At 67.8% G+C, this 57,671-nt stretch carries 46 protein-coding genes, 2 tRNA genes and 1 other RNA gene (1 of these 49 running past the window's edge); 22 read left to right on the forward strand and 27 right to left on the reverse strand.

Features of this window, described 5'->3' with window-relative positions; all coding sequences use genetic code 11:
- Positions 1-115 precede the first annotated feature (115 nt).
- The 5 genes from nrdI to ACT3UN_RS11360 form a co-directional block, all read right to left on the reverse strand.
- Positions 116-559: a class Ib ribonucleoside-diphosphate reductase assembly flavoprotein NrdI gene (gene nrdI / locus ACT3UN_RS11340; protein ID WP_444657111.1), complete on the reverse strand. Its 444-nt coding sequence runs from the start codon at positions 557-559 to the stop codon at positions 116-118.
- Positions 560-591: 32 nt separating this feature from the next.
- Positions 592-1,941: an MFS transporter gene (locus ACT3UN_RS11345; RefSeq protein WP_301442505.1), complete on the reverse strand. Its 1,350-nt coding sequence runs from the start codon at positions 1,939-1,941 to the stop codon at positions 592-594.
- Positions 1,942-2,056: 115 nt separating this feature from the next.
- The gene (gene nrdH, locus ACT3UN_RS11350; protein WP_301442506.1) at positions 2,057-2,287 is read right to left on the reverse strand and encodes a glutaredoxin-like protein NrdH; all 231 of its coding nucleotides are present in this window, start codon (positions 2,285-2,287) and stop codon (positions 2,057-2,059) included.
- A gap of 397 nt (positions 2,288-2,684) precedes the next feature.
- Positions 2,685-2,807 carry a type B 50S ribosomal protein L36 gene (gene ykgO / locus ACT3UN_RS11355; protein WP_012732041.1) on the reverse strand — a complete coding sequence of 41 codons (123 nt, stop codon included), beginning with the start codon at positions 2,805-2,807 and terminating at the stop codon, positions 2,685-2,687.
- A gap of 222 nt (positions 2,808-3,029) precedes the next feature.
- Complete coding sequence (locus tag ACT3UN_RS11360; RefSeq protein ID WP_444657112.1) at positions 3,030-3,656, reverse strand: vitamin K epoxide reductase family protein; 627 nt, start codon at positions 3,654-3,656, stop codon at positions 3,030-3,032.
- Positions 3,657-3,855: 199 nt separating this feature from the next.
- Here ACT3UN_RS11360 and ACT3UN_RS11365 point away from each other — a divergent pair.
- Positions 3,856-3,931 (forward strand) — tRNA-Ala (locus ACT3UN_RS11365).
- Between the two features lie 232 nt (positions 3,932-4,163).
- Here the strand turns inward: ACT3UN_RS11365 and ACT3UN_RS11370 are convergent.
- Positions 4,164-4,952 (reverse strand): DsbA family protein, encoded by a 789-nt coding sequence (locus tag ACT3UN_RS11370; RefSeq protein ID WP_301442508.1) that lies wholly within the window; start codon positions 4,950-4,952, stop codon positions 4,164-4,166.
- 265 nt (positions 4,953-5,217) lie between these two features.
- Between ACT3UN_RS11370 and ACT3UN_RS11375 the strand changes: the two genes are divergently transcribed.
- On the forward strand, positions 5,218-6,645 hold the full coding sequence (locus tag ACT3UN_RS11375; RefSeq protein ID WP_301442513.1) for an alanine/glycine:cation symporter family protein: 1,428 nt from the start codon (positions 5,218-5,220) through the stop codon (positions 6,643-6,645).
- A gap of 24 nt (positions 6,646-6,669) precedes the next feature.
- Here the strand turns inward: ACT3UN_RS11375 and ACT3UN_RS11380 are convergent, their stop codons facing one another.
- Entirely contained in the window at positions 6,670-7,242 is a 573-nt protein-coding gene (locus ACT3UN_RS11380; protein WP_444657113.1) for a lipoprotein LpqH, read from the reverse strand.
- 117 nt (positions 7,243-7,359) lie between these two features.
- Between ACT3UN_RS11380 and ACT3UN_RS11385 the strand changes: the two genes are divergently transcribed.
- Positions 7,360-8,991, forward strand: coding sequence for an AMP-binding protein (locus ACT3UN_RS11385; RefSeq protein WP_444657114.1), 1,632 nt, complete (start codon positions 7,360-7,362; stop codon positions 8,989-8,991).
- A 10-nt stretch (positions 8,992-9,001) separates the two neighbouring features.
- On the opposite strand, the gene ACT3UN_RS11390 is transcribed toward ACT3UN_RS11385, so the two are convergent.
- From ACT3UN_RS11390 to ftsE, 7 genes are all read right to left on the reverse strand, one after another.
- Entirely contained in the window at positions 9,002-10,237 is a 1,236-nt protein-coding gene (locus ACT3UN_RS11390) for a CynX/NimT family MFS transporter (protein ID WP_444657115.1), read from the reverse strand.
- Positions 10,238-10,263: 26 nt separating this feature from the next.
- The gene (locus ACT3UN_RS11395) at positions 10,264-11,160 is read right to left on the reverse strand and encodes a cutinase family protein (RefSeq protein ID WP_444657116.1); all 897 of its coding nucleotides are present in this window, start codon (positions 11,158-11,160) and stop codon (positions 10,264-10,266) included.
- A gap of 178 nt (positions 11,161-11,338) precedes the next feature.
- Positions 11,339-11,737, reverse strand: coding sequence for a hypothetical protein (locus ACT3UN_RS11400; RefSeq protein ID WP_444657117.1), 399 nt, complete (start codon positions 11,735-11,737; stop codon positions 11,339-11,341).
- A 249-nt stretch (positions 11,738-11,986) separates the two neighbouring features.
- Positions 11,987-12,364: a transfer-messenger RNA gene (gene ssrA / locus ACT3UN_RS11405) on the reverse strand.
- 111 nt (positions 12,365-12,475) lie between these two features.
- A complete protein-coding gene (gene smpB / locus ACT3UN_RS11410) occupies positions 12,476-13,036 on the reverse strand; it encodes an SsrA-binding protein SmpB (protein ID WP_301442797.1) in 561 nt (186 codons plus the stop codon).
- 21 nt (positions 13,037-13,057) lie between these two features.
- Positions 13,058-13,960, reverse strand: a complete 903-nt coding sequence (gene ftsX / locus ACT3UN_RS11415) for a permease-like cell division protein FtsX (protein WP_444657118.1) — start codon at positions 13,958-13,960, stop codon at positions 13,058-13,060.
- 14 nt (positions 13,961-13,974) lie between these two features.
- The gene (gene ftsE, locus ACT3UN_RS11420; RefSeq protein ID WP_301442799.1) at positions 13,975-14,664 is read right to left on the reverse strand and encodes a cell division ATP-binding protein FtsE; all 690 of its coding nucleotides are present in this window, start codon (positions 14,662-14,664) and stop codon (positions 13,975-13,977) included.
- A gap of 113 nt (positions 14,665-14,777) precedes the next feature.
- On the opposite strand from ftsE, the gene ACT3UN_RS11425 reads away from it, so the two are divergent.
- Positions 14,778-16,397: an AbgT family transporter gene (locus ACT3UN_RS11425; RefSeq protein ID WP_444657119.1), complete on the forward strand. Its 1,620-nt coding sequence runs from the start codon at positions 14,778-14,780 to the stop codon at positions 16,395-16,397.
- A gap of 461 nt (positions 16,398-16,858) precedes the next feature.
- Positions 16,859-20,353, forward strand: a complete 3,495-nt coding sequence (locus ACT3UN_RS11430; protein WP_444657120.1) for a bifunctional proline dehydrogenase/L-glutamate gamma-semialdehyde dehydrogenase — start codon at positions 16,859-16,861, stop codon at positions 20,351-20,353.
- 123 nt (positions 20,354-20,476) lie between these two features.
- On the opposite strand, the gene ACT3UN_RS11435 is transcribed toward ACT3UN_RS11430, so the two are convergent.
- The 7 genes from ACT3UN_RS11435 to prfB form a co-directional block, all read right to left on the reverse strand.
- Positions 20,477-21,676 carry an RtcB family protein gene (locus tag ACT3UN_RS11435; protein ID WP_444657121.1) on the reverse strand — a complete coding sequence of 400 codons (1,200 nt, stop codon included), beginning with the start codon at positions 21,674-21,676 and terminating at the stop codon, positions 20,477-20,479.
- A gap of 313 nt (positions 21,677-21,989) precedes the next feature.
- A complete protein-coding gene (gene galK / locus ACT3UN_RS11440) occupies positions 21,990-23,303 on the reverse strand; it encodes a galactokinase (protein ID WP_444657122.1) in 1,314 nt (437 codons plus the stop codon).
- Complete coding sequence (gene galT, locus ACT3UN_RS11445) at positions 23,297-24,490, reverse strand: galactose-1-phosphate uridylyltransferase (RefSeq protein ID WP_444657175.1); 1,194 nt, start codon at positions 24,488-24,490, stop codon at positions 23,297-23,299. Before galT ends, galK begins: the two co-directional genes overlap by 7 nt.
- A gap of 14 nt (positions 24,491-24,504) precedes the next feature.
- A complete protein-coding gene (locus tag ACT3UN_RS11450; protein ID WP_301443104.1) occupies positions 24,505-24,834 on the reverse strand; it encodes an LPXTG cell wall anchor domain-containing protein in 330 nt (109 codons plus the stop codon).
- A gap of 32 nt (positions 24,835-24,866) precedes the next feature.
- Positions 24,867-26,519: a sodium:solute symporter family protein gene (locus ACT3UN_RS11455; protein WP_301443105.1), complete on the reverse strand. Its 1,653-nt coding sequence runs from the start codon at positions 26,517-26,519 to the stop codon at positions 24,867-24,869.
- A gap of 69 nt (positions 26,520-26,588) precedes the next feature.
- The gene (locus ACT3UN_RS11460; protein WP_444657123.1) at positions 26,589-27,530 is read right to left on the reverse strand and encodes an aldose epimerase family protein; all 942 of its coding nucleotides are present in this window, start codon (positions 27,528-27,530) and stop codon (positions 26,589-26,591) included.
- Between the two features lie 263 nt (positions 27,531-27,793).
- A complete protein-coding gene (gene prfB, locus ACT3UN_RS11465; RefSeq protein WP_301443107.1) occupies positions 27,794-28,918 on the reverse strand; it encodes a peptide chain release factor 2 in 1,125 nt (374 codons plus the stop codon).
- 74 nt (positions 28,919-28,992) lie between these two features.
- Here prfB and ACT3UN_RS11470 point away from each other — a divergent pair, with 74 nt between their 5' ends.
- The 3 genes from ACT3UN_RS11470 to pgi all read left to right on the forward strand — a co-directional run bounded on the left by ACT3UN_RS11470 (position 28,993) and on the right by pgi (position 32,416).
- Positions 28,993-29,838, forward strand: a complete 846-nt coding sequence (locus tag ACT3UN_RS11470; protein WP_444657124.1) for an inositol monophosphatase family protein — start codon at positions 28,993-28,995, stop codon at positions 29,836-29,838.
- Complete coding sequence (locus tag ACT3UN_RS11475) at positions 29,835-30,623, forward strand: inositol monophosphatase family protein (protein ID WP_301443109.1); 789 nt, start codon at positions 29,835-29,837, stop codon at positions 30,621-30,623. The genes ACT3UN_RS11470 and ACT3UN_RS11475 overlap by 4 nt, the downstream gene beginning before the upstream one ends.
- A gap of 89 nt (positions 30,624-30,712) precedes the next feature.
- Complete coding sequence (gene pgi, locus ACT3UN_RS11480) at positions 30,713-32,416, forward strand: glucose-6-phosphate isomerase (RefSeq protein ID WP_441578969.1); 1,704 nt, start codon at positions 30,713-30,715, stop codon at positions 32,414-32,416.
- An 81-nt stretch (positions 32,417-32,497) separates the two neighbouring features.
- Here pgi and ACT3UN_RS11485 read toward each other — a convergent pair whose 3' ends face one another.
- From ACT3UN_RS11485 to ACT3UN_RS11505, 5 genes are all read right to left on the reverse strand, one after another.
- Positions 32,498-33,559 carry a DUF559 domain-containing protein gene (locus ACT3UN_RS11485; protein ID WP_444657125.1) on the reverse strand — a complete coding sequence of 354 codons (1,062 nt, stop codon included), beginning with the start codon at positions 33,557-33,559 and terminating at the stop codon, positions 32,498-32,500.
- Between the two features lie 197 nt (positions 33,560-33,756).
- Complete coding sequence (locus ACT3UN_RS11490; protein ID WP_444657126.1) at positions 33,757-34,599, reverse strand: DNA-formamidopyrimidine glycosylase family protein; 843 nt, start codon at positions 34,597-34,599, stop codon at positions 33,757-33,759.
- Between the two features lie 89 nt (positions 34,600-34,688).
- On the reverse strand, positions 34,689-36,512 hold the full coding sequence (locus ACT3UN_RS11495; protein WP_444657127.1) for an oleate hydratase: 1,824 nt from the start codon (positions 36,510-36,512) through the stop codon (positions 34,689-34,691).
- Positions 36,513-36,568: 56 nt separating this feature from the next.
- Complete coding sequence (locus ACT3UN_RS11500) at positions 36,569-38,221, reverse strand: AMP-binding protein (RefSeq protein WP_444657128.1); 1,653 nt, start codon at positions 38,219-38,221, stop codon at positions 36,569-36,571.
- An 81-nt stretch (positions 38,222-38,302) separates the two neighbouring features.
- Complete coding sequence (locus ACT3UN_RS11505) at positions 38,303-39,286, reverse strand: GDSL-type esterase/lipase family protein (RefSeq protein WP_444657129.1); 984 nt, start codon at positions 39,284-39,286, stop codon at positions 38,303-38,305.
- 296 nt (positions 39,287-39,582) lie between these two features.
- Here ACT3UN_RS11505 and ACT3UN_RS11510 point away from each other — a divergent pair.
- From ACT3UN_RS11510 to ACT3UN_RS11530, 5 genes are all read left to right on the forward strand, one after another.
- A protein-coding gene (locus ACT3UN_RS11510; protein ID WP_141657168.1) for an IS3 family transposase occupies positions 39,583-40,802 on the forward strand; the annotation gives its coding sequence in 2 pieces (ribosomal slippage) (positions 39,583-39,868 and positions 39,868-40,802; 1,221 coding nt in all).
- Between the two features lie 64 nt (positions 40,803-40,866).
- Positions 40,867-42,183, forward strand: a complete 1,317-nt coding sequence (locus tag ACT3UN_RS11515; protein WP_444657130.1) for an ISL3 family transposase — start codon at positions 40,867-40,869, stop codon at positions 42,181-42,183.
- 195 nt (positions 42,184-42,378) lie between these two features.
- Positions 42,379-42,987 (forward strand): DUF4143 domain-containing protein, encoded by a 609-nt coding sequence (locus tag ACT3UN_RS11520; protein WP_444657131.1) that lies wholly within the window; start codon positions 42,379-42,381, stop codon positions 42,985-42,987.
- Positions 42,984-44,114: a Swt1 family HEPN domain-containing protein gene (locus ACT3UN_RS11525; RefSeq protein WP_444657132.1), complete on the forward strand. Its 1,131-nt coding sequence runs from the start codon at positions 42,984-42,986 to the stop codon at positions 44,112-44,114. Before ACT3UN_RS11520 ends, ACT3UN_RS11525 begins: the two co-directional genes overlap by 4 nt.
- Before the next feature lie 45 nt (positions 44,115-44,159).
- Entirely contained in the window at positions 44,160-45,140 is a 981-nt protein-coding gene (locus ACT3UN_RS11530) for a protein NO VEIN domain-containing protein (protein ID WP_444657133.1), read from the forward strand.
- Positions 45,141-45,152: 12 nt separating this feature from the next.
- On the opposite strand, the gene ACT3UN_RS11535 is transcribed toward ACT3UN_RS11530, so the two are convergent.
- Positions 45,153-50,021: a DEAD/DEAH box helicase gene (locus tag ACT3UN_RS11535; RefSeq protein WP_444657134.1), complete on the reverse strand. Its 4,869-nt coding sequence runs from the start codon at positions 50,019-50,021 to the stop codon at positions 45,153-45,155.
- Positions 50,022-50,151: 130 nt separating this feature from the next.
- On the opposite strand from ACT3UN_RS11535, the gene ACT3UN_RS11540 reads away from it, so the two are divergent.
- The 9 genes from ACT3UN_RS11540 to ACT3UN_RS11580 all read left to right on the forward strand — a co-directional run.
- Positions 50,152-50,919, forward strand: coding sequence for a 3'(2'),5'-bisphosphate nucleotidase CysQ (locus tag ACT3UN_RS11540; protein ID WP_301442809.1), 768 nt, complete (start codon positions 50,152-50,154; stop codon positions 50,917-50,919).
- A 28-nt stretch (positions 50,920-50,947) separates the two neighbouring features.
- Positions 50,948-52,183 carry a phospholipase D-like domain-containing protein gene (locus tag ACT3UN_RS11545; protein ID WP_444657135.1) on the forward strand — a complete coding sequence of 412 codons (1,236 nt, stop codon included), beginning with the start codon at positions 50,948-50,950 and terminating at the stop codon, positions 52,181-52,183.
- 44 nt (positions 52,184-52,227) lie between these two features.
- Positions 52,228-53,040, forward strand: coding sequence for a thymidylate synthase (locus ACT3UN_RS11550; protein WP_444657136.1), 813 nt, complete (start codon positions 52,228-52,230; stop codon positions 53,038-53,040).
- Between the two features lie 20 nt (positions 53,041-53,060).
- Positions 53,061-53,678 (forward strand): dihydrofolate reductase, encoded by a 618-nt coding sequence (locus tag ACT3UN_RS11555; RefSeq protein ID WP_444657137.1) that lies wholly within the window; start codon positions 53,061-53,063, stop codon positions 53,676-53,678.
- Positions 53,679-53,695: 17 nt separating this feature from the next.
- A complete protein-coding gene (locus tag ACT3UN_RS11560; RefSeq protein ID WP_301442813.1) occupies positions 53,696-53,938 on the forward strand; it encodes a mycoredoxin in 243 nt (80 codons plus the stop codon).
- Between the two features lie 257 nt (positions 53,939-54,195).
- Positions 54,196-54,564 (forward strand): DUF485 domain-containing protein, encoded by a 369-nt coding sequence (locus ACT3UN_RS11565; protein WP_301443498.1) that lies wholly within the window; start codon positions 54,196-54,198, stop codon positions 54,562-54,564.
- 29 nt (positions 54,565-54,593) lie between these two features.
- Positions 54,594-56,225 carry a solute symporter family protein gene (locus tag ACT3UN_RS11570; RefSeq protein WP_301443499.1) on the forward strand — a complete coding sequence of 544 codons (1,632 nt, stop codon included), beginning with the start codon at positions 54,594-54,596 and terminating at the stop codon, positions 56,223-56,225.
- Between the two features lie 179 nt (positions 56,226-56,404).
- On the forward strand, positions 56,405-57,592 hold the full coding sequence (locus ACT3UN_RS11575) for a cation:proton antiporter (RefSeq protein WP_444657138.1): 1,188 nt from the start codon (positions 56,405-56,407) through the stop codon (positions 57,590-57,592).
- A gap of 61 nt (positions 57,593-57,653) precedes the next feature.
- A tRNA-Arg gene (locus ACT3UN_RS11580) sits at positions 57,654-57,671 on the forward strand (it continues 55 nt past the right edge of the window).

The following is a 57,671-nucleotide window of genomic DNA, read 5'->3' on the forward strand; positions in this document are numbered from 1 at the left end:
GTCGGCCTGCTGGACCGGTTCAGCGACGGTTTTCCCGAGATCGGTGGTCATGGCTCTCCCCGTTGTGAAAATAGATGGTGTCTGTGTCTATGTCTACTGGAGTCGGCGGCCTATGTCATGCGACGGCCTCCCAGCGCCCGTCATGGCGCAGCGAGTCCTCGAACTCCGCCAGCCCCTCGCGCACGCGTGTCACGTCGTCGGGGGTTCCCATGAGTTCGAAACGGTACAGGTAGGGCACGCCGCACTTCGCGGCGATCACGTCCCCGGACCGGCAGAAGTCCTTGCCGAAGTTCAGGTTCCCCGAGGCGATCACGCCGCGCAGCAGCGCGCGGTTGCCGGGGTCGTTGAGGAACCGGATGACCTGTTTGGGCACCGGACGCGAGTCGTCCCCGGTGATCGACGCTCCCCCGCCGTACGTCGGGCAGACGAGCACGAAGGGCTCGTCCACGACGAGCGGCTCGTCCGACCGGCGCAGCGGGATACGCGCGGCGGGCAGCTCGAGCTTGCGGACGAATCGGTCGGTGTTGCGGGTGGTCGATGAAAAATAGACGATGAGCATGCTCGCTGTACCTCGTATTCTCTTTACGGACTCTACCGCTCGGCGAACCGGGCAGGGACGTACTTCAGGAAGGACGGGACGATCGCCACCGCCACGACGGTGCCGATGACGACCAGGACGCCGCCGACGAGTGTGGCGGTGCCCGCGCCGAGGACGGATCCGGCCCAGCCGTGCAGCATGTCCGCCAGGCGCGGGCCGCCGGCGACCACGATGAGGAAGACGCCCTGCAGGCGTCCGCGCATCCGGTCGTCCGCGGCCTCCTGGAGCATCGCCGAGCGCTGCACCGAGGAGAACATGTCGGCCAGGCCGCCGATGACGAAGGCGAACACCGCTACGCACGCCCACAGGCCGATGCGTCCGTCGGCGAGGTTGACGGCCACACCCATCACGATGATCGCCACGCCCCAGCACAGCACCGAGACCACGATGCCCACTCCCTGGTGGCGCAGCCTGGTCACCGCGCCGGAGAAGATCCCACCGAGCACGGCGCCGGCGGGCACCGCCGCCCAGAGCAGCGCGTAGAACAGGCCGCCGTCCCCGGCCTCGCCGAAGTCCACGGTGGAGATCTGCGGGATCAGGGCGCGCGGCATGCCGAAGATCATGGCGATCAGGTCGATGACGAAACTCATCAGCAGGATCGGCATCGCCGCGAGGTAGATGAAACCCTCGGCGATGCTGCGGAAGCCCGGCGTCCTGCGCCGCGAGGCGTCCTTCCCTGCGCTGCCTGCGCCTCCTGCGCCGCTCAGGTCCGGCGGCAGCGCCGGAAGCTTGAGCACGGCCCACAGCGTGGCCGCCAGGCAGAAGGCGTCCACCAGGTAGAGCAGCGAGTAGCCGGTCACCGGGATCAGCAGCCCACCGAGGATGGGGCCGAGGATGGCGCCGGCCTGCTGCACCGTCATGTTCAGCGACACCGCCGGGGCCACCGCACCCTCCGGGACGATGCGTGCGGTGATCGCGGTGCGGGTCGGCTGGTTGACGGCGAAGAACGCCTGCTGCAGCGCGAAGATCGACAGCAGCAGCCACACGTTGTCCAGCCCGGCGGCGGCCTGCGCCCAGAAGGCCACCGCGGTGGCGATCAGACCGACGGTGGTGATGATCAGCAGGCGCCGACGGTCCATCATGTCCGCCAGCGCGCCGCCGTACAGGCCGAAGACGATCAGCGGGACCAGACCGAAGGCACCGGCCAGGCCCACAAAACCCGAGCTCCCCGTGATCGAGTAGATCTGCGCGGGAACCACGACCACGGTCAGCTGGGAGCCGATGACGGTGACGATGTTGGCCGTCCACAACCGCCGGAAGTGCGGCGACTGCAGCGGAGTGGTGTCGGCCAGAACCGACCGCAGGGCCGTCCTGCCCGGACGGCGTTCAGAGCGCGAAGCCATGGAAAAACACCACTTCAAGGGGTTCGAGGGGTCAAACGTGACAAAAAGGAGGGAGGACGCTGCGTGCTGCAGCGCCCTCCCGGTGGTGTTCGCGTCCCCCTCGCGGGGGACGGTCTCAGGCCGCTGCGACGTCCAGGGACTTGATGCGGTCCGGACGGAAGCCGGACCAGTGGGCGTCCTCCGTGACGACGACCGGGGCCTGGAGGTGACCGAGGGCCATCACGTAGTCGCGGGCCTCGTCGTCGAGGCTGATGTCGACCATCTCGTAGTCAAGTCCGGCCTTGTCGAGGGCCCTCTTGGTGGCGGTGCACTGGACGCAGGCGGGCTTGGTGTAGACGGTGATCATCGAGGCGCTCCTGTGAAGAATGACGGCGAAATGCGTGGGGTGGGACGTGCCCGGCGGTGCGTGTTCCCCGGGTCCCCGGAGCGGTGCCCCTGCCGGGCTGATGACGACGACACTACACCGGGATCGGAGCGGGACACAACCCGTTTTTCCACGAGATATTGGGGTAATCACATCGTTCGAACACAATATATAGTAGTTACAAGATGCGTATTCGCAGGTGGCGCGAGAGGGTCGACACTAGATGTTGGGCCGAAAAATCATTGATGTAATTCCACGGAAGGTAACTGCCTCCGGAACTCCCCCGTGCGACCCCGGACGCGAAAGAACCCCTCCGGTGCACGCCCCGGCGAGGGGGCGGCACTGGAGGGGTTCGTCCGAAAAACGGAAGACCGCTGGATCAGCCCTGGCGAGCCTTGAAACGCGGGTCCTTCTTGTTGATCACGAAGACCTTGCCGTGGCGGCGGACAACCTGGGCGCCCGGCTTGTTCTTCAGCGACCGAAGGGACTTACGGACCTTCATCGGGCGCTCCTTTCTCGTCGTGCGCCCCGGGCTGCTCACACAGAACCTCGGCGCGGTGTTGATCGTGATTGATCGGAATTGATCAGACTCCCCGGAACGCCAGAAAGCGTCCGGAAGAGCGACGTACGAGCCCGGCGAAATCCCGGGTCGCGACACAGCACGACAGTTTAGCCTGACACGGTGCCCTGACCAAACCGCCACCGTTGGCGGTGCCTACCGGGCTCAGAACACGAACTGCTGGAGGATCAGTGCGGTGAATCCGAGGTACCACACGACGACGACCGCCAGCGGCATGAACAGAGCCGACGCACCACGCGGCGCCGTCCCCCCGGCGGCCTCGGTCCGCGAGTGCGCGATCCGCACCACCGTGGACACGAACAGCGGCAGGACGACCGCCCACACGACCATGCAGTAGGGGCACAGGGCCTCGATCTCGTAGACCGCCTCGTAGGCGAGCCAGTGCACGAAGACCACGGCGAGCGCCAGTCCGAGGAGGAAGCCGTACCAGAACCAGGCGCGGAAGCGGGCGCCGGCGAAGAGCGCCACACCGATGCACAGCACGACGGCGAATCCGACGAGACCGATGAAGGGGTTCGGGAAGCCGAAGGCGGAGGCCTGGTTCGAGTTCATCACGTCCGTGCACGAGACGACGTCGTTCAGGGTGCACGCCGGGGTGAAGCTCGCGTCCTGCATGAGCTTGATCTTGTCGAAGAAGATCAGGCCCGACATGAACAGGCCGATGACGCCGAAGACGACGAGCCCGAACGCGTACGGTGCCGACCCTCCCCAGAGGCCCGCCTGGCGACCGTCCGGCCGCTCGCCCGCCCGTTCCTCAACCGCTGTAGTCACTGGATCTCCCGTCGTGTGCCGGAGCGGACCCGCTGCCCGCCGTCGATGTACTGCAATTCTCGCACACCGGCCCATCCCGCCCCAACGTCTGAAATGCGTCTTTCGCCACACTCACCTGCTGGTTTGCGTGCTCGGAGAGCCCTGGGGTACATTATGTCTCGTCCGCAGCGAGGAACACTTCTTCTTCCGCTCCGCGTACGGGGCTATGGCGCAGCTGGTAGCGCACCACACTGGCAGTGTGGGGGTCAGGGGTTCGAGTCCCCTTAGCTCCACCACCGTCCGCCCCCTGTTCTCCCCGGAGAACAGGGGGCGGACTTTTTTCGTGCGCCGTCTTCCGCTGTGGTGCCGGGCACCCGATCCAGCGGATGTTCCCCGCCGTCCCCTGCCTCCGGCGCCCGGCGCAATCAATGCAATTCGGTCCGGTCACTGGCAGTGACCGGACCGAATTGCAGTGTTTAGGCCGTCCTCGGGGACGAACTGTTCCGAACTGCCCCGACCTACGCGGACCTACTCGGAGTCAGCGGACTCCGACTCCGTCGCCGCGTCCGACTCCTCGGAACCGGAGTTGCCGGCGATGACGTCCGGGACCCAGTTCTTCATCTTCTCCGGATCCTCCGGGTCCCGCTCGATCGCGTAGGACTCACCGTCGACGTAGAGGGCAGGCGTGGCAGCCTGGCCGTCCATCCGCTCGTTGAGCTCCTCCGAGTTCGCGTCCAGCAGGGGCTTGTACGTGTCCACGACGGACTCATCACGGATCGACTCGACGACGGAGTCCTCGACACCGAGCTGCTCGGCGGCGTCCGCCAGCTCATCGAAGCCCCAGTCACGTGCGACGGTGGTCTGGTCCTCGAAAGCCTTCTCGTGGAAGGCCCAGAAGGCGCCGGCGTTGCCGGTGTCCGCGATTGCCATGGCGACGGCTCCGGTCCGGGTGGACGCCGGGTCGCTGCCGCTGACGAAGTTCACGGTGTGGAGATCGACGTTGAGGTCCCCGTCCTCCAGTGCGGCCTTCATCGAGTCGCCGTCGACGTCGACCAGCTCGGCACAGTAGTGGCAGCTGTAGTCCTCGAACACCTCCGCCGTGGAAGCGTCGTTGTCGTCGCCGGAGCGGAGCTGGACCACACCGTCCTCCACCGACACGGAGAAGGACACGTCTGCCGCGCTGAGATCCACGTCGGCGCTCTTCCGGCCGTTGAAGACCATGAAACCGATGAACAGCACGCAGATCACCACGAGCGCCACGATCCCCCAGAGGAAGCTCCGGTTCTTGTCGTTGGGCGCCTTGATCTTCTGACTCACAAACCTCAACCTTTCACGGTGTTCTCTCTCCTCGCCCCGACGTTTTCGCAGGACGTGACCGCGTCCACCCTATCTGTCGTCCGCGCCGCTAATCCAGACGGGACCGCCGGGGGTGTCGGCATTCCCAGCAAACTGGCAACCAGGGCTCCCGCACTGACAGTGCACGCACAGCAGACCCCCCTCCACCCCCACGCAGAAAAACTTCCCTGTTCATTACCTGGTGGAAACACGGGCGGGTTATCTTTCTCTCATGCAAACAACCGACATGCAGCTGGCCTCGGGCTTCGAGGACGGCCTCGACACCGCCGCGTCCTTCGTCTGGGGCCCGTGGCTCCTGATCCCTCTCCTGTTCGCCACCGGCTTCATCCTGACGATCAGGTTGCGCGGGGTCCAGTTCCGCAAACTGTTCCCCGCACTGCGCCTCGGGCTCATCGACCGTGAGGACGAGGGCGCCAAGGGAGACATCACCCAGTACCAGGCGCTGACCACGGCGCTGGCCGCCACGGTCGGCGTCGGCAACATCGTCGGTGTGGCCACCGCCATCTCGATCGGTGGCCCCGGCGCACTGTTCTGGATGTGGATCACCGGCCTGCTCGGCATGGCGTCGAAGTACTCCGAGGCGTTCCTCGGGGTGCGTTTCCGCGTGACCGACGGCAAGGGCAACATGTCCGGCGGCCCCCAGCGTTACCTGGAGCGCGGCATCAAGGGCCCGGTCGGCAAGTTCCTGGCCTGGTTCTTCGCCATCGCCGCGGTCGTCGCCTCCTTCGGCATCGGCAACATGACCCAGGCCAACGCGGTGTCGGAGAACCTGGAGAACTCCTTCGGCGTCGACCCGACGATCACCGCCATCGTCCTGTTCATCCTCATCGGCGCGGTCCTGCTCGGCGGCATCAAGGCCATCGGCCAGGTCACCGCCGGCTTCGTCCCGCTGATGATCGCCGTCTACATCATCGGTGGCCTGGCGGTACTCACCATCAACGCCGCGGCCATCCCCGAGGCCATCGGCCTGATCTTCTCGGACGCCTTCTCCGGCACCGCGGCCGTCGGTGGCTTCGTGGGCTCCGGCATCCTGCTGGCACTGCAGATGGGTGCCGCCCGCGGCATCTTCTCCAACGAGTCCGGCATGGGCTCGGCCGCGATCGCCGCCGCCGCGGCGAAGACCACCCACCCGGTCCGTCAGGGCCTTGTCTCCATGACGCAGACCTTCATCGACACCATCGTTGTCGTGTCCTTCACCGGTCTGGTGATCATCTCCAGCGGCGTGTGGGACCAGGGCGAGGACCGGGCCGGGACGATGACGAGTGACGCCTTCGCCGAGGCCCTGCCGGGCCACTGGGGCGGTTACATCGTGACGATCTCGATCGTGTTCTTCGCCTTCTCCACGATCCTGGGCTGGTCGTACTACGGCGAGCGCAGCGCGCAGCGCATCTTCGGTGACTACGCCACGGTCCCCTACCGCATCGTCTTCACCTGCGTGGTCGTCGTCGGCGCCACGATGGAGCTCAACGTGGCCTGGACGTTCTCCGACCTGGCCAACGGGCTGATGGCCCTGCCGAACCTCGTCGGCCTGCTGATCCTGTCCGGACTCGTCGCCCGGGAGACCAAGGCCTACCTGGACTTCGACCCGAAGCTCAAGGCGTCGACCGCCGAGGTGGAGAACTTCCTGGTCGAGCAGAAGTCCCCCTGGCGCTGATCAGGCCCCAGAAAAGGCCCCGGCTCAGGCGCAGCTGACCTCGAGTTCCAGCTCGGCGACGTCGCCGGCGTCCGGGTGGTCGTCGTCGACCTCGAGCTCGCCGCGGACCCGGTAGGTGTCACCGTCGACCTCGACGGTGGCCTCCGCCTCCCGGGCGTCCGTGGACTCCCACTCCTTGCCCTCCATCTCCACGCCGAGACCGTCGACGCGCGGAGTGCCCCTCGTGTCGAGGTCGACCTCCACGTGGCTCGTCGCGTCGGCGTTGCGCAGGTCGATCTCGAACTCGTCCGCGCCGTCCTGCCGGCACTGCACGTCGCTGAAGTCGGACGCCATGTCCGTCCCGTCGAAGACGAGGCTGGCCACGCTGCCACCGCCTGCAGAGCCACTCCCCGAGCCGCTCCCCGGCTCACTCGTCCCGCTCGCGTCGGCGCCCGCCCCCGCGTCGGACGTCTCGGTCACCGTGACGGTCGCGTCGCCGCCCGTGGCGTCCCCACCGCTGTCGCTGTCGTTGTCGTCGCCGCAGGCGGCGAGCGCGCCGACCATGCAGGTTCCCAGGGCGAGGGCCACCACGCGGCGGCGGGTGTCGCTGATGTTCACGGCCGTTCCTTTCCTCGGTGAATGTTTCCTCCCCGATCGTAACCGTAACGCCGCGGCCACGGCCGGACACTGTTACCCTCGCAGGTGTTGATTCACCGTCCAAAAGGAGAACCGTCCATGACCGCAGGCCTCAACGTCCCGCTGACCCCGCTGCGCTTCCTCGACCGCAGCGCCACGATCCACCCGGACCGCACGGCCTGCGTCGACGGTCCGCGTCGCGTCACCTTCGCCGGGATGCGGGAGGACGCGCTGCGTCTCGCCCGCGCGCTGCAGCGCCGCGGCCTGCGGCCCGGGGGACGCGTCGGCATGTTGGCGTCCAACAGCTACGAGGCGCTGCTCGCGCAGTTCGCCGTCCCCCTCGCCGGCGGCGTCCTCGTGCCGATCAACACGCGCCTGGCGCCGGCGGAGGTACGCTACATCTGCGACCACGCCGGCATCGGCACCCTGTTCGGCGAGCAGGAGCTGATCCTCGCCTGCCGGCGCACCCTCGGCAGCGCCGGGCTCGTGGACACCTTCGTGCTCATCCACGACGCCGACGGCACCCAGCCCACCCCGAAGTTCCCCGACTCCCGGGTCGTCACCACCTTCGACGAGTACCTCGCCGAGGGCGCTGAGGGCGCCGAGCTCCCCTTCACCGTCGGGGACGAGGACGCCGCCATCGCCATCAACTACACCTCCGGCACCACCGGACGCCCCAAGGGCGTGGTCTACACGCACCGCGGCGCCTACCTCGCCGCGCTGGGCATGGTGATGACGCACAACTACACCCGCGACTCGGTCTACCTGTGGACCCTGCCGATGTTCCACTGCTCCGGATGGTGCACCGGCTGGGCGGCGATGGCGGCCTGCGCCACCCAGGTGGCGTTGCGTGCGGTGCGCGGCCCCGAGGTGTGGCGACTGATCGACGAGGAGGGCGTGACCGGGCTGTGCGGGGCACCGGCGGTGCTGGCCACCATCGTCTCCGCCGAGGAGGCGCACCAGGTCACCGACCTGTCGGTGGCGACCGCGGGCGCGCCGCCGAGCCCCACGGTGATCGGCGCGTGCGAGGACCTCGGCATCGACGTGATCCACGTCTACGGTCTCACCGAGACCTACGGCCCCACGGTCGCCTGCGCCCCGCAGCCGGACTGGGCCACGCTGTCGACGGCCGAGCGTGCCCGCCTGAAGTCACGGCAGGGCCTGGCGATGGTCACCAGTGAGGAGGTCCGCGTCGTCGAGCAGATCGGGAGGGACGCACCGCCGGACGTGACGCTGGTGGACGTGCCGTCCGACGGGGAGACGATGGGCGAGGTCGTGATGCGCGGCAACATCGTGATGCGCGAGTACTTCCACAACCCCGACGCCACCGAGGAGGCGTTCCGCGGCGGCTGGTTCCACTCCGGTGACCTGGCGGTCAAGCACCCCGACGGGTACATCCAGGTCCTCGACCGGGCGAAGGACGTGGTCATCTCCGGCGGCGAGAACATCTCCACCATCGAGGTGGAGCAGGCGGTGATCAGCCACCCGTCGGTGGCGGACGTCTCGGTGATCGGCGTGCCGGACGACCGGTGGGGTGAGGCGCTGCGCGCCTACGTCGTCCTCGCCCCCGGCGTGGAGCAGGACGCGGCGCTGGAGTCGTCCGTCATCGACCACTGCCGCGGCCTCATCGCCGGCTACAAGGTCCCGCGCGACTACCGCGTCATCGACGAGCTGCCGCGGACGTCGACGGGCAAGGTGCGGAAGAACGTGCTGCGCGAGCAGGCCGACTGAGCTGGCCGGTTCAGTCGAGCGTGCGGTGGCGTCCGACCCGCCACCCCACCGCGACGAGCAGGACGTCGGCGACGATGAGCACCACCAGCGCCGGCGTCCAGGAGCCGCTCACGTCGTGCAGGGCGCCGAGCGCGACCGGGCCGGCCGCTGCCAGCAGGTACCCCACCGACTGCGCCATCCCCGACAGCGAGGCGGCCTGCCCGTGGTCCCGGGTGCGCAGCCCGAAGAACGACAGCGCGAGCACGATGCTCGACCCGCAGCCCACACCGGCGAGACACACCCACAGCACCATCACCGACGGCGCCAGCAGCATGCCCGTCACCGCGGCGAGCATGGTCAGCGGAACCACGACCCCGAGCACGCGCTGGTCGGCCGTCCTCGCGATCAACGCCGAGCAGCCGAGACTGCCGACGATGCCGAAGACGTGCAGCAGGAACTGGTGGACGCCGGCCGCGGTGTCCCCCACCCCGGCGTCGACCTCGATTGCCGGCAGCCAGGTGACGAGCACGTAGTAACTGGTCGACTGCAGGCCCATGAACACCGTGACCTGCCAGGCCAGACGTTGGCGCCACACCGACCGTGCCGCCCGCGCCACGGGCGCCACCGGCGCCACGGCATCGCCGGACGGCTCGACGTGGCGGGACGCGGCGGCCGCCGCGTCCGGCCGTGGGGCGTGGCCCCCGACACGCAAGCGTGGCAGCAGCACGCCGATCGTCACCAGCGCCAGACCCGCCCACATCCCCAGCGGCAGACGCCAGCCCAGGGAGGTCAGTCCGGCGACGGGCACCGCGACCCCGGCCGCCACCGCGGCGAAGCCCGACTGCATCGCCGAGTACGCCCCGGTGACCTGTCCGATACGCCCCGGGACGTCGCGTTTGACCAGGGCGGGCAGCACCACGTTGAGGGCTGCGATCGACACCCCGATCATCACCGTGCCCGCCCACAGCAACATCTGCGGCGGGGTCGAGCGCACCAGCAGGCCGACTGCGAGCAGGACGAGTCCGGAGACGATCACCCGCTCCAGACCCCACCGCGTCGCCAGCCGCGGGATCAGAGGCGAGACCACCGCGAAGCACAGCAACGGGAGGCTCACCAGCACCGACGCCGCCGACGCCGACAGGCCCAGGTCCTCCTCCACCGAGGAGAGCACCGGGCCGACGGTCGTGATCGCGGCGCGCAGGTTTGACGCGACGAGCAGGATGCCCGCCACGATCAGCCCCATGGGCAGGGTGTTGCCTCTACTCACCGTGTCGTGATGTGCCACCGGTGATGTCAGAAGTTACTGGTCAGGAACCCGTAGGCCGGGTTCACCCCACCGTTGCCGCCGTAGCTGGAGACGTGCGCGTACTGGCCGGGGGCCAGGCCGAAGGGAACCTCGGCGACCACGCTGCGGTTGTCCACGCCGCGGATGTCCGAGCTGCCGGTCAGCGTCTGGTCGAGCGCGGTCATCTGGGTGACGGCCTCGGCGCGCTCACGGGTGTTCTCGGTGCGCTCGTCGGAGTTGCAGATGTAGTCGGCGGCAGCACACACGTCCATCACGCGGTCGGCGACCTCACCGTACCCGCCGGGCAGGGCGCCGAACACGCCGGCACCGCCGCGGGCGCTACCGCCCTCGACCGAGTCCGCACCACGGTTCGGGCTGGAGATCACCGCGGCGGAACCGAACTTGTCGGCGTCGATGGGGCCGCGCCCGTGGCCGATCTCGGCGGCCACGCGGGACGCCACGTCCGCTCCCAGGGAGTAGCCGACGAAGCTGATCTGGGAGGACGGGCATTCCGCCGCGGTCCGGGAGATGAGCTGGTTGGTGCGGGTGATGCCCTGCGACTGGATCTTGCTGTATGCCGTGGAGACGAACGGCAGGGCGTCGTAGGAGACGGTGCGGGTGGTGGACTTCCCGAAGTTCTCGAGCATCGCGCCGAGGTCCGAGGTGTAGGCCCCGACCGGCAGGTTCTCCGGCAGAGCCGTGGAGGACTGGCCGCCACCGGGCACGATGACCACGATGTTCGGCTCGCACCGCGGGATCGCAGGGGTGGCGACGATGCCGGCGGAGAAGCCCACGGCCGAGGCCATCGGCGCTCCGACGACGGCGACCGCGACGGTGGCTGCGGCGGCGGTGAGCATCGAACGAAGAGCGGGACGGTTGCGGCGGTGACGGGTGGACAGACGCACGTGGACTCCTGAGGCATGGACGACGGAGGTGGAGAGCTAAACAATCACCTGTGATGAAACGACGAAGAGGATTATAAGCATACTTTGGACCCCGAGTCACCGTGATGGTCGCCGAGGCTGTTTCGGTGGTGGTCACCGGGGCCGCAGGCGTGCTGCACCTGCCCGTTCCGCACTCGACCTAGCGCAATGCCCTGACTTCTTCTTTGAGTTGCCAGACTGTCGAGCCGATGTGGGTGAGCAGATAGAGCGGAACCAGCGCCAGCCCTGCGCCCAAGGCGCCCAGGACGGCGAACAAGATGCCCTCCCCTCCGTCGGCGGATGTACTCCCGATGAACGCACCAGCAATGACGGCTAGCACCAACAGCACATGGCACGCGCCGAACCAGTTTCCGAAGGGGTTGGTCACCCCGGAAGGCCCCGCAGCCCATTCCGGCATGTCCGGGACGTAGCGTTCCCGCTCTTGCCCAGCCGACTGCTGCGGGTACTGCTCGACCTCCACAGCATCCGCGACCTCCCCGCTTCGAATCTGATCAGGGTAGGCGATCTCACCGGTCGAACGGCTGATGTACTTCGGCATGGGCACTCCGTAGGTAGTTAACTCCGCGAGCCCTGACCCTTAGCCCGACAGAACCACTCTAGCTGGTCAGGCATATGTTTACCGATCCACCACTCAGCTTCGAGCAAGTACTAGCCCACGACAGGCCAACAGAAACCCAACAACACCCCCGATCCAATTCCTGGCGGGCAATGGTCGAACAACCCAGAGCCTCCAGGACGGGAACCAGACACAGAGAAGGCCCCCTGACCAGTGGGTCAGGGGGCCTGTCGGTGGAGCCGCCGGGAATTGAACCCGGGTCCTTCGCGACCTCGCCAGGGCTTCTCCGTGCGCAGTCCGCGGCTACCTCTGCTCGGCTCTCCGGGTCATGCGGACGTGCCCGGATGATGAGCCCAGTCGCTCTGAAATGTCCGCCACCCGCCCGAACGACAGGACGGTGGCGTGAAGTCCCTTAGCTGATGCCAGTGACCGGGTCAGGGACCTACCCGGGCTGACAGACACGCGGTCGCTGATTAGGCAGCGAGGGCGTAGTCGCGCTGAGTGTTCTTCTCGGCGCCTATAGGTTGCTGCGACGCTCACGGTGGTCTCCAGCCTGCACCGGCACGCTTCCCCTGGCTCAATGCACGAAGTCGAAACCTGATCGACCCCTTGGTGTACATCCCCTGTCGTCGGAAAGCTCGGCGACGGCAGGAAGATCAACTCTAGTTCGCGCCGCGCACCAACGTCAACCTTGGCCGTCACCCCAGGTCAGCCCCCGCTTCAGCCCTTGATGCCCTTGATCCGACGCCCCAGCTCACGGGTCGCCTCACGCTCCTCGGTGCGCCGCTTGATGTCCTGGCGCTTGTCGTAGTCCTGCTTACCGGTGGCCAGCGCGAGCTCCACCTTGAGGCGTCCGGAGACGAAGTAGAGCTGCAGCGGGACCAGGGTGTTGTTGCCGTCGCGGACCTTGCCCATGAGGGTGTCGATCTCGTTGCGGTGCAGCAGCAGCTTGCGGACGCGACGCGGCGCGTGGTTCGTCCACGTCCCCTGCGCGTACTCGGGGATGTGCAGGTTGCGCAGCCACACCTCGCCGTCGTCGACGGTGGCGAAGGCGTCCACCAGGGAGGCCTTACCCTCGCGCAGTGCCTTGACCTCGGTGCCGACCAGGGCCACACCGGCCTCGACGGTCTCCAGGATGCGGTAGTTGTGGCGGGCCTTGCGGTTGGTGGCGACGACGAGCGGGCCGCCGTTCTTCGTGCCGGCCTTCCCGGCCTTGCCCGACTTGGCGGCCTTGTCGCCCTTTTTCCGTCCGGAATCCACCGGTGTGCTCTTCTTCGCCATAGCCCGAGGAAGTCTACCCGGTTACTTCTTCACGTACCAGCGCAGTGTGACCTGCGCAGTCACCCCGGCGACCAGGGCACCGGCGATGATGACGAACGGCGAGACCAGCCAGATGTCCGAGGCGGTGATCCTCGCTATCAGGTTGGCGTCGTAGAGGGACCCGAGCGCCTGGTCCAGCAGGAAGCGCTTGCCCAGCAGCAGCGCGCCGACGGACAGCAGGGAGCCGATGATCGAGGCCAGCATGGCCTCGAGGATGAACGGCGCCTGGGTGTACCAGCGCGTCGCGCCGACCATGCGCATGATGCTGGTCTCGTGGCGTCGGGAGTACGCCGCGAGCTGCACCATGTTCATGATGAGGAAGATCGCGGCGATGGCCTGCACGGCGGCCAGCACGAAGCTGGCGTTGCGCACCGCGTCGAGGTTCTGCGTCGCGCCACGCAGGTCGTCCTGCTGGTCGACGATGGTGGACACACCGGGCTTCTCGGCGATCTCGTCGATCGGCGTGGTGTCCAACGGGTCGGCGAGGCGGACGTGCAGCGCCGCAGGGAAGGCGTCCTGCGAGGTCTGCTCCACGAGGACGGGGTCGGACTGGCCGAAGAGCTCGACGAACCGGTGGTAGCTCTGCTCCTTGTTGCGGTAGGTCACCGACTCGACGTCGTCGTCGGACTCCAGGGTGTCGCGGATGTCCGCGCAGACCTCACTGGAGCAGTCGAGGTCGCTGGAGGAGATCTCGTCGTCGAGCTGCACCATCACCTCGATGCGGTCGAGGTAGAGCTCCTTGGTGTCGGAGGTCATGTTGGTGATCAGCACGCCGGTGGCGAGCAGTGCCAGGGAGATGGCGGTGGTGATGATCATCGCGACGGTCATCGTCACGTTGCGGGTCAGCCCGGAGAAGGCTTCCTTGAGGACGAAACGGATCTTCATGTGTTCCCTCTTCCCTAGCGTCCGACGGCGTAGATGCCGTGTGCGTCGTCGCGCACGAGTTTTCCGTTGGACAGTTCCAGGACGCGGCGGCGCATGGAGTCGACGGCGACGTCGTCGTGCGTGCTCATCACCACGGTCGTGCCGCCCCGGTTGATGCGGTTGAGCAGCGCCATGATCTCGGCGGAGGTGTCCGGGTCGAGGTTGCCGGTCGGCTCGTCGGCGAGCAGGACGAGGGGACGGTTCGCGGTGGCGCGGGCGATGGCCACGCGCTGCTGCTCGCCGCCGGAGAGCTCGTCGGGCATGCGCTGCCCCTTGCCCGCCAGGCCGACCATGTCGAGCGCCTCGGGGACGGCCTTCTCGATGGCGTCCTTCCGTCGCCCGGTGACCTCGAGGGCGAAGGCGACGTTGTCGTGGACGTTCTTGTTGGGCAGCAGGCGGAAGTCCTGGAAGACGTAGCCGATCTTCTGACGCAGCTGCGGCGTCCTGCGCTTGCGCAGCGTGTTGACGTGGAAGTCCGCGACGTAGAGCTCGCCGGAGTCGACCTCCTCCTCACGGATCATGAGCTGCAGGAAGGTCGACTTGCCCGAGCCACTGGGCCCGATGAGGAAGACGAACTCACCCTTGTCGATCTCGACCGAGACATCCTGCAACGCAGGCCGGGTGGACGTCCGGTATGTCTTGCTGACCTTGTCGAATGTGATCACGTCGCTACCGTACCCGACAATCTGGGGCAAGAGAAACAGATGTGGCTGGAGTGACAACTCTATTTATGTGCATGTCCTGCAGCAGATCGGCCGGATTGGTAGTCTGCTGCCCCATGACGCCTCAGGAGACTCAGACGCCGTCGGAGAAGCCAGAAGACAAGGTAGAGGACAAGAAGGAACACCACTCCAGACCCCACGGTTTCCTGGGGTGGGTGGAGTGGCTCGGCAACAAGCTGCCCAACCCCTTCTGGCTCTTCGTGATCCTCGGCGGGATCGTGCTGGTCCTCAGCTGGCTCGGATCCCTGGCCGGCTGGTCGGCCGAGGACCCGCAGACCGGTGACCCCGTCGAGGTCACGAACCTGCTCAACAGCGAGGGCCTGCACCAGATCGTCACCGGGGTGGTCACCAACTACACCGACTTCCCGCCGCTCGGCGTCATCATCACCGTGATGCTCGGCGTCGCGGTCGCCGAGTACGCGGGCCTGATCAGCGCCATCGTGCGCGCCATGGTGGCCAAGACCGGCCCGAAGACGCTGACCTTCGTCGTCGCGCTCGCCGGCGTGACAGGATCCGTCGCGTCCGACGCGGTCTACGTCATCGTCATCCCGCTCGGCGCGATGGCCTTCCACGCCATCGGACGCTCCCCCATCGTCGGCGCGATCGTCGCCTTCGTGGCGTCCTCCGGCGGCTTCAACTCCTCGTTGGTGCTCAACATCACCGACGTGCTGCTGTCCGGCCTGTCGACCTCGGCCGCGCAGATCGTGGACCCCGACTACGTGGTCAACCCGCTGTCGAACTACTACTTCGTGATGGCCTCCGCGATCCTGCTGGCGGTGATCATCACCCTGGTCACCGAGCTGTTCATGAACAAGCGCATCCACCAGCTCGTCGACCACGACCAGGTGAACTACGAGGAGGTCGCCTTCACCGACGAGGACGGCAACGAGGTCAAGGACCTCGCCCTGCGCGACGTCGAGGGCCGCGGCCTGAAGATCACCGGCCTCGTCGCCCTGGTCGGCCTCGCCGTCTACTTCGCCCTGCTCTTCGTGCCCGGTTCCCCGCTACAGGGCGAGGGCGGTGCGGTGATGGAGAACCCGCTGATCACCGACATCGCCGTGCCGATCGCCCTGGGGTTCTTCCTGCTGGGCACGGTCTACGGTGTCGTGGTCGGTTCGGTGACCAGCCCCGCCGACATCCCGGAGTTCATGGTCCGCGGCCTGAAGACGCTGCTGCCGATGATGGTGCTGTTCTTCGCCGTCTCCCAGTTCCTCGCCTGGTTCGAGTGGTCCAACCTGGGCAACTTCCTGTCCATCAAGGGCAGTGAGGTGCTGCAGACTTGGGATCTGCCGCCGGTGGTGCTCTTCGCCGGCTTCATCGTGATGGTCTGCCTGCTCAACCTCATGATCACCTCCGGCTCGGCGCAGTGGGCGCTGATGGCACCGGTGGTGGTGCCGATGATGATGTACGTGGGCATCTCCCCGGAGGTCACCCAGATGCTCTACCGCATCGGTGACTCGACCACGAACATCATCACCCCGATGAGCCCCTACTTCGCCCTGGCCCTGTCCTTCCTGGTGCGCTACTACAAGAAGGCCGGCCTCGGCACCCTGCTGTCGATGACGATCCCCTACTCCATGGCGATGCTCGTCGGCTGGTTCCTCTTCTTCCTCGCCTGGTGGGCCATCGGCATTCCGCTCGGCCCCGGCGCGCCGATGGAGTACCCGGCGAACTAGAACCACGCCAGAAACCACGCAGGACGGTTTCTGTCCGGCGCGCAGGACGAAGCGTCCACTTCGCCGTCCCGCGCCGACGGAAACCGTCGCCGTCCCACCTCCCGGGGTGGTCTCCGGACGCACCCGCGTCGCGTCCTCCCCCGGCACACCTCCTCAGCTCAGCGTAGGCTCGGTGCCCCATCACCCACGGGCCGCTCTCCTCCGCCCCCGCGCACCGTGGACCGAACGACCTGACACCACGGTCGTCCACACCACGGTGGACGCCGACGCCTCGAGAGGAGCCCGCGTGCCGCACCACCACCTGTCGCCTTCCGACCGCCCGGCACCGACCGGCCTACGTCCCGTCGGTGACCGTCCGCCCGCCCGGACCTGCTGAACCCACCTCACGACCCTGAACCCGATCCCGTACCCGACCCCGGGGCCGGTGGACCGAGAACCACGGCCCCGTCAGGAGAACACGCGTGTCATCCAACAACTCACCGTCCACCGCCACCACCCGTCCGGAGAAGGCCGACGACGTGGAGGCCGTGGTCAAGCGGTCCCTCGGTCTCGCCGACACCTGGCTGCAGGTCGAGGAGACCAGCAAGTCGACCAAGCAGCTCGCGGACATGGTCCACGAGCCCAGTGGTGTGGAGTTCACCTTCAGCTTCGTCGACCGCGTCGCACGTCCGGAGGACAACAAGGTCGCCGCCGACGAGTTCGCCAAGATCGCCCACCCGGTGAAGCGTCAGGCTCCGGTGCCGGGGTTCCTCGGCGTGATCGACCAGATCCTCATGACCGCCGGGTCCATCGCCGCCCCGCTGCTGCCGCAGATCGTGATGCCCATTGCGCGGTCCTACCTGCGCTCCGTGGTGGGCCACCTGGTGCTGGACGCCGAGAGCGGCACGATGGACAAGATGCTCGAGGAGGCGCGCGACGCCGGGTTCCGGCTCAACATCAACCTGCTGGGCGAGGCCGTCCTCGGTGAGGACGAGGCGGTGCGCCGTCGCGACGACCTCATCGACCTGGTGCGTAACCCGAAGGTGGACTACATCAGCGTGAAGCCGTCCGCGGTGGTCTCACAGCTCAACCACTGGGACCTCGACGGATCCACCGAGCGTCTCAAGGAGCGCCTGCGTCCGCTGTACCGCGAGTCGCTAAAGCGCTCAACGCACCCCTTCATCAACATGGACATGGAGGAGTACAAGGACCTCGACCTCACCCTGCGCATCTTCACCGAGCTGCTCGGCGAGGAGGAGTTCCTGGAGATCGAGGCGGGTATCGTCCTGCAGGCCTACCTGCCGGACTCCTTCGACGCGCTGCGTCAGCTCACCGAGTTCGCACAGGAGCGTCGGGAGCGTGGCGGTGCGAAGATCAAGGTTCGCATCGTCAAGGGCGCGAACCTCTCGATGGAGCGGGTGGACGCCGAGCTCCACGACTGGCCGCAGACGCCCTACCTCACGAAGGCCGAGGTGGACGCCAACTACCTGCGGCTGCTCGACTGGGTGCTGCGCCCCGAGCACTCCGACGTGATCCGTATCGGTGTGGCCACGCACAACGTCTTCCACATGGCGCTGGCCCACGAGCTCTCCGTGGAGCGCGGCGTGGAGGACCAGATCGACGCCGAGATGCTGCAGGGCATGGCCCCCGCCCAGGCCGAGGCGGTGCGCAGCGTGATCGGCGAGGTCATCCTCTACACACCGGTGGTGAAGAAGGAGAACTTCGACGTCGCGGTGAGCTACCTCGTGCGCCGCCTCGAGGAGAACGGCGCCAAGCAGAACTTCCTCTACGCCATGTTCACCCCCGAGGACGACGAGGAGACCGGCATGACCCCCATGGAGGGTCAGCGCGAGCGTTACCTCGCCGCCGTGCGCGACCGGTGGTCCACCGACGCCGGACCGCGCCGGACGCAGAACCGTACCGAGGAGGCCCGCGCCAAGGCCGGCACCAGCTCCGCCAGCGTCCCCGGCAACTTCGTCAACGAGCCCGACACCGACTCCGACCTGCCCGCCAACCGCGAGTGGGCCGCGCGCATCGTCGACGCGTCCTCCGACCCGGGCCCGACCGTGAGCGAGGAGGTCACCGACCCCGCCACCGTCGACGCCGCCGTCCAGCGTGCCTTGGACGCCCACGAGGCGTGGGCCGCGAAGAGCGGCGCGGAGCGCGCCGAGGTGCTCGACCGCGCCGCGGACGCCCTGGCCGACAACCGTCACCGGCTCATCGCCGCCGCCGTCCACGAGGCCGGCAAGACCGTCTCCGAGACCGACCCCGAGGTCTCCGAGGCCATCGACTTCTGCCGGTACTACGCCGAGTCCGCGCGGAAGATCGACCGCCACCGCGGCTCCACGTTCACCCCCTACCGCACGGTGGCCGTCGTCCCGCCGTGGAACTTCCCCATCGCCATCCCCGTCGGCGGCTGCATGGCCGCCCTCGCCGCCGGAGCCTGCGTGGTCATCAAGCCCGCCCCGCAGACCCTGCGCATCGCCGAGGTCTTCGTCGAGGCGCTGCGTGAGGCCGGTGTCACCGAGGACATGCTGCAGCTCGTCAACGCCGACGAGGGCGAGGCCGGCAAGCGCCTGGTCTCCCACGAGGACATCGACTCGGTGATCTTCACCGGCGGCTCCGAGACCGCCCGCATGTTCCGCTCCTGGGACCCGCAGATGACGATCAACGCCGAGACGTCCGGCAAGAACGCCATCATCGTCACCCCGGCGGCCGACCCGGACCTGGCGGTCTCCGACGTCCTCGCCTCCGCCTACGGCCACGCCGGGCAGAAGTGTTCCGCGGCGTCGCTGATCATCACCGTCGGGTCGATGGGCAAGTCCAAGCGCTTCATGGGCCAGCTGGTGGACGCCGTGAAGTCCCTGCGTGTGGGCCCCGGCGACGACCTCGCCACCGACATGAACGGCATCATCGAGCCCGCCGGCGACAAGCTCCTGCGCGGACTGACCAAGCTCGACAAGGGCGAGAAGTGGCTGGTCAAGCCCGAACCGCTCAACGGCACCGCGGAGGACGCCACGCTGTGGACCCCCGGGCTGCGCGACAACGTGCGTCCCGGCGCCTGGTTCCACACCCACGAGTGCTTCGGCCCCGTCGCCGGCGTGATGCACGCCGACACCCTGGAGGAGGCCATCGAGTGGCAGAACTCCACGGGTTACGGGCTGACCGCCGGCCTGCACACCATCGACCGGGACGAGACCGAGTTCTGGCGCGACCGCGTCGAGGCCGGGAACGTGTACGTGGAACGCGGCATCACCGGCGCCATCGTCCAGCGCCAGTCCTTCGGCGGTTGGAAGGGGTCCTCGATCGGCAGCGGTGCGAAGGCCGGCGGCCCGAACTACGTCGCCCAGCAGGGCCACTGGGCCGAAGGCGACATCAGCGCCCTGCACAGCGGCAGCGTGTCCACCGCGATCACCCAGATGCTGCGCGAGTTCCACGGCATGGCGCACCCCGTGCTCACCGAGGAGGACCACCGCTGGCTGCGCCGCGCCGCGGAGTCCGACGCACAGGCGTGGACCTCCGAGTTCGGCATCGAGCACGACCGCACCGCCCTGGTCGTGGAATCCAACGTATTCCGCTACCGGCCGTTGCTGGAACCGCTGCGCGTGCGCATCGGGGCCAACGCGAACCTGCGTGACCTGCTGCGACTCTACCTCGGCGCCTCGGTGACAGGCACGAAGCTCGAGGTGTCCGCCGCACCGTCGGTGACCTCCGAGATGGGCGAGCTGGCCAACCGGATCCGGATGGTCTCCGACATGGAGTTCGCCGCCGAGATCGGTGTGCAGCCCAGCGTGCGGATCCGCACCCTCGGCGACGTGGACGAGAACCTGTACGAGGCCGCCGCGCGCTCCGGCTCGGTCGTCCTCGACCAGCCGGTCCTCCCCGACGGACGCCGCGAGCTGCTGCCGATGCTGCTGGAGCAGGCCGTCACCACCACCGAGCACCGCTTCGGCTACATCCACGGCACCACGCCGTAGTGATGTAGGGCTGGGGCTGCCGGCAGGATTCGTAGCGCGGGGCCCCTTGTCCCAGAACCCCGAGCGATCGGTGGTCTCCATCCCGGAGACCACCAATCGCTCGGGGTTTCGTGACGGGTGCGCCTACGTCCCCTTGACGTTCATCACCTGGCGCAGCTTGTGCAGCACGTGCACCAGTGGTTCGGCGTCGGCCATGACCACGTCGATGTCCTTGTAGGCGTCGGGGATCTCGTCGACGAATGCGTCGCCCGGACGGTAGACGATGCCGTCCATCCGGGCGTCCAGGTCGTCGGCGCTGAACCGCTTGCGCGCCTGCGTGCGGGAGAAGCGACGTCCTGCGCCGTGCGGCGCCGAGCGCAGTCCCGGCGCGAAGCCGCGTCCCTCGACCACGTAGGACGCCGTGCCCATCGACCCGGGGATCAGCGCCTTCACACCCTCGTCCGCACGCACGGCACCCTTGCGGGTCAGCCACACCGTCCTTCCGTAGTGCTCTTCCTTGACGGTGTAGTTGTGGTGGCAGTTGATCCGCTCGGTCTCCTCGACGGGTGTGCCGATCCACTCTCCGAGCAGGCGGGAGAAGCGGTCCATCATCTCCTCGCGGTTCAGCCAGGCGAAGCGCTGCGCCCAGGCGAGTTCACGCAGGTAACAGTCGAATTCGGGGGTTCCTTCGGGGAGGTAGGCGAGGTCGTCGTCGGGCAGCTGCACCCAGAACTTCCGCATCAGCCGCTGCGCAGTCTTGATGTGCTTCTGCGCGATCTTGTTGCCGACCCCGCGCGAGCCGGAGTGCAGGAACATCCACACACGCTCCTCCTCGTCGAGGCAGAGCTCGATGAAGTGGTTGCCGCCGCCGAGGGAGCCCAGCTGCTGCCGCCACTTCTTGGAGTGCCCCAGGTCCACGCCGGTGGTCTCGGCGAGGTCGGCGAGTTCGCGGGTGCGTGCCTCGGCGGTGCCGCCGAGCACCCAGCCGTTGTAGCGTCCGGGGGACAGCGGGATGGCGCCCTCGATGGCGTCGCGCAGGTCGGTGAGTTCGTGTCCTACCAGGTCGTCGGCGGTGAATGCGGTGCGCACACCGATCATCCCGCAGCCGATGTCCACGCCGACGGCGGCGGGGATCACGGCGCGTTCGGTGCCGAAGACGGTGCCGACGGAGGATCCCTTGCCGAAGTGGGCGTCGGGCATCAGCGCGACGTGCGGGAAGATGAAGGGCAGCCCGGCGATCTGGCGCGCCTGCTCGAGCGTGTTGTCGTCGACGTCGGAGGCGAAGCTCAGGAGCTTGTTCTCCTGGAGCGTCACTCCCGGTGTGTCGACGTGTCTACTGGACATGGTGGTCCCTTTCTGGTGAAAGGGGCGGCAGCATCGGCGGGCACACGTCGAGAGACTTGAAAGAGGGTTCGCTGAGGAACTCGTCCGGACGGGGGCACCGATGCCCCGCCCGGGAAAATGTGGGTCGGAGTCAGCGGTGGTCGGGTAGCAGCCAAAACTGATGCTGTGCGCGATGCGTCGCCTTCATGGCCGCTCCCCTCTCCGGAAAATCTTCTGACTTCTGCTGACTCGAACTGGTTCGTGCCCGCAGCATCTCCCTCGGGGCACCCCGATCATGGCACAGCCCCTCGTACCGGGCAAGAGGGGTTCGACATCACCGGATCCGACGTGCCCCGTCGGACGGTGCAGCCACGAAGAACGTCGGCGCCGGGAAACCTCGGTCGCGGGCGGCGGCGTCCACCGCCTCGGCGACGACCTCGACCTGCTCGCGGTGAACCAGGGCGATGACACTGCCGCCGAAGCCGCCACCGGTCATCCGCGCGCCGAGCGCCCCGGCGGCCAGTGCTGCCTCCTGGGCGCCGTCGAGTTCAGGCACGGTGACCTCGTAGAGGTCGCGCAGGCTGGCATGGCTGGCGTTCATCAGCTCACCGAGCTCACCGAGCCCACCCATCTCTCCGGACGCACCGGCGTCGCGCAGCGCCGGCACCGCTTCGTCGCGGGTGCGCCGGATCTCCTCGACGACGTGCCGGACGCGGCGCTGCGCGGTATCCCCGCCGTCACTCCCGCCGAGCAGCGCGTGGGCCTGCGGCGTCGCCGACCAGGCGCGCACCTCGTCCGGCAGTCGGGAGGACGCCGCGGCGTCCTGCAGGATCTCGCCGAGAGTGCCCACGCCGAGGTGGGCGGAGACCGCGTCGATCACGCCGCGGCGCGAGGCGTACTGGCCGTCGGCGAGCTGGTGCGCCGCATTGGTGTTGATGATCAGCAACGCCAGGCCCGCCGCCGCCGCCAGGTCGCAGGGCACCAGCTCGACGGAGCCGTCGAGGAAGTCGACGGCCAGGGCCATGCCCGAGCGTCCGTAGAGCGAACTGCGCTGGTCGAGCCCACCGGTGGACGCGCCGACGACCTCGTTCTCCGCGCGCATGCACGCGGTGACCAGGCGCTCGAGCGCCGCGCTGTCGGGTGAGTGGCCGGTGGCTAATTCATAGGCCGCCAGGGCGACGGAGCACTCCAGTGCCGCGGAGCTGGACAGCCCGGCACCCAGGGGGACGTCGGAGACCAGGGCGATGTCCAGGCCCTCGCACGAGGGGATGACCCCGTCCTGCAGTCCGGCCCACACCGCGCCGGCGGCGTAACCGGCCCACCCGGCCGGGTTACCCGGTCCGATGTCGGACAGGGCGATCTCGGTGCTCTGCGCATCCTGCGTGCCCTCGGTGCCGGGCATCACCGACACCAGGCGCAGCACCCCGTCCGTCCTGCGTCCCACCGCGGCGGCGGTGTTCTGCGGCAGCGCGAAGGGCAGGGACATGCCGCCGGCGTAGTCGACGTGCTCGCCGATGAGGTTCACCCGCCCGGGCGCGGCCCACACGCCCTCGCAAGTACCGTAACCGAAGTGCTGATTGAACAGCGCCTGCGCGTCGTCGGCCAGCTGCTGCTCGTCGCGGGTGGTCCACCAGTCCGGTGTCACCATGAGCCGGTCTCCTTCTCGTCAGGCCAAACCGCGCGCAGCCGCTCGGCGACGGCCTCCGGGGTGGTGTCACTGATCCACGCGCCGAAGGCGGACTCCGAGCCGGCGAGGTACTTCATCCGGTTCGGCGAGCGCATCAGGGAGAACAGCTGCAGGTGCAGGCGCCCCTCCCCACGCAGCGACTCGTCCTCCCCGGTCAGCCGGGACTGCACGGGCGCCTGGTTCCAGGCGGCGATGTAGGGGGTACGGTCCACGCCCTCGAAGTAGCGGTCCACCGCGGTGTACAGGGCCTTGAGCACGCCCGGCAGTGCGGCGCGTTCCTGCTCGGTCAGCCCGGTGAAGTCGGCGACGGGACGCTCCGGCACCACCATCACCTCCACCGGCCACTTCGCCGCGGCCGGCACGTAGACAGTGAAACCGCCGGTGGACGCGGCGTCGGCGATCACCCGCGTACCGGCCCGACGCTCCGCGGCGAGCACGTCGTCGAACAGGTCGCCGCCGGTGGCCGCGCGGTGGGCACGCGCCTGCTCCAGGATCTGGCGGCTGCGCGGCGGCAGGAACGGGTAGCTGTAGATCTGCCCGTGCGGGTGCTGCAGCGTGACCCCGATCTCCTCACCCCGGTTCTCGAAGGGGGCGACCTGCAGCACCCCGTCGACCTGGGACAACGCTGCGGTGCGGTGGGTCCAGGCCTCCACGACCGTGCGGATTCGCCTCAGCGGCAGGTCGCGGAACGACAGCGAGGAGTCCGGGGTGAAGCAGATGACCTCGCAGCGTGCGGCCGCCGGACGCCGCGGGACCAGCTCCTCACCGTCCACGTGCCAGGGGTAGTCCGCCGGGTCGTCCGGCATCACGATCCTCGTGGAGAACGACGGGAACCGGTTCTCGAAGACGACCACGTCGTAGTCGTCGGCGGGGATCTCCGTCGGCAGGTTGCCCGGGGCGGTCGGGGCTAGCGGGTTCTCGTTCGCCGGGGGCATGAACGTGCGGTTGTTGCGGTGCGCGGCGTAGGTGACCCACTGCCCGGTGAGCGGGTCGCGGCGCATCTCCGACTCCGTCACCGAGCCGGGCAGGTCCCGGGGGTCGTGGAGTTCGCGGGTGGTGCGTCCGGCGAGGAGGTCCGGGTCGTCCGGGTCGTCGTCGAAGTAGATCAGTTCGCGGCCGTCGGCCAGGTGGGTGGGCGTGATCGCCATGGGGTGGTCGGTCATCAGTCGTCGGCCCCGGGGAGCTTGTCCTCGTCGATGAGCGACTCGTCGACGACGACGGGGTTCAGCCGGGCCCACAGGACCAGGGCGCCGGCGACGACGATCAGGGCGATGCCGGCCCAGACGTTGTCCGTCATCGACTTCGCCTCGCCGGTGTCCGGGTTCACGCCGGGGTCCATGAAGGCGGCGACCAGCAGCAGGACGACGCCGTAGATCCCCAGCAGGGCCGCGGTGACCGTCCGGATGTCGAAGGCCCCCGCCCGGTGGGTGGCCGGTGCAGCGGGGTCGGTCATGGGAGTGGCGCCGGCGGTATCAGTGGTATTCGCGGACATGGTGTTCTCCTTTCAGTTCAGGTCAGTACAAGTCAGTGGAAGATCACGTTGAGGACCACGGCGATCACCAGCGCCAGCACACCCAGCGGCACGGTGCGGCGGTACCACGGCAGGGTCTTCTCCACCGGGTCCTCCAGCATCGCCTTCGGGGTCACCGACTTCACGAAACCGACCAGTTCCTTGTCCGGCTTCGGCTTCGTGAAGGACGTGACGACCACGGAGACGATGATGTCCACGGCGAACGCCAGGCCGGCGGCGACGAACGCGGTCCCCTGCCCGGGCAGGTTCACCAGCGGGTCGGCGCCCAGCGACAGCGACCAGAAGATGATCGCCGCGGCGGTACCGGCGACCAGGCCGGACCAGCCGGCGTGCGGGGTCATGCGCTTCCAGAACATACCGAGCAGGAACGTGGCGAACAGCGGGGCGTTGAAGAAGCCGAACAACGTCTGCAGGTAGTCCATGACGTTGCCGAAGTTGTTCGCGATCAGCGCGGTGCCCACGGCGATCACGGTCGCACCCACAGTCGCCCAACGACCCACGTTGAGGTAGTAGCCGTCCTCGCGCTCCTTGACCACGTAGGTCTGCCACAGGTCGTAGCTGAACACGGTGTTGAAGGCGGAGATGTTCGCCGCCATGCCGGCCATGAACGAGGCCAGCAGGCCGGCGATGGCCACGCCGAGCAGTCCGGTGGGAAGCAGGTCGCGCATGAGGTAGAGGATCGCGTCGTTCGGCTCGGCGTCGCCGCCCTCGGCGTAGGCGGAGACCACCACGCCGGCGATCATGCCGGGGATGATCACGATGAACGGAATGAACAGCTTCACGAAGGAGCCGATGATCGGGGTCTTGCGCGCCGCACTGATCGAGTCCGACGCCATCGCCCGCTGCACCTCCACGAAGTTCGTGGTCCAGTAGCCGAAGGACAGCACGAAGCCCAGGCCCAGCACGATGCCGATCACGGAGAACACCGGGCTGTTGAACCCGGACAGCTCCTGCGCCGGCCACGCGTGGTTCTGGAAGTCCTGCACCTGCTCACGCAGCGCACCCCAGCCACCGACGCGGTTCAACCCGATGATGGTCAGCGGGGCGAGCGCGGCGACGATGACGAAGAACTGCAGCACCTCGGTGTAGATCGAGGCCGACAGCCCGCCGAGGGTAATGTAGGACAGCACGATCAGCGCCGCGGCGATCAGCGTGATCCACAGCGGCCAGCCGAGCAGCGCGTTGACCACCTTGGCCAGCAGCACCAGGTTCACACCGGCGATGAGCAGCTGCGCCACGGCGAAGGAGATCGCGTTGACCAGGTGTGCCCCGTTGCCGAACCGGCGGCGCATGAACTCCGGCACCGAACGGACCTTCGAGCCGTAGTAGAAGGGCATCATCACGATGCCGAGGAAGACCATGGCCGGCACGGCGCCGATCCAGAAGTAGTGCATGGTCTGCAGGCCGTACTCGAGACCGTTGGCGGACATGCCGATGATCTCGACGGCGCCGAGGTTCGCCGCGACGAACGCCAGGCCGGTGACCCAGGCGGGCAGTCCACGTCCGGAGAGGAAGAAGTCGATGGAACTGGAGACCCTGCGCTTCGCGGCCCAGCCGATGCCGAGGACGAAGACGAAGAACAGGGCCACCAGCGCGTAGTCCACCCAGCTCGCGTCGAGCCGGAGGACGTTGGGTGCGGTCTCCATGAGAGAGTCGCTTTCTGGTCGGGATCAGGCGGGCTGATCGGGGTGGAGAAACGTCAGTTTCAGGGTCGTTCAGGGGGTGAGCACGTCCAGCCGCCAGGAGCAGGTCAGGGCCTCCCCCGGCGGCAGGCGGACGAGGTCGGTGCCGGAGTTCAGCGCGTCCGGCGGTGCGGTCATCGGTTCCACGGCCACGGCCCGCCCACCGGGGCGGCCCGGGTAGGGCTGCCCGGTAGAGTCGTCGGGCGTGAAGACCTGGATCCAGTGCAGCTCCGGCGACGTCGTCAGCGCCACGCCCGCACCGTCGGGACGGTGCAGGACGACGCGCGCGCCCGCGCAGTCCGGCACGTCCTGCGCACCGTCGTCGATACGCAGGCAGTGGTCCAGCACGTGCCCCGCCAGCGGTGTCACCGCGTCCGGCAGGACGTCGCTGTCGTCCTGCAGCGGACCGTCCGGCAGGCCCCGCCCGTCGAGCGGCAGGACGCGGTGGGTCGGCACACGCAGCGAGCAGGTGTCCGTGTCGGCGCCGAGCGCCGAGGGGTAGAGGTGGAACCCGAGTGCCGCGGGCATGTCGGTGTCACCGTCGTTGCGAAGGGTGGCGTGCGCCTCCAGGCCGTCCTCCCCGACCCGGTAGAGCACCGACAGGTGCACCGGCCACGGCCACCCCGGTTGCGGGCCCGGCTCGACCGAGAGCCGGACGGAGTCGGGATACCGCTCCGCCACGGTCCACTCCAGGTCGGAGACGAAGCCGTGGATGGCGGTGTTCTTGTCGGGTTCGGTGACCTCCAGTTCACGGCGCCCGTCGAAGTCGTAGACCCCGTCGCGGGTCCGGTTCGGCCACGGCGCGAGGACGAGGTTCGCCGACAGGGGTGGGGTGTCCGGTTCCCCGGGGCCGCCGTACCCCTCGAGCATCCGCCTCCCCCGCCAGGTCCACTGCGAGAGCCCGCCGCCCCGCAACCGGAGGACCGCCCGGCTCTCGCCTGAGCCGATCCCTACACCTGTCGTGCCAGCCGTCATTCATCCGACACTAATACACCCGGGCCAAAAAAGGGACCCTCCTATAAGCCGCATACCGGGGGTGCGTAGCGGGGGCCCAGGTGTCCACAGGTGCCCCCGGATGTCCCCGGTGCCACATGAGGCCGCATGCCGGCGGACATGTCACCTGAGTCATGCCCCAGGGCGGAAAACGGGCGGAAATCTACCTGGGGCATGAGTCAGATGACATGCACCAGCCACACCCACCAGACACAGCCACCAGCCGCACCCACCAGCCGCAGGCGCTACTTCCCCTCGCCCTGCTGCTCGGCCATACGCCAGCGGATACCGGCCTCCAGCAGGCCGTCGATGCCGCCGTCGAGCACCTTGGACGGGTCGTTGACCTCGAAGTTCGTCCGCAGGTCCTTGACCATCTGGTACGGGTGCAGCACGTAGGAGCGCATCTGGTTGCCCCAGGAGTTCGAGCCGTCGCCACGCAGCGCGTCCAGCTCAGCGGCCTCCTCCTGGCGCTTGCGCTCCAGCAGTTTCGCGGCGAGCACGCGCATGGCCGAGGCCTTGTTCTGGATCTGCGACTTCTCGTTCTGGCAGGTCACCACGATGCCGGTGGGGATGTGCGTCAGCCGCACCGCGGAGTCGGTGGTGTTCACCGACTGCCCGCCGGGGCCGGAGGAGCGGTACACGTCCACGCGCACGTCGTTGTCGTCGATGTCGACGTGGTCGGAGGTCTCCACCACGGGCAGCACCTCGACCTCGGCGAAGGAGGTCTGGCGGCGGCCCTGGTTGTCGAAGGGGCTGATGCGCACCAGGCGGTGGGTGCCCTGCTCCACCGACAGGGTGCCGTACATGTAGTCGCCGTGCACCACGAAGGTGGCGGACTTGATCCCGGCCTCCTCGGCGTAGGAGATGTCGTAGACCTCGACCTTGTGCCCGGACTTCTCGGCCCAGCGGGTGTACATGCGCATGAGCATCTCGGCCCAGTCGGCGGCGTCCACACCACCGGCGGCGGAGCGGATGTTCACCACGGCCTCACGGGAGTCGTACTCGCCGGAGAGCATGGTGGTGACCTCGAGGGACTCGATCTCCTCGCGCAGGTCGGAGAGTTCGCCGTCGGCCAGTTCGGTGGCCTCGGCCGCCTCGTCGCCCTCGGACTCCTCGGCCATCTCGTACATCACGGGCAGGTCGTTGAGCCGGTCGCGCAGGCCACGGACCTTCTTCAACCGGGCCTGCACGTGGCTGAGCTGGCTGGTGATCTGCTGGGCGTGGTCGGGGTCGTCCCACAGGGAGGGGTCGGCGGCCTGGTCCTCGAGTTCGCGGGAACGCGACTCCATCTCGTCCAGGTCGAGCACCTTTTCGATGGTGGTGAGCGTGGAGTCGAGGTCGTCGATCGCGGAGATCACATCGGGCTGCATGGTCGTCCACTGTACTCACCCGCCACGGACCCCAGGGGCTGCACCCCGGGCGGACCGGGTGCACAATAGTGGGCATGAACTCACCCATCCCGGCGGACGCCCTGCAGGCCATCACGAAGACGTTCATCATCTCCCACGACCGGGACGACGACGGCACCCTCGCCCAGGCCCTGGTCTACAACGCCGGCCGGCTGGCCTGGCGCATGCGCGAGGCGGGGCTGACCACCGAGTTCAAGACCTCGGTGTCGGACGTGGTGACGGAGGCCGACCGTGCGGCGGAGGGTTTCGTCGCCGAGGTGCTCAGGACGCTGCGTCCGCAGGACGGCCTGCTCGGCGAGGAGGGCGCCTCCGCACCGTCGGAGTCGGGGCGCACGTGGGTGATCGACCCGGTGGACGGCACGTACAACTTCACCACCGGTTCGGACTACTGGTGCTCGGCGTTGGCGCTGGTCGACGGCGACCCGGAGGATCCGGAGCGGCTGCACTTCGGCGCGGTGCACCGTCCGGCGATGGGCTACACGTGGTTCGGCGGCCCCGGCATCCCCACCACGCTGGACGGCGCCCCGGTGGGCACGCTGCCGGACCTCGCGCCGCAGCAGTCCTGCCTCAGCGGCTACCTGCACCCCACCGACATCACCAACCCGGAGCTCAACGCGGTGTTCACGAGGGTCGTGGGCGATTTCGCGACGGTGCGCTGGAACGGCTCGGCGTCGGTGGACATGGCGGGCGTGGCGGCCGGCAACGGCGCGTGCTGGTTCCAGCACAGCGTCCTGCCGTGGGACCTGCTGCCGGGCCGCGCGCTGATCGAGGGCGCGGGAGGACGCTGCGAGCGGGTCAGCGCCGGCGGGCGACTGTGGTCGGTCGCCGGGGCACCCTCCAGTGTCGAGGCGGTCGTGGAGTCCCTATCCTTGGGCGCATGAGCGCATACGCCGACGACCTGACCCTGGCCCTGCACCTGGCCGACACCGCCGACGCCGTCACGATGGACCGCTTCGGCGCCGGTGACCTGCAGGTCTCCACGAAGCCGGACCTGACCCCCGTCTCCGACGCCGACACCGAGGTGGAACGCCGGCTGCGCGAGGTGCTCGCCACCCGCCGCGCCGACGACGACGTGCTCGGTGAGGAGTTCGGCGGGGACGCCGCACGCACCGGCCGCCAGTGGGTCATCGACCCGATCGACGGCACGAAGAACTTCGTTCGCGGCGTGCCGGTGTGGGCCACGCTGATCTCCCTGGTCGTCGACGGCACCCCGGTGGTCGGCGTGGTCTCCGCCCCGGGCCTGTCGCGGCGCTGGTGGGCGGCGGCGGACATGGGCGCCTGGTCCACCTTCGGAACCGGCGAGGCACGCCGGATCGGTGTGTCGAAGGTGTCGGACGTGGCGGACTGCTCGATCTCCCTGTCCTCCTTGGAGGGCTGGCACAAGGTCGGACGCCGCGACGACCTCATCGCGCTGACGGACGCCGCCTGGCGCCTGCGCGGTTTCGGCGACTTCTGGTCCTACTGCCTCGTCGCCGAGGGTGCGGTCGACGTCGCCGCCGAACCCGAGGTCAACCTGTGGGACCTCGCCGCGCTGGACGTCCTGGTGCGCGAGGCCGGAGGACGCTTCACCGCCCTCGACGGCACGCCGGGTCCGTACGCCGGTTCCGCTGTGGCGTCCAACGGGCTCCTGCAGGACGCGGTGCTCGCCGCACTCACCCCGAACTGACCCCCTGACGCCCCGCCGGGCAACCGGTTTTCCGCTACCGTGGGCGGTGAACTGACAAGACACACCGGATTCTCGAAAGGGCGACACCTGTGACTTTCACCGTCCCGAACCCCACCCCCGTGACGAAGACGCCGGAGTGGCAGGCCCTCGTCGCCCACGCGACCCGCTTCAAGGGCACCACCCTGAAGGAGTTGTTCCAGGACGATCCGGGACGTGCCGGCGACATGACCTTCGAGGTCGGCCCGCTGCACGTGGACCTCTCGAAGAACCTCGTCGACGAGAACACGGTGCGCCTGCTGCTCAACGTGGCGCGCGCCAAGGGGATCGAGAACTACCGCCAGTCGCTGTTCAACGGTGAGCACGTCAACACCACCGAGGACCGTGCCGCGCTGCACACGGGCCTGCGCGTGCCGATCGACCAGGACCTCACCGTCGACGGGCAGGACATCGCCGAGGACGTGCACCACACCCTGGACCGCATGCGCGGTCTGGCCAAGGCGCTGCGCAGCGGTGACTGGCGTGGCGCCACGAACCACACCATCAAGAACGTGGTGAACATCGGCATCGGCGGCTCCGACCTGGGCCCCTCGATGGCGGCCCAGGCGCTGCGTCCGTACTGCACCGCCGGGATCACCCCGTACTTCGTGTCGAACGTGGACCCGGCGGACATCACCGCCACGCTCGACGGGCTCGACCCGGAGTCCACGCTGTTCGTGGTCTCCTCGAAGACCTTCACCACCTCCGAGACCCTGGCCAACGCGCACAGCGCCCGGCGCTGGCTGCTCGACGGGCTCAAGCGCACCGGTGTCGACACCTCCGACGAAGCCGCGTCGAAGGACGCGGTGGCCAAGCACTTCGTCGCGGTGTCCACCAACGCCGACGAGGTGGAGAAGTTCGGCATCGACACCCGCAACATGTTCGGCTTCTGGGACTGGGTCGGCGGACGCTACTCGGTGGACTCGGCGATCGGCCTGTCCCTGATGGCGGCGATCGGCCCGCGTGACTTCATGGAGTTCATCGCCGGCTTCCACGAGGTGGACAACCACTTCTACTCCGAGCCGTTGGAGATGAACGCGCCGGTGCTCATGGGCCTGTTCGGTGTCTGGTACACCTCGGTGCTCAGCTCGCAGTCCCACGTGGTGCTCCCCTACTCGCAGGACCTGGGCCGTTTCCCCGCCTACCTGCAGCAGCTGATGATGGAGTCCAACGGCAAGTCCGTGCGCCTCGACGGGGAACTGACCACCGCCGAGACGGGCGAGGTGTACTGGGGCGAGGCCGGTACGAACGGCCAGCACGCCTTCATGCAGCTGATCCACCAGGGCACGCACCTGATCCCGGCGGACTTCATCGGCTTCGTCAACCCCCACACCGACCAGAAGGGCTCCGACGGGGAGACCAGCATGCACGACATGCTGCTGTCGAACTTCCTCGCCCAGTCGCGCGTGATGGCCTTCGGCCGGTCCGCCGAGGAGCTGCGTGAGGCCGGTGTGGACGAGGATCTGATCCCGCACAAGGTGATGCCGGGCAACCGTCCGTCGTCCACGATCGTGGCGGACAAGCTGACCCCGCGCACCCTCGGCGCGCTGATCGCCCTCTACGAGCACATCTGCTTCGTGCAGGGTGTGGTGTGGGGCATCAACAGCTTCGACCAGTGGGGCGTGGAGCTCGGCAAGAAGCAGGCCAATGAGCTGCTGCCGCTGCTGAGCACCAACACCGACTCCTCCGACGTAGACACCGGCGACCCCTCCACCGACTCCCTGCTGCGCCACGTGCTGCGCAACCGGAAGCGCTAGTCACCGGACTTTCGCCACCTGTCCCAGAACCCCACGCGATTGTTGGTCCAACTCCTTGTGACCACCATCTGCGGGGGGGTTTCAGGATGTCCGGGCCTCCAGCGCCGCCATCGCCCTGCCGATGACGTTGCTCACCTGTTCGCGTAGATCGCCGGGACACCGTAGATGGCGTTTGTTGAACCTCAGCGCCTCCCACTCCAGGTCCCGCAGCGTGTGGAACTGGTCGAAGTCCACGTCCGTCTGCTGCGCGGTGTCGTGGTGGGCGCCGTCGTAGTAGACCGCCACCTTGAGTTCCGGAACCCCCAGGTCAGGTAGCGTCCGGGCGGTCCAGCCGGAGTGCGCTCCCCGTTCCAGGTCGACCCTCACCTGGGAGACCCACCGGTGGGGTGCCGGCAGCAGGTCCCGGACCATCAGCCGCATCGTGGTCTCCATCGGCGACTGCGCTCCATCGTCCGACAACGCCAGCACGGGTGCGAGGTCACGCCTGTTCACCATGCCTTTCGCCGCAGCCAGAATCTCGTCACGGGTGATCCAGGTGCACTGCGCGAAGGCGTCGATGAACTGCACAGCACGGACCTGTTCCCAGGTCAGGCCGGGGACGCCGTCCACCCACCAGGTGTGCCGGCCGGTCAGGATGCTCCACAGGCACTGTGCCGCAGCAAATGCCGGGGTGACGACTCGCATCTGCGGGAAATGCGGGTCCGGACAGGTAGTCGCCATCGTCGCCGGCAGTGGCTGGACCACGGGTCGGAGGGGTGTACTCACCGCCTCGGCGGTCACCGCAGACAGGCGATGCTTGCTCCCCATGTGGATCAACACGGGCGCGTGGTCGGCCCAGTCCGGACGCAGCCCGTGCAGCGCGGCGGCAGCCCATCCGCCGATCACGGCCTCCGGCTGGACGAGGTGTTGGGCCCGAGCGCGGGTGACGATGTCGACCCCGAATCCGCCGCTGTTGTCATGGCCGGTCCCGGCGTCACGTGGCACCACCACCCCGTGTGCCACGGCACGGTAGTGGTGGCGCAGCTTCCAGTCGGTCACCTTTCCGGCGGCCTTCAGTTCGGCCCTGGCCTGCGGAATGATGCCCGGCATCACCCGCCAGGTGTAGGCGGGCCCCCGTCCCTGTGCCCGCGTATTCTTCCCCATCGGTGTGGTCCTCTCCCCCGGTGTCAGCCGTGCACCGAAGTAGACACCAGCCCCGCCGCCCGGTCCACCCTGCCCCCACAGTCCCCGAAAACTGTGGACAACTTCCGATGCCTTCTTCCGGAGTTGTCCCCAGAACCCCACGCGGATGTTGGTCCACCTCCCGATGGCCACCATCTGAGTGGGGTTTCAGGACAACCTCACTGCGGCTGGCAGACCGGGCACCACCAGATGACCCGTTCGAGTTCCCCGTCGTCGCCGCCGGCGTCCACCCCGCCGAGGAAACCCTTGAGCACCGGGGTGCCGCAACGTCGGCAGGCCTTCGCCGCCCGGCCGAACACGTAGTTGCCCATGCCGGGACGTCGGTCACCGGTGAACAGCCGACGGGGTTCCAGCCTGTTCTCCCACATCACCGTGCGCGACAGGTCGAGCAGGTGCGCGGCGGTGCTCGCAGCGTCCTGCCCCTGCCCCACCGGTCGGCGCGGGTCGACCCCGCCGAGGAAGCAGACCTCCGCCCGGTACTCGTTGCCGATGCCGGCGACGTTGCGTTGGTCAAGCAGCGCGGCACCGATGCTGCGCTCAGGCCGGGTCAGGACGCGGGCCAGGGCGTCGTCGCGTCCACCCGCCGATGCCCAGTCGGGCGCGAGGATGTCGGGGCCCAGGTGTCCGACGACCTGCGGGTACTCGTCGATGTCGAAGAGCCGGACGAAGCCGAGGCTGTGGCCCACGGTCTCGATCTCGGGGCCACCGGGATGCTGCGGGCTGAAGCGCAGGACGACCCGGGCGGTGTGCCCGGGCCGACGCCAGCGCGCGCCGGCGGCGTGGATGGACCACACACCCTCCATCTTCAGGTGGGTGTGCAGAACGCGCCCGCCGACGTCGATGAACAGGTGCTTGCCGTAGGGCCACACACGCCGGACGCTGCGTCCGGTGAGGTCCTTCGTGGCGAACCGGGGCACGCGGATGTCGCTCCGGGTCACGGTCCGCCCGGTCATCCACTGCATGCGGTTGGACAGCTGCAGCACGGAGTCGCCCTCGGGCATCTGGCGCACCTCCTTCTACGAGCCGGGGATCACCGTGACCGGTGATCCGGGGCTCAGGGTACGCCGCCCGGCACGCGCGGCGGAACTGGTCAGCGCTTCAGCAGACCGGAGTCCTGCAGCAGCTCCTCGATCCAGGTCCCGTGCAGGACACCGTCCAGCTTCGCGCGCACCTTCGCCTTGACGAAACCAGGCACCGGCAGCTTGAACTTCGTGGTCACCGGCTGCTCGTCGAAGCTCTTGCGGTCACGCAGGTGGTAGGTGGCCTTGAGCAGTTCACGCAGGTCGTAGACCGAACCGAAGACCTCCGGGATGCCACGGTCGACCTTCATGAAGGTGTAGACGGCCTCCATGGCGGTACGCACGGAGTACTCCGTGGTGAACACCGTGTCGCGCGAGGGCGACTCGGCGAAGTTGCCGATGAACGCCAGGTTCGCCGAGCCCTGCGGCACCACGGCAGGACGGTCGCCGGCACGCCGCGGCATGAAGTACGCGGTGATGAACGGCATGTACACCGGGTTGGTGTTGATCGACGTCTGGGTGGCCAGCTCGTCGATCTGGTCGACCGGCACACCGAGGTGGTAGAGCCACTCCTGGGTGATCTCCTCGCCGGTGCACTCCACGATCGGCTTCTTCACGTAGTCGCCGTCGACGTCGGAGTACAACGCGTAGATCCACACCACGGTCTCGTCGGGGTTCTGGGAGGTGAAGTGCGGCTGGCGGTGCACCGCGAAGCTCATCAGCCAGGTGGAGTCGGTGACGGTGATGATGCCACCGGTGTTGACCTTGCCGTCGTGCAACGAGCGCCGGGTGAGCCGCTCGATGAACGGTTCGACGCGGGCGTCCTTGACCGTGGCGGTGGCCGAGACGTACCAGCTCTTCTCCGGCAGGTTCTTGTAGAACACCGCCGGGCGTCCGAAGTCAGGCGACTTCGACGCGAGGTTCTCCCACAGCTCCCATGCCCCACCGGGCTCGGTGGTCACCGGTGCCGCGGTGTGGTGTGAACCGTAGGTGGTGGACTCGGTGATCGACCCGTTGGTGACGAACACGTAGTCCTCGGCGCCCAGCTCCACGGTCTGCCCGCCCTCGGCGGTGGCCAAGTGCAGAGCGGTGGCCATCTTCTTCTCGCTGTCGCCTGCACCGTCGATGGTGACGTCGATGTCGGTGACGGTGGTGCCGTAGCGCACGTCGACGCCGTGATCGAGCAGGTAGGCCAGGATGGGCCGGACCATGGAGTCGTACTGGTTGTAGCGGTTGAACTTCAGGGCGGTGAAGTCCGGCAGGCCGCCGGTGTGGTGGATGAACCGCATCACGTAGCGGCGCATCTCGATCAGCGAGTGCCACTTCTCGAAGGCGAACATCGTGGCCCAGTAGAACCAGAAGTTGCTGGCGAAGAACTCCTCGGAGAAGTAGTCCTCGATGGTGCGGCCTTCGAGGGTGTGCTCGGAGGCGGTGACCAGCTTGACGATCTCGAGCTGGGCGTTCTCCGTGAGGGTGAAGTCCCCGTCGGTGGGCACCCGGTTGCCACGGTCGTGGATCAGCCGGCAGTTCGACGAGTTCGGGTCGTCCTTGTCGAGCCAGTAGTACTCGTCGAGGTAGGACGCACCGGGGATCTCCAGCGACGGGATCGAGCGGTACATGTCCCAGAGGCACTCGAAGTGGTTCTCCATCTCGCGACCACCACGGGTGATGAAACCGATGTCGGGGCGCTCTTCACCGTCGAGGGAGCCACCGGCCAGCGGGAGTTCCTCGATGAGGTGGATGTTGGCGCCGGGCATCTGTGCGTCGCGAATCAGGAAGGTCGCCGCAGCCAGCCCGGCCAGGCCGGTGCCGACGATCCAGGCGTGCTTGTCGTCGACGCCTTCGGGCTTGCGCGGGCGGGCGAAGGCCTCGTAGTTGCCGTTGGAGTAGTACATGGTGTTCTCCTTGTTCTCGTTGTTGGCTAGGAGGCGTTGTCGGCCTTGTCGGCGACCTACGGCAGCAGGCGCGGGACGACCTTGCCGGAGTCGTTGCGGGGCAGGTCGTCGAGGCGGACGATGTTGTCGAGCGAGCAGAACTGGTTGACCCCGGCGAGTACCGCGGCGTTGAGCTCGTCGTCGGTGACCTCAGCAGACTCGGCGGACAGGACGATGAAGGCGTTGAGTGTGGCGACCACGTCGTCCTGGTGGCCGATGACGAAGGCGTCGTCGATCTGAGGCAGGGTGAGCAGGAACTCCTCGATGACGCGGGGGTGGATGTTCTCGCCGCCGCGGATGACCATGTCGTCGGCGCGACCGCACACGTAGAGCTTGCCGTCGGCGTCGATGTAGCCCTTGTCACCGGTGGAGAGCATGCCGTCGACCACGTCGCCGGAGTCCTTGTCGGACAGGAAGCCCAGCGAGGTCATGGAGTTCGACGAGTAGATCACGCCGGTCTGGCCGTCCGGCAGCGGCGTGAGGTCGTCGCCGAGGATCTCCAGGCGCACGCCGGGGCCGGGGCGTCCGGCGGTGGTGGGGTCGGTGACCATGTCGGCGGCGGTGGCCAGGGTGATCTGACCGTGCTCGGTGGAGCCGTAGAAGTTGTGGACCACGCCGGTCCGGTCGCCGAAGCGCTCGTTGAGCTCGACGACGAGTTCAGGGGCGATGGCGTTGCCGGCGGAGACGATGTAGCGCACGCCGGTGACGTCCACGTTGCCGTCGTTGACGCCGGCGAGGACCTGACGCAGGTACACCGCGGCGGAGACGATGCCGGTGACCTTGTGGGTGGTGATGTCGGCGACCTCGGTGTCCACGTCGAACCAGCGGCGGGTCAACAGGGTCGAGCCGGTGGCCATGGAGATGTGCAGGTTCAGCCAGCCCCAGGCGTGGAACATGCCCACGGACAGCTGGATGACGTCACCGGAGCGGAACGGGATGCGCTCCAGGATGCTGCCGAGCACCTTGGGGGTGCGCGGGACGGGCAGCACGACCGCCTTGGGCACCCCGCGGGTGCCCGAGGACATGATGACGGTGGACGCCTGGGTGGGACGCTGCGGCAGTGCGACGTGGCGGTACTCACCGCGTCCTGCACCGATCAGCGACTCGAGCGTTTCGGTGTCCTGGATGCTGCCGGACCTTTCGGCGACGGCGATCTTGTTGTCGGCGTTGAGCTCGGCGAGCACATCGCCGAACTCGGCGTCGATGAAGGTCACGTCGCTGGGGTACTCGCGGGCGATGTCCTGCAACTGCGACAGCGAGGACCCGGGGTTGAGGATCTTTGCCTCGGCGCCGAGGTAGGCCGCGGCGATGAGCGGCAGGACGAGGCCGCGGCTGTTGCGCGCGATGACCGAGATCGACGAGACGTCCTGCCCGTCTTCGGTGGTGTAGCTGCGCAGGGTGCGCGCCAGGGCGCGGGCGTCGTCGCGCAGCTGGGTGAAGCTCATCGCGCCGCGGTCGTCGATCAGGGCGGTGCGCTTGGGGAACGACGTCGCGCCCATCTCGGCAAGGGCGGCCAGGGACATGCCCCAGTTACCCATCGCGCCGATGAGTCCGGCGGACTCCTTAGGCCCACCGGTGCGCAGCACTCCGGCCTTGACCAGGGGCTTGAGTGAGTCGATCATCTGGGTGACCTGTGTGCGGGCCGACACGTGGGTTCCGTGCTTGTGCATGTTGCATCCTTTCAGTGCTCGAGACCCCCGGGGTGGGGCCGGAGGTCTCGGGAGGGGTGGGGTGTTGCGTGGTGAGCGGGGTCAGAAGGTCGCTGCGATGACCTCAGCGGACCGGGTGACGCCCCAGTTGGTCATGTGCACCGGCAGGTTGTAGCCGGAGCGGTTGGTGGTGTCGATGACCCCGGCGATCAGCCGGACGTTGTCGGGGGCGCACTCGCCGCGGCCGGCGGTCGCACCGCGCAGGTCGGCGAGCACGACGTTGTCGCGGGCGCGTGCCGCGACCAGTGCCTTGGACCAGTTGCTGATGTTGACCTCGGCGTCACGGATCCAGAAGGCGGGGATGCCGATGTCGCCGGGGATCATCTCGACGTGCAGCAGGCACTGCTCGGCGGTGTCGGGCTTGGAGATCGTCGGGTAGCTGGCGATGGTGACCCGGGCGTTGGGGGCGGCGGCCTTGATCCGGTTGATCGCGTCGTTCATCGCCCGGTCCCACAGGACCTTCTGCTCGGCGTAGCGCTGCTGCAGGTTGAGGTAGGTGTCGGGCAGGCCGTTGGCCATGACCTTGCCCAACAGCCAGCTGTAGGAGTCGTTGAAGCCGAACTGGATGACGACGTTGCTGGTCTGGGCGTTGAGCGCCCGGTCGGCCAGGGCGTTGTCGACCTCGCCGCGCAGCGTCATCGCCGGGGTGCCGGTGGAGTAGGCCATCGCACCGGGGCAGGAGTAGTCGTTGACGGTCAGGCCGGTCATCCGGGCGATCTGACGCGGGGCGTTGGACGGCGACTGACCGCAACCGTGGGCGGTGTACTGGCCCAGCGGTGCGGTGACCGGGTTGTCCAGCGGGATGCCGGCGTTCTCGGCGGCCGAGCGGACCTTGGCGCCGACGGCCTCGGCGGGTGTGGGGTTGGACATGTAGGAGTCACCGAAGGTGACCAGGTTCCGGGCCGGGGCCGCCTGCGCCTGCGGGCTGACCACCACGGTGCCGGCGACGGCGACGCTCCATGCCGCGACGACGGCCAGGGCCGCCCGCCTGATCTTGCGCTTTCCCGCCGTGCTGTTCTTCTCCACTGAAGTGCCTTTCGTACAGAAATAGTTCCCTGAGGAATTCCGTCAGACAATTCCTCGTCTCGCCACCGTAGGCGCAGGACAGTTTGAAGATACATCGAAATTGAACCGAGCGCGACATTCCCCCATTTGATGGCTCTTCGCGATACGGAGTGCATAGCTGAGGGTGGGGCCGATGCGGTGTGGCACAACATATAGAGGCCCTGGCCGGTACAAGATGAGAGTTGCGAAGCTGGCCCTACCCTCGTTGAGTGGACACCCGATTTAGCGGGCCCCGTCCCGCACGAGAGGATGTCACTATGACCGACCACACCGCCGGCAAGCGACCACGACGAACCTTCAGCCCCGAGTACAAACACGAAGCCGCCCGACTGGTCATCGACACCGGACGTACTATCGCCGAAGTCGCCCGTGAACTCGGCGTCGGCGCCCAGACGCTAGGTAAATGGGTCGCCGCCGAACACGCCGACCAGGCCGGTGAGCCCACCGGCGAGCTGGATCTGGATGAACGCGCCGAACTCAAACGACTGCGCCGCGAACTCGCTGACGTGAAGAAGGACAACGAGTTTTTGGGAAAAGCGGCAGCCTTCTTCGCTGCCAAGCAACCACCGCAGAACGGTATGAACTGATGGTGCAGGAGAAGGCGAATTACGAGGTCAAGCGTATGGCACGTCTGCTGGGAGTGTCCCGGTCCGGTTTCTACGCCTGGGTAGCACGACAGGCCGGACAGCCCGGCCCACAGCGCCGTGAGCGCGACGACCTCGACGCGAAGGTCCGGACGGTGTTCATCGAGTCCGACGAGGTCTACGGCGCTCCCAGGGTGCATGCCCAGCTGGCCCGGGAGGGCACACAGGTTGATGTGAAGACCGTGGCGAGATCCATGGCACGTCAGGGCTTGGAGGGCATCAGCCCCAAGAAGTTCACCCCGGTGACCACCCTGCCTGGTGTCGAGGCCCATACGATCCCTGACCGGGTCAGGCGCGGCTGGGACCAGGGCGGGCTCGACCGGTGCTGGATTTCCGACATCACCTACCTTCGCACCGGTGAAGGCTGGGTGTACCTCGCAGCGGTCACCGACGGGCACTCCCGACGGATCATCGGCTGGGCGATGGACACCCACATGCACACTGACCTGGTGGAACGTGCCCTGCGCATGGCACACACGCTACGCGGGGAACTGCCCGATGACGTGGTGTTCCACGCTGATCGTGGGTGCCAGTTCACCAGTGAGCAGATGCACCGGGTGTGCCAGGATCTGCAGGTGCTGCAGTCGGTGGGTAGAACCGGGGTGTGCTGGGACAATGCGATGGCCGAAAGTGTGTGGGCCACGTTGAAAACCGAATTCTACGACCGGCACACCTGGTCGACCCGGGCCGAGGCACGCCAGGCTGTCGCCCGGTGGATTGAGGTGGTCTACAACCGTCGACGGCTGCACTCGTCGCTGGGGTATGTACCGCCGGTGGAGTTCGAGATGAATCTGTTCAACAAACCTGCTGCTGAGGCACCCGAGGCAGCTTAGTTACCTGTCCACGATTTGCGGGGAAGGCCAAAGCCATCATCTGAACCGAACCAGGACCCTAGAAGTGCACACTACTGGCAACCTCGTCGCTGACACTTTTCACGCCGCACCGGAAGAAATCGGATTGACCATCACCGACGCCGCCGATGCCGGCCCGTTCACCGCCATCGACGCCGCCCCGGTGGCCGTCGACGACCGGTGTCCTGGCTGCAAACATGCAGGTGTGTTGCGAGATCACGTCACCCGACAGCTGGTGGACCTGCCGGTCGTCGGCTTCCCGACGCGACTTCACGTCCGTGTCCCGCGGTTCACCTGCCCCAACGATGCCTGCAGCCGGAGAATCTTCCAAGCTTCACTGGCTTGTGCTGACGACGGGTCGAAACTGACCCGGCGGGTGACTCGCTGGATCCTGCAACGCCTCGCCATCGACCGCATGAGTGTCTCGGCGACAGCGAAGGCCCTAGGTGTCGGGTGGCAGCTGGTCAACAAGATCGCGGTGCAGGCGTGCCGCAACCTTGTCTACGACTCCGGCGATCACCTCGCTGACGTGCGGATACTAGGTGTCGATGAGCACGTGTGGAAACACACCCGCCGGCCGGGCGAGCCCTCCTCGATGGTCACGGTGCTGGTGGATCTGACCCCGCTGGTCGATGGGCGCGGGCCAGCGCGGTTGATCGACATGCGGCCCGGGCGCAGTGCCGAGGTTCTACGAACCTGGCTCAACGAGCGTGACCCTGGTTTCCGCGAGCAAGTAGAAGTCGTCACGATGGACGGCTTCGCCGGCTACGCCACCGCCGTGGACCACGCCTTACCCGCGGCGACGAAGGTGATGGACCCGTTCCATGTGGTGCACCTGGCCGCCGAGAAACTCACTGGGTGTCGGCAGCGCCTCCAACGAGAGACGACCGGTCGGCGTGGACGCAAGGATGACCCGTTGTACAAGCACCGCCGGAGCCTGATGACCAGGACGAACTATCTCACCGACCGGCAGAAACAACGGCTGGACCTGCTGTGCGCCACCGACGATGACTACGTCGCTTTGCAGGTCACCTGGGGTTTCTACCAGGATCTCATCGCCGCGTACGGCCATCCGGACAAGTCACAGGGCAAGAAGTTGATGGCCGGATTGATCGACACGCTGCGTAAAGGACTCCCGAAGGGCTTGGAGGAGTTGGCGCAGTTCGGGCGCACGTTGTGGCGGCGCCGGGCCGATATCCTGGCGTATTTCGACGTCGGAGCGTCGAACGGGCCCGTCGAAGCCGTCAACGGGAGGCTAGAGCACCTGCGCGGCATTGCACTGGGGTTCCGAAATCTGGACCACTACATCTTGAGGTCACTGATCCATTCCGGGCAACTCCGCGACCGGATCAACGCACTGTGAATCGCGAAGAGCCACTTCACCGCTACCGTCCGCTTCAACGACGTCATATCCGGGAATAACCCCCGAATCAGCGAAACCTCGGCCGCCACACTCCCCGACTACACAGCGGCGATCGCGGACAGCGGATTCCCTGGCATCCTCTCGCTTCCGGAGCGCCGGCGGAGCCAGGCCCTGGATAATTATCTTCGCCAGGTCGTGGATCGCGACCTTCCGGGAGCCGGATATACCGCAGGCCGACCGGAAACCCTTCGTCGCTGGCTGGCGGCATACGGCGCAGCGTCGTCGACACCGACGTCCTACTCAAGAATCCTCGACGCGACGACGGGCCGCGACGGCTCCCAACCGAGCAAGGACACCACCGCGCATTACCGCGACCTGCTCTCCCAGATCTGGGTCCTTGATCCGGTTCCTGCCTGGAACCCGGTACGCAACCCATTGAAGGCTGCCCAGCTCGCCCCGAAGCACCAGTTGGTGGATCCAACCCTGGCGCTACGCCTGCAAGGCCTCAGCGCCAGGGATCTAACGCTGCCCCGGGGCTCGCACCTGCTGGGGGTACTCTTCGAGTCCCTGGCGACGTTGAGCACCTGCTGTGGTTCCGCGAACAGTTCCCCGATGACGTCGTCGACCTCGTTGTTCTTTACTCGGGCCAGTACGCCTACTGCCGCCCGGACGGTATCGCCGTCATTCCCCTCGTCCTGTTCAGCAGCTGACGCGACCGAAGTTTCGCGAGCCCCACCAGCAGAGTGCGAACACTGCGAGGCCCCGTTTTTCCAGAACGACGAGATGGCACAATCAATCGCATGACCGAGTCTCCCCGCGCCACAATCTCCCCGACAGTCGTGGTCTCGGAGATCCTTACCACTCTCGCCCATCGCCTCGATCCACTCATCGCCGGGCACCTGCAGGACCGGCTCCGGGGACGGGAGTGGACGAGCCTGCTGACCGAACTCGATCACTCCCGCGGGCGCGCTGCGCGGGCCTACAGGCGCACCGACCTGCAATCCCAGCTCCGCATGCTCACCGAGAGGCTCGGTCGACTCGGCTACCCCTTCGACGACCAGCTCCGTCAGGTCAGTACCGTCGCCAGCGAGCTTCGCATCATTCGCAACCGGTGGGCACACAACGACATCCTCACCGACCTCGACGCGATCCGTACCGCAGACTTCGGCGCACGCTTACTGAATTCCCTCGGTGATGCCGCGGCCGCACACAGCCTCGAGAAGGAACGGACCAGGCTCATCACCGCCTACGTTGCGGCGCACGGCGAGGCGTCGCGAGCATCAGTGTCGCTCCCGGATCTCCCCACCGTGCAGCCTGCCGATCAGCCCATGAAACGGAAGGACGACTACACGGCCCCCAGCGCCGACGACCTGCACCGCACCGACAGCAAGGGTGCTGACCCGACCAACACGCCAACCATCGGCAACGGGCGCTACGAGTTCGAGGGTTGGGAGGTCGTACCCGCCGGTGGCTCCGAGGTCATCGACGATCTCCCCAAGAAGGCCGCCAAGATGCAGGTGCGGGGAGTCGCCGCCGAGATCGCTGAGTTCGAGGGCCCCATCAGTATCGAGCGGCTCATCACACTGACGACCAGGTCATTCGGAATGTCCCGGTGCGGTCCCAAGAAGAAGCAGCAGATCGCCCGCCAACTTCGGCAGATTGGACTCGCCGTCGATGAGGACGACTTCGTCTGGCCGTCCGATATGACCCCCGAAAGCTGGCGGGAGTTCCGCCCGAATGACTCCGTGGCTGACCGCCCCTTCGATGACATCAGCCCGGTCGAGATCGCCAATGCGTGGCGCATCATCGTCGCGCGCACACCGAACGCCTCAGATGGCGAAACCCGGCGCGCTGTCCTGCAGGCATTCGGCCGCAAGCGCATGACCAGCGCGATCACCGCACATCTGGACCGTGCCCAGCAGCACCTCTGATCCGTTTTCACGATCGAGTTACTCATACCATGATATGTTTCGCTCATGAATAACCATACGAACGATGTCGAGGACTCCCAGCCCAAGTCAACCACGAAAATGTCATCCGCACGCCGACCGAGTGTCTGCATGGAAATACGACGAACAGGCCACGACGAGGGGCTTGGAGAAGACCTCTACGCAGACAAGGCAACCGAGGGGGCCAGCTCTCGAGCGTCGTACCACCGGCTCATGAAGCTTCGAACCGGGGACCGGATACTGCACTGGTGGGACAAGGCGCTCGTGGGCGCCTCCACCGTCGATTCAGATCCAGTGACCAGGAAGGGACGCGCCCGCACAACCCTCCGGGACTTCTACTATTTTCATATTCCCATAACTCTCGATGATCTGCGTAGGCAGGGAGATAAACTGCTCGACGTACGAGAGACGACCCGGGCGAACCCCGAGTTTTCTCAGTTCCCGTTTCAGATCAACAATGCAGATTCTGACAACTACTGGGTACACGGTGCATGCACCACGTACTTGGTGGAGTTTCCGCCCGAACTCCTGACCGCGATCTCCGGACTATCCGAACAGGTCGAGGGAGATCCCACGACCGTGGATGATGAACTCGAGGATCAGGCTCCCGAAGGTACTTCACTCTCTCGGGAGTTTGATCCGGCTAGACGCAAAGCCGTCGAAAAGTACGCGGAGAAGCTTGCCATACGCGCCTTCCAGAAGGATGGTTACACTCTCGTAGGTTCTCCCGGGAAACCCTACGACCTCGATTTCGTCAAAGATGGCGATCATCTGCACGTAGAGGTCAAAGGATCGTCGACGTTCGTAAACAGTGTGATCCTCACCAAGAACGAAGTGACACATGCGAGCGAGTTCCCGACTTCCCTATACGTCGTCGATGACATCAATTTGGAGTACACCTCGACGGGATACGAGTGCTCTGTGGGTCGCGAACGGCGGTGGGACACATGGATCCCGGCTAGCAACAGCCTCTCCACTCTGAGCTACGCCTACGAACTCCCTCGATAAGGGCAGCCCACCTCACCGCACCACCAGCCCCTTCGGCGTGAACCGGGCGCCGGCCTCGGTCCACACGCCGGTCGCCACACCCATCACGTCCACACCGTTGACACGCTCCACGGTCACCGGCGACAGCCTGCCCGCCTGCACCGCATCGGACAGGACGGCAACCACGCCGGCCACGTCGCAGGGGTCCAGCGGCGTCGGAGCGTCCGACAGTCCGGGCCGGGTGAACACGATGACCGTGCGACCGCCCCTGGTCAGGTGCGCCAGCAGCCGACCGTCGCGCAGGACGACCAGGGCGCCTGCGCCGCGGGTCGGACGCGGTGCGTCGTCCGGTACGTCCGGCCAGGGCACCGCCGCACCGTAGGGGTTCGCCGGGTCGGACGCCGCGAGCAGCCGTGGGGCGGCCGCCCCGTCGCCGGAGTCGGTGTTCTCCTCTGCCCGGCGCAGTTGGTCGATGACCTCCCGGGAGGCGAACTGTGCCCCGCCCAGTCCGTCGACCACGTAGCCGCGCAGCACGGTGCCGTTGTCCTCCCAAGCGGTGAGCATCCGGTAGGCCGCTGCGAATCCGCCCTCGGTGTGCTCTGCCATCACCGCGCCGCGGGTCACCACGGCGTATCGGTCCAGCCACGCCTCACCGGTGGCGATGGCGCGTTCGGCCGCCGCGCCCTCTGCCACGGGCACCTGGGACCACCGTCCGGGCACCCCTGCGTGCGCGTTCATCGCCGCCCGGCGCGAGCGGACCTCCTGAGACGCGACGGTCTGGGCGAAGGTGCTGCGCCCCATCCTCAGTCGTCGGGTGGTGCCCCGGCCGCGGTTGCGTCGCGGTGCCTTGTGCGCGCCTGAACCGGTCCCCCCGGCTCTACCACCGGCTCCACCACCGGCACGGTCGGTGATCCCGGTGCCGGCCAACCGTGCCCGGATCGGGGCGAAGGAGTCCGGCATGAGTAGGCCGGCGTCGAAGAGTTCCCAGATGGCGGAGTCCACCGCGTCGTGGTCGCTGCTGTCCCCCAGCCCGCGTTCGATCTCCGCGGCGAGGAACGCCCCTCCCCCGCCGACGCGGTCACGCACCAGCGACGCCACCGGCCCCACAGGATCCTCCGAAGCATCTGCAGCTTCATCGGTACCCGTCTCCTCCACGAGCAGGGGTGCCAGGTCGGCGGGCAGCAGCATGATGCGCGGGTCCGTCGCCGAGGTCGCCCCGGCCCCCACCACCAGGATCTCGCCTGCGGCCACCAGGTCGTCCAGGTCGCCGGTGCGGTAGTCGGGGATGCGGGCGGGCAGCACCACGGTCTCCCAGGCGCTGGCGGGCAACGCGACCCCGGCGAGCTGTTCGATGACCCCGGGCAGGTCCTCGCGCTCCCCGACACCCAGGCCGTGCCAGTCGGCGAGCACCGCGGCGTAGGTCTGCACGCTCACCGGTTCCAGTGCCCCACGGGCCTTGGCCAGTGTGGCCGCGCGCAGCCGACGCAGCACGCCGGCGTCCACGTACTCGTTCTCGCCCCTATCCTCATGGGACTCCAGGCGTCTACCGCTGACCCACCGCCGGGCCAACGAGTCGGCGGTGGCCACGCCCAGCCCGAACTCGGCGGCCACCTCGGCGGCGCTGAACGGACCGTGGGTGCGCGCCCAGCGCAGGACGAGCTGGTCGACCGCGTCGTCCACCGTCGCGCTCGCGGCGGCGACGCCGGGCGGCACGGGGATGCCGAGACCGTCGCGCAGCAGGGCGGCGTCCTCCACCACCGCCCACCGTGGCACGCCGCCGACGTTGACCTCGCACACCCGCCGCGGGATCATGTCCCGAACCTGGTCGACCACCGTCTCCACCTCGACGGGGTCCACCCGCCGCCGCACCTCCTCGGGCGCCAACGGGCCCAGGGCGCGCAGCATGTCCACGACCTGCTCTGCGGTGCGGGCACGGCGACCCTCCGCCAGCCACTGCAGCGAGTCGACGACCTCGGCGACCACGTCCGGGTCGAGCACCAGACCCTCACCACGTGCCCCCAGCACCGCGGCGAGCAGTGCGGGGTCCACGGTCAGCGCGGCGGCCCGGTCTGCGGAGTCGCCTTCGTAGAGGAACGCCCCGGTGTAGCTGAACAGCAGGGACTCGGCGAAGGGCGAGGGAGTCTCGGTGGTGATCTCGGCGACGCGCATCGCACGGGTGCCCACCGCGGCGACGACCTTCTCCAGGGCGGGCAGGTCGTAGACGTCGCGCAGGCACTCGCGCATGGTCTCCACCATGATCGGGAACTCCGGGTGCGGGCGGGCGACGTCCAGCAGCTGGGCGGCGCGCTGGCGTTGCTGCCACAACGGCTGCCGTTTGCCCGGGTTTCGCCGAGGCAGCAGGAGGGCGCGTGCGGCGCACTCGCGGAAACGGCCGGCGAACAGGGCGGACGACCCGACCGCGTCGGTGACCTCGGCGACGACCGGCGCGGCGTCCGAACCTGCCACGCCACCTGCCCCGCCGGTGAGCAGCTCGGCGCCCGGAGCGTCCTCGGTGTAGGGCAGGCGCAGGACGATGCCGTCGTCGCCGGCGACGGCCATCGCGTCGATGCCGGAGCGCCGCGACAGCTCCGCCCCGATCGCCAGTGCCCAGGGCGCGTTCACCGAACGGCCCCAGGGGGTGTGGACGACCACGCGCCAGTCGCCGACCTCGTCGTGGAAGCGTTCGATCAGGATCGTGCGTTCATCGGGCACGACCTGGGTGGCCTCGCGTTGGCCGGCGTAGAAGTCGTCGAGGTTGCGCCGGGTGTAGTCGTCGAGGAAGTCCGAGCCGCGCAGGTCTCCGTCTTTCCCCTTGCCCCAACCGCGACGCGCGGCGCCGAGCACCGGGGCGAGATCGGCGGGACGGCCCTCGGCGTCGCCGACCCAGAACGGCAGGCGCCCGGTGTGCCCGGCCGCCGGGGTGACGATGACCTGGTCACGGGTGATCTCGGCGATCCGCCACGACGAGGCCCCCAGGGTGAACACGTCGCCCACCCGCGACTCGTAGACCATCTCCTCGTCGAGCTCGCCGACACGCCGGCCACCGGTGTTCGCGTCTCCGTCGGCCGGGAGGAAGACGCCGAACAGGCCACGGTCGGGGATCGTCCCGCCCGAGGTCACCGCGGTGCGCTGGGCACCGGGGCGTGCCTCGAAGGCCCCGGTGGCCGGGTCGTAGACCACCTTGGGACGCAGCTCGGCGAAGTCGGTGGACGGGTACCGGCCGCTGACCAGTTCCAGCACCCCGTCGAAGGCCTCGCGCGGCAGGGCGGCGTAGGGGTGGGCACGCCGGACGGTGCGGAACCAGTCCTCCACGTCCACTGTGCCGTCGCCCTCCCCTACCTGGGCGGCCGCCTGTGCCGCCACGGCGACGGTCTGCTGCGCCAGCACGTCCAGCGCATTGGCCACCACCCGCAACGGCTCCAGGTCGCCGGCGAGCATCCGGTCCACGATCACGGTCGCCACCTCGGCATCCGCCCGGTGCAGCGGGTAGATCGTGGCGCGTGACACCGCGCCCACGGAGTGCCCGGCGCGCCCGCAGCGTTGCACCGCCGAAGACACGCTCGGCGGCGCCCCGACCTGCACCACATGGTCGACCAGCCCCATGTCGATGCCGAGCTCCAGCGACGAGGTGGCCACCACGCACCGCAGCGAGCCGTCCTTCAGCGCCGCCTCGATGTCGGCACGCTCGTCCTTGGACACCGACCCGTGGTGCGCCCGGGCGATGACCTGCGGGGCGCCGGGCACCGCACCGGACTGCGCCATGAGCTGGGCGGGGTCGCGTCGCGTGGGCGGGGCCAGCGAGTCCGGGTCGTGCTCCAGGGCCCACATCTCGTTGAGCGCGCCGGTGAGCCGCTCGGCGGTACGCCGGGCGTTGACGAACACCAAGGTGGACCGGTTGTCCATGACCTGTTCGTAGATCGCCCGCTGCACGTGCGGCCACACGGACTTCTGCTGCGGCAGCGCGGACTCGCGGTCCACGCCGGACGCCACCCGCGAACCGCTGCCTGCCTCGGTGACCCCACCGACGCCCTCGCCGATCAACGACGGGCCGGCCAGCGCCTCGTCGAACGGCACTGCATCGTCCGTGACGTCCGTGTCATCTCCCGAGCCCTCCCCTGCCGCGGCCGCCACGTCCTCCAGCGCCGGCGGGTCGCGGAAGTCCTCGACCACGCTGCGTACCCGCACGTCCCACAACTTGGTGGTCGGCGGGTTGACCACCGTGACCGGACGGTCCCCGCCGAGGTAGGCGGCGACGGTGTCCACCGGGTTCACCGTGGCCGACAGCCCGATGCGCTGCACGGGGTCCTCGGTGAGCTGCTCGAGCCGCTCCAGGCTCAGTGCCAGGTGTGTACCGCGTTTCGTGCCCGCCACGGCGTGGACCTCGTCGACGATGACGGTGTCCACCCCGCGCAACGTGCCGGCCGCCTTGGAGGTGAGCATGAGGTACAGCGACTCCGGGGTGGTGATCAGCACGTCCGGCGGGGTGCGCAGCATCTTCGCCCGCTCGGCCTGCGGGGTGTCGCCGGACCGCACGCCCACGCGCACCGGGGCGATGTCGGCGCCGGACGCCGCGGCGGTGCGCGCGATACCGGCGAGCGGGACCTGCAGGTTGCGCTCCACGTCCACACCCAGCGCCTTCAGCGGGGAGATGTACAGCACGCGCGTGCCGGCACCGTCCTGCGTCCTGTTCATCAGCCCCTGCGAGGTCAGCCTCGACAGCGCCCACAGGAACGCCGCCAACGTCTTTCCCGAACCCGTCGGGGCGACGACGAGGGCGTTGTCGCCCCGGCTGATCGCGTCCCACGCCTGTGACTGGACCACCGTGGGCTCGCTGAACACCTCACGGAACCAGGCGGCGACCGGGGCGGAGAAACGGTCCAGCGGATCGGGGGCGTCAGTCATGTCCACCAGTCAACCACGCGGCACGGACATGGAATTTCCGGCGCACAAAAGGCCCTGCTCCGGCGTCATCGGCAGACTTCACGACACTTTCCGCTATGACTCCACGTCGCTGCGATTACAATGGGTTCCCATGACGCGCTTCATCGACGACGAGACCCTTGCCGGTCGCCTTGCCCAGGGCACCGGAGAGATCCTCAAAGGGGTCCGCAACGTGGGACTTCTGCGGGGCGGGGATCTGGGTGCCGCCGGTGACGCGATCGCCCAGGACTGGATCGCCCGGTCCCTGGCGCTGCACCGCCCGGACGACGCGGTGCTCTCCGAGGAGGCCACCGACGACCTCTCCCGCCTCGGCAAGGACCGGGTGTGGATCATCGACCCGCTGGACGGCACCCGCGAGTACGCCGGTGTGCGCCAGGACTGGGCGGTGCACATCGCCCTGGCGGTGAAGGGCACCGTCACGGTCTCCGCCGTCGGCATGCCGGACCTGGGTCAGGTGTTCACCTCCGCGGAGTCCCGCGCGGTCTCCGGGGCGCCGACGAACCGCTTCGTGATCTCGCGCAACAGCACGCCGGACGTGGCCCCCTACGTCGCCGAGTCGCTCGGCGCGGAGCTCACGACGATGGGTTCCTGCGGCGCCAAGGCCATCAGCGTCCTGCTCGGCGACAACGACGCCTACATCCACGCCGGAGGCCAGTACGAGTGGGACAACGCCGCCCCCGTCGGCGTGTGCCAGGCCGCCGGCCTGCACTGCAGCCGCCTCGACGGTTCCCCGTTGGTCTACAACAACGAGGACACCTACCTCCCCGACCTACTGATCTGCCGTCCCGACGTGGCCGAGGACATCCTCGCCGCCGCCGCCCGGTTCACCGCGGAGAACGGTTCCTACACAACCGCGTAGCTCCGCGGGCTTCTCTACACTGGGCGGGATGACTTCCGCCCGCACCGCCGCCACCTACGGTGGCCTCGCCTTGAGCGGCGCCGCCGCCCTCGCCGCGGCCGCCGCCCTGCCCGCACTCACCGCCGACCTCGTCCGGCGCCAGGGCCGCAAGCAACGTGAGGCCCCACGTCCGGGCACATTCTCCGCCACCGTCGGCGACTCCGAGATGACCGTCTACACCGACGGACGCAGCCTCTACGACGACATGGTCGACGCCATCGGCGCCGCCGAGGACATCATCGTCATGGAGAACTACATGTGGAAGGCCGACGAGGACGGCCTGGCCTTCATCGAGGCACTCAACGCCGCCGCGGACCGTGGCGTGGACGTCTACGTGATCTACGACGGCCTCGGCAACCTCGTGGTGCCGCGCTCGTTCTACCGCAACTTCTCCGACAAGGTCCACGTCGCCCGCCTGCCCGTGGTCACCCGCAAACTGTGGACCGCCCCGGTACGCACCACCGGGGTGTGCCATTCCAAGATCCTCGTCGTCGACGACCACACCGGCTTCGTCGGCGGCTACAACATCGGCTCCGAGTTCGCCGGGCACTGGCGCGACACCCACGTGCGCCAGGTCGGCCCGAAGACCTGGGGGCTGCGCAACGCGGTCACCCGGGTGTGGAACCAGAAGTGGCCGGACGGCGGGGACATCCCCTGGACCGCCCCGGACAGCTGGGACTCCCGGATCCAGGTCGTGGCGAACCTGCCGGTGCAGCTGGTGTACCCGCTGCGCAACATGTACCTCACCGCCATCGAGCGCGCCCGCGACCACATCTGGATCACCACGCCCTACTTCATCCCGGACCAGCAGATCCTGCAGGCGCTCTACCGGGCGTCCGACCGTGGGGTGGACGTACGCCTGATGGTGCCCAAGGAGTCCAACCACATGGTCGCCGACTGGGTGAGCCGGGGGTTCTACGGCGAGATCCTGGAGCACGGCATCACCCTGCACCTGTACGCCACCACGATGATCCACGCGAAGACCGCCACCATCGACGGCGAGTGGTCCACGGTGGGTACGGCGAACATCGACCGGCTGTCGCTGTCCTTCAACTACGAGACGAACATCGAGGTGACGGACAAGGACTTCGCGGCCACGCTGGAGGAGATCTTCACCGCCGACATCGAGCACTGCGAGACGGTCAACTCCACGTCCTGGCGCGACGAGCACCCGCTGTCCCGTGTCGCCGAGATCGCGCTGATGCCGCTGCGCAAGGTGTTATGACCCGCGTGCTGACGTCGGCGCCACCGGCACCTATTCTTGACACCATGAGTTCCGCCTCCTCCATCTCCACGCCCTACGAGGATCTCCTGGCCGAGATCCTCGCCGACGGCACCGCCAAGGGCGACCGCACCGGCACCGGCACACGCAGCCTGTTCGGCCGCCAGATCCGCTACGACCTGTCGGCGGGGTTCCCGCTGATCACCACGAAGAAGGTCCACCTCAAGTCCGTCGTGGGTGAACTGCTCTGGTTCCTGCGCGGGGACTCCAACGTGTCCTGGTTGCACGAGCACGGGGTGAGCATCTGGGACGAGTGGGCCGACGACAACGGCGACCTGGGCCCCATCTACGGCGTCCAGTGGCGCAGCTGGCCCACCCCGGACGGCGCACACGTCGACCAGATCGCCGCGGCGTTGGAGACGCTGAAGCGGAACCCGGACTCGCGGCGCAACATCGTCTCGGCGTGGAACGTCTCCGAGCTCGACGACATGGCTCTGCCGCCGTGCCACCTGATGTTCCAGCTCTACGTGGCCGACGGGAAGCTGTCCTGCCAGCTCTACCAGCGCAGCGCGGACATGTTCCTGGGCGTGCCGTTCAACATCGCCAGCTACTCCATCCTGACCCACATGTTCGCCCAGCAGGCGGGCCTGGAGGTCGGCGAGTTCGTGTGGACCGGTGGCGACTGCCACATCTACGACAACCACGTGGAGCAGGTGGAACGCCAGCTCAGCCGGGAGGCGCGCCCCTACCCCACGCTGTCGCTGACGAAGGCGGACGACATGTTCAGCTACACCTTCGACGACATTTCCGTGGACGGTTACGACCCGCACCCGGGCATCAAGGCCCCGGTGGCGGTGTGAGGAAGGACGAGACAGTCACCATGAGCGATACCGCACTAACCAGGGACGCACTGCGCGCCGCTGGGCTGCCGGACGACGTCGAGGTGGCGATGATCTGGGCGCAGACCACCGACAACATCATCGGCGACGGCACCGACATGCCCTGGTACCTGCCGGAGGACCTGGAACACTTCAAGAACTCCACCGTGGGCGCACCCGTGGTGATGGGCCGGATCTCGTGGGAGGCCCTGGACCCGCGCTTCCGTCCCCTCCCCGGACGCGACAACGTGGTGATCACCCGCAACACCTCGTACGACGCCCCGGGCGGGACGGTGTGCGCGACGATCCCGGAGGCCGTCGCCGCCGCCTACCGCGTCGCCGGGGCGGACGCGTCCACAGTGCCCACGGTGTGGATCCTCGGTGGCGGGGAGATCTACCGCCAGTGCCTGCCGGTCGCCGACCGGGTGGTGGTCACCGAGATCGCCTGCGGGGCGCCGGAGCGCTTCACCGTCGCCGCCCCCGACATGCGTGCGACGCTGGAGGACGGCTCCTTCGCCGTCGCCGACGGCCCCTGGCTGGAGTCGGCGAAGGGAACCGCCCTGACCGGCGAGGACCCGTTGCGTTACCGCATCTGCGAATACACGAACACGAACCGCTAACGATCAAGGAGTAACCCATGTCCGTCACCCTGTACACCACCACCTGGTGCCCCTTCTGCAAGCAGCTCACCGCTGACCTGGACGCCACCGACACCCCGTACGAGCGTATCGACGTCGAGGAGCACCCGGACGCCGGCGAGTGGGTCAAGTCCGTCAACGACGGCAACCGTGTGGTGCCCACCGTGAAGTACTCCGACGGCACGCACGCCACCAACCCGCCTGCGGACGACGTCCGGGCGAAGCTCGCCGAGCTCGGTTAGCGGAACCGCACACCCATAAGCACATATTTTCGGAAACACTTACGGAGGGCCTGCCGCACATCTGCGACGTACCCCTCCCGACCCCCACCCCCGTTTGTCTCCTGCTTAGGCGCATGTCAGGACGACGAACGGGGGTGCACTGCGTTCATCGCCCCCGCCCAGTCACATTTGGCCTTGAAATGGCTTCGTCGGGTTCTGTAACTTGACACCCATCCACAGCGCGGCTGTGACCATTATCACTGACAGAAAGGGAGCCGATGTCGACACCCGACCTCCGGCACACACCGACCCCCGAGGAGTTCGTCGAGGCGCAGAAGAGCCCCGAGTTCCAGGAGCTCCGCAAAAAGCAGCGTGGCTTCGCCTTCCCCGTGACGATCTGCGCGCTGCTCTGGTTCGCAGCGTACGTCCTGCTCGCCATGTTTGCCCCCGACCTCTTCGCCGGCAAGGTCTGGGGCAACATCAACGTCGGAATCATCCTGGGCCTGCTCCAGTTCGTGACCACCTTCGCCATCACCTACGCCTACGTGAAGTTCGCCGACCGTGAGCTCGAGCCGCGTACCGCAGCACTGCGTGACCGCCTCGAGCGCACCGGTGACTTCGCCGAGACCGGCAACGCCCCGGCGTAAGCCCCGCTGACACGGAACTGAGAGAAAACATGCAGACACATCTCCTCGCCCAGTCGGACACGGGCAATCCCATCCTCAACATCGCCATCTTCGTCGGCTTCATCGTGATCACGATGTACATCGTGACCCGGGCCAGCAAGTCCCAGCAGAAGGACTCCGCCAAGGACTTCTACACCGGTGGCGCCAGCTTCTCCGGTACGCAGAACGGTCTCGCCATCGCCGGCGACTACCTCTCCGCGGCATCCTTCCTCGGCATCGTCGGTGCCATCGCATTGCAGGGTTACGACGGATTCCTCTACTCGATCGGCTTCTTCGTCGCCTGGGTCGTCGCGATGCTGCTGGTCGCCGAGCCGCTGCGTAACACCGGTAAGTTCACCATGGCCGACGTACTGTCCTTCCGCCTGAAGCAGCGTCCGGTCCGACTGGCCGCCTCCTTCGCGACGCTGTTCGTGTCGCTGTTCTACCTGATCGCGCAGATGGCCGGCGCCGGCTCGCTGGTCTCCGTGCTGCTCGACATCCACGAGAAGCCCGCCCAGGCCGCCGTGGTCGCCGTGGTCGGTGCCGTGATGATCGCCTACGTGCTCATCGGCGGCATGAAGGGCACCACCTACGTGCAGATGATCAAGGCAGTGCTGCTGTGCACCGGTGTGGTCGTCATGGCCGTGATCATCATGGTCATGGTCAAGGGCAACTTCTCCGAGTTGCTGCAGATGGCCATCGACAACCACGCCGAGGCCGGCACCGAGAACCCCGAAGGTATCCTCGAGCCCGGACTGAAGTACGGCGGTTCCCTGATGGGCCAGCTCGACTTCATCTCCCTGGCCATGGCGCTGTGCCTCGGTGTCGCCGGCCTGCCCCACGTTCTGATGCGCTTCTACACGGTGCCCACCGCCCGTGAGGCCCGCAAGTCCGTGACCTGGGCCATCGTCCTGATCGGTGGCTTCTACCTGCTGACCCTGATCCTGGGCTACGCCGCCGCCGCCTACGTCGGAGTCGACCGGATCCAGAACGCCCCGGGTGGCGCGAACGCCGCAGCCCCGCTGCTGGCACTCGAGCTCGGCGGATCGATCTTCATGGCACTGATATCCGCGGTCGCCTTCGCCACCGTGCTCGCCGTGGTCGCCGGCCTCGCCATCACAGCCTCCGCCTCCGTCGCCCACGACTTCTACGACGCGGTGCTGCGTGGCGGCAAGTCCAGCGAAGCCGAGCAGGTCCGCGTCTCCAAGATCACCGTGGTCGTCATCGGCATCGCCTCGATCATCCTCGGCATCCTGGCGATGGACCAGAACGTGGCCTTCCTGGTCTCCCTGGCCTTCTGCATCGCCGCCTCCGCCAACCTGCCGACCATCCTGTACTCCCTGTACTGGAAGCGCTTCAACACCACCGGCGCAGTCTCCTCGATCTACGTGGGACTCATCTCCTCCCTGGTCGTGCTGTTCTTCTCCAACTCCGTCTCGGGTACCGAGACCGCAATGTTCGCCAACTCCGACTGGTCGCTCATCGACCTGACCAACCCGGCGATCATCTCCATCCCGCTCGGCTTCCTGGCCGGCATCGTCGGTACCTACCTCGGCAAGCCGGACCACAAGGAAGAGCTGCAGGCCGAGATGGAGGTCCGCTCCCTCACCGGCGTCGGCGTCGAGGCCGTGGTCGAGCACTAAGGCCCCACCTCCCAGCGACTCCACCGCATCCACCACACCTCGCACCACCGCTTCACACACCACACACCACCTCGACCGCCGCCTCCTCCCCACACACCACACGGGGAGGGGGCGGCGGTGTTTTATGTCCCCCGACTTCCGTTGCCAGCCAAGAGAAAACACCCGGTAGGCTCAGCTACATGACAGACGCCCTCGTCTCCTTCGCCTGGATCGCCGGAGCCGGACTCCTCGCACCCGTTCTCGCCTTCCTCACCGGAAAGCGTGTCCCCGCCGTCGTCTTCCTGCTCATCCTCGGACTGGTCATCGGCCCCTTCGGCTTCCAGCTCGCCACGGACGGTGAAGCCGTCGACCTGCTGCGCGAACTCGGCCTCGGTTTCCTGTTCCTGCTCGCCGGCATGGAGATCAACCCGTCCATGCTCAAGTCCCGCCAGGGTGGCCACGCCCTGCTGACCTGGCCGATGTGCCTGGTGCTCAGCTTCGGCGCGGCGATGCTGCTGACCTCCGGGGACATCGGCGTCTCCGTCGTGCTCGGCATCGCCCTGACCTCCACCGCGCTGGGCACGCTGATGCCCATCCTCAAGCAGAACGGTCTCAGCGGCACCCGGGTCGGCGACAGCGTGATGATCCACGGCGCGATCGGCGAACTCGCCCCGGTCATCGCCATGGCGATCCTGCTCTCGGCCCGCACGACGTGGGCCAGCGCCGCCGTGCTCGCCGCCTTCTTCGTCGTCGCGATCGTCGTCGCGCTGCTGCCCAGGACGGTCCGGACGCTCACCCCGTGGATCGGCTGGGCGATCCGCGACGGTGCCGGCTCGACGAACCAGACCGTGATCCGCTCGGTCGTTCTCATGCTCGCCGTCCTGATGGCGGTCGCCGCGGTCTTCGACCTGGACGTGGTGCTCGGCGCCTTCGCCACCGGCATCATCCTGCACCAGATCGTGCCGGAGACCTACCGCACGGGCCTGGAGGAGCAGCTGGAGACCATCGGTTACGGCGTCTTCATCCCGGTGTTCTTCGTGACCTCGGGCATGGCCATCGACACCGGCGTGATCGCCGACCGGCCGTGGTTCGTGCTCGCCATGGTCCCGACGATCTTCATCGCCCGCGGCATGCCCATCTTCCTGCGGGAACTGTGGACCAACACGGGTTCCGGGTTGTCGGGCTGGCGGGAGAAGTTCGAGATGTCGCTGTACTCGGCCACCGGCCTGCCGATCATCGTCGCGGTCACCGAGGTAGCGACGTCCTCGGGCATCATCGGCCAGGAGGAGGCGTCCCTCCTCGTCGCCGGCGGAGCGCTCACCGTGCTGATCTTCCCGCTGCTCGCCCCGGCGGTCGGCCCGAAGCGGGAACAACCCGCGGCACACTGAGTTACATCGGGTTACCTCGTTTCCGACGCCGCTGCCCCGGCACGGTACACTGTTGCGGTGCGCCCCAGTAGCTCAGGGG

This window comes from Corynebacterium sp. AOP12-C2-36 (assembly GCF_052379185.1).
Taxonomy (GTDB): Bacteria; Actinomycetota; Actinomycetes; order Mycobacteriales; family Mycobacteriaceae; genus Corynebacterium.

Coding starts and splice junctions, on each gene's coding strand:
- nrdH (WP_301442506.1), bottom strand. CDS start 2,287: ATGATCACCGTCTACACCAAGCCCGCCTGCGTCCAGTGCACCGCCACC.
- ftsX (WP_444657118.1), bottom strand. CDS start 13,960: ATGAAGATCCGTTTCGTCCTCAAGGAAGCCTTCTCCGGGCTGACCCGC.
- ACT3UN_RS11575 (WP_444657138.1), top strand. CDS start 56,405: ATGACAGACGCCCTCGTCTCCTTCGCCTGGATCGCCGGAGCCGGACTC.
- ACT3UN_RS11450 (WP_301443104.1), bottom strand. CDS start 24,834: ATGTCCGCGAATACCACTGATACCGCCGGCGCCACTCCCATGACCGAC.
- nrdI (WP_444657111.1), bottom strand. CDS start 559: ATGCTCATCGTCTATTTTTCATCGACCACCCGCAACACCGACCGATTC.
- ACT3UN_RS11345 (WP_301442505.1), bottom strand. CDS start 1,941: ATGGCTTCGCGCTCTGAACGCCGTCCGGGCAGGACGGCCCTGCGGTCG.
- ACT3UN_RS11490 (WP_444657126.1), bottom strand. CDS start 34,599: ATGCCCGAGGGCGACTCCGTGCTGCAGCTGTCCAACCGCATGCAGTGG.
- ACT3UN_RS11455 (WP_301443105.1), bottom strand. CDS start 26,519: ATGGAGACCGCACCCAACGTCCTCCGGCTCGACGCGAGCTGGGTGGAC.
- ACT3UN_RS11565 (WP_301443498.1), top strand. CDS start 54,196: ATGTCGACACCCGACCTCCGGCACACACCGACCCCCGAGGAGTTCGTC.
- ACT3UN_RS11470 (WP_444657124.1), top strand. CDS start 28,993: ATGAACTCACCCATCCCGGCGGACGCCCTGCAGGCCATCACGAAGACG.
- ACT3UN_RS11385 (WP_444657114.1), top strand. CDS start 7,360: ATGACCGCAGGCCTCAACGTCCCGCTGACCCCGCTGCGCTTCCTCGAC.
- smpB (WP_301442797.1), bottom strand. CDS start 13,036: ATGGCGAAGAAGAGCACACCGGTGGATTCCGGACGGAAAAAGGGCGAC.
- ACT3UN_RS11525 (WP_444657132.1), top strand. CDS start 42,984: ATGACCGAGTCTCCCCGCGCCACAATCTCCCCGACAGTCGTGGTCTCG.
- ACT3UN_RS11540 (WP_301442809.1), top strand. CDS start 50,152: ATGACGCGCTTCATCGACGACGAGACCCTTGCCGGTCGCCTTGCCCAG.
- ACT3UN_RS11545 (WP_444657135.1), top strand. CDS start 50,948: ATGACTTCCGCCCGCACCGCCGCCACCTACGGTGGCCTCGCCTTGAGC.
- ACT3UN_RS11475 (WP_301443109.1), top strand. CDS start 29,835: ATGAGCGCATACGCCGACGACCTGACCCTGGCCCTGCACCTGGCCGAC.
- ACT3UN_RS11435 (WP_444657121.1), bottom strand. CDS start 21,676: ATGTCCAGTAGACACGTCGACACACCGGGAGTGACGCTCCAGGAGAAC.
- ACT3UN_RS11425 (WP_444657119.1), top strand. CDS start 14,778: ATGACGCCTCAGGAGACTCAGACGCCGTCGGAGAAGCCAGAAGACAAG.
- ACT3UN_RS11400 (WP_444657117.1), bottom strand. CDS start 11,737: ATGCCGAAGTACATCAGCCGTTCGACCGGTGAGATCGCCTACCCTGAT.
- ACT3UN_RS11485 (WP_444657125.1), bottom strand. CDS start 33,559: ATGGGGAAGAATACGCGGGCACAGGGACGGGGGCCCGCCTACACCTGG.
- ACT3UN_RS11535 (WP_444657134.1), bottom strand. CDS start 50,021: ATGACTGACGCCCCCGATCCGCTGGACCGTTTCTCCGCCCCGGTCGCC.
- ACT3UN_RS11500 (WP_444657128.1), bottom strand. CDS start 38,221: ATGCACAAGCACGGAACCCACGTGTCGGCCCGCACACAGGTCACCCAG.
- ACT3UN_RS11530 (WP_444657133.1), top strand. CDS start 44,160: ATGAATAACCATACGAACGATGTCGAGGACTCCCAGCCCAAGTCAACC.
- ACT3UN_RS11495 (WP_444657127.1), bottom strand. CDS start 36,512: ATGTACTACTCCAACGGCAACTACGAGGCCTTCGCCCGCCCGCGCAAG.
- galT (WP_444657175.1), bottom strand. CDS start 24,490: ATGGCGATCACGCCCACCCACCTGGCCGACGGCCGCGAACTGATCTAC.
- ACT3UN_RS11570 (WP_301443499.1), top strand. CDS start 54,594: ATGCAGACACATCTCCTCGCCCAGTCGGACACGGGCAATCCCATCCTC.
- ACT3UN_RS11555 (WP_444657137.1), top strand. CDS start 53,061: ATGAGCGATACCGCACTAACCAGGGACGCACTGCGCGCCGCTGGGCTG.
- prfB (WP_301443107.1), bottom strand. CDS start 28,918: ATGCAGCCCGATGTGATCTCCGCGATCGACGACCTCGACTCCACGCTC.
- ykgO (WP_012732041.1), bottom strand. CDS start 2,807: ATGAAGGTCCGTAAGTCCCTTCGGTCGCTGAAGAACAAGCCGGGCGCC.
- galK (WP_444657122.1), bottom strand. CDS start 23,303: ATGGTGACACCGGACTGGTGGACCACCCGCGACGAGCAGCAGCTGGCC.
- ACT3UN_RS11560 (WP_301442813.1), top strand. CDS start 53,696: ATGTCCGTCACCCTGTACACCACCACCTGGTGCCCCTTCTGCAAGCAG.
- ACT3UN_RS11550 (WP_444657136.1), top strand. CDS start 52,228: ATGAGTTCCGCCTCCTCCATCTCCACGCCCTACGAGGATCTCCTGGCC.
- ACT3UN_RS11460 (WP_444657123.1), bottom strand. CDS start 27,530: ATGACGGCTGGCACGACAGGTGTAGGGATCGGCTCAGGCGAGAGCCGG.
- ACT3UN_RS11375 (WP_301442513.1), top strand. CDS start 5,218: ATGCAGCTGGCCTCGGGCTTCGAGGACGGCCTCGACACCGCCGCGTCC.